Genomic DNA, 57,671 nt, shown 5'->3' with positions numbered 1-57,671 from the left:
ATGACCACGCGGATCGCCGGCGAACGCGGGTTGTGATCGGGCGCGGGAAACAGGATGGCGGGCGGGCCATTGCCCTGCGCCAGCCAATCGGTATCGGCACCCGCGGCCAGGCGTTCGGCACGGTTGCGATCGCGGTCACGCGCATGATCGTCCCGCGCGCGGTCGCTTTCCCCCGCAACATCGCCTTTGCCCGCATCTGCGGGTGGTGCGGCCATCGCCGATGCCGGCAGCACCGCATGGAAATTGGCCACCAGCAGGCTGCCGCCCTGGCCGACCACAAACCGGCTGATGGCGCTGCCAGCGGCGCGTGTGCCGCCGCCACAGGCGACGAACTGGCCGCCATCGGGCAGCGTTTCGCCGGCCACCTGCACCACGTGCGATCCCGGCACCAGACCATCGAAATGATAGCGGCCATTGGCGTCGGTGATGGCAAAGCTGCCGTCCTCCAGCATGACGCGCACGCCAGGCACGCCCCGGTGCGGGCCGAACCATGCACAACCATGATCTGTGATCTCACCCACCAGGGTCATCCGCGCGGTCAGGCCGTCTTCGATGATCCGCACCAGCGCGCTGGCGCTGGCGCTGGTACCGGTCACATCGGTGACGGTGGCGGTGTTTTCGGCACGATCAGACCCGGCAGCGGCGCGCACCGACGCGGCATAGGTCACCACGTGGGTAGCACCATGCGGCAATGTGCCCAGCGCCAGCGTCAGCGATGTGCCATCGGGCGAAAACACCGCATTGGCACCGGCCGGTACGCCGTCGATCCGCACCGAACCCTTGCGCAGGCGCAACAAGGGCGATGGCAGATCGACCAGTGTGACCCCGCGCATCGCGTGGGCGCGGTCGGGGTTGGTGACGGTGACGGTATAGACCACCAGGTCCCCCGGCTGCGCCTGGCTGATCGAAGCGATCTTGGTGATCCGCGCCGGGCTGACCGGATGGTCGACCGGGATGTCGATCTGCACCGGTTCGTTCCTGGCCAGCGTAAACCCGGCGCCATAGGACGCCGGGCCGATGTTGAGCGCGCTGCCGTCGCTGCGTTTCAGCCCGGTCAATTGCGCGGGGCTTAGCCGCGATGGCGCCGTATAGGGCGATGGTGGTTTTATATCAATGCGATAGCTGCCAATGGCGACCTTCGGGAAACTGTACATTCCGGCGTCCATGATATGCACCACGCCCGCACCATCGGTCACCGGCTGCCCCGACAGCATCGTCGATGGCCACAGCGTGGCACCATCGGCGCCATAGACCGTGGCGGGCTGACCAGTGGCGGTATCGATGATGGTGACGGTGGCACCGTTGACCGGGGTGCCATCATCGCTGGAAAACACTTCGCCGGCCGGATCGGCCAGCACGGTGATCGTGGCGGTGGCGGGCGCTATGATGTTGCCGGGAAATTCGGGCTGGATGGTGATCGTGTCGCCCTTGCCCACCGACAGCACGCAATCGCCGTGCACCGGTTGTGGCGGGATCGCAGCTGTGGCGATCGATCCGGCAAACAGCCCGGTGTTGGCGGCGGTTTCAGACACCACCAGCACTTCGTTGTCGCCGCTGGTGGTGGTGATGATCACGGTAATATGGTCGATTGCCGCCGGGCCCAGATTGGCCTGCGGCATCGACACGGTGAAATAGAATGCTTCACCGATGCTGACCGCGGTGGCGGGAATGACGGTGGTGCTGGCCATGCCAGCGGGCGAAGCGCGCGCGCTCAACGCCAGGGGAGACGCGACAGAGGAGGCGGTGGCCTTGCACTGTGGCGCCTGAAAAGTCAGGACGGACGAACCATTCTGTGATGCCAGAAAGGTTTCAACCGTGACCGGAATGATTTCTTTGGTAATCGTCACCGTGTTGGACGCAGCCGTCGCCGTCTGGCCCCCCACGGGCCAGCTTGCATAGGCGGTATTGGAAATGGCCTGACCCTGCGCAGTCGCGCCGCACAGCGCAACCAGCAGACACAGCAATCCCGCCACCGCTTTTGACCAAAGCGTGGTTTTTCGCATCATCGTGACGAATGAAGCCGGGGGGCATACCCGCAGCATTGCCGATGCCCCCCGATCGCTCCCTGCTTAATTAATGGTTACGCGGAAACGCATGGCAATCGCGCCACCCGCCGACACGTTGTTGAGCGTGCCGTTGATCGTGCCATTGTTGCCCGATGTCGCCGCGGCAAAGCTGCTGTTGGCGCCGGAATCGAGCGTGCCGGTACCGCAAGTGCCGGCGCTGTACGTGCTGTTGAGGTAGATGCCATAAGCGGACAGGTAGGTTACCGTGGTCGGCAAGGGGTCGCTGATGGCCAGTGCGGTGGTTGGCGCACCGCCGGTCGCGTTTTGCACCACGACGCAATATTCCATCGTCGCACCCGGGATCGCCTTGGGAAAGGACGTGCCGTTGACCGGATCGCTGATGATGGTCGACAATTTCGACAGCGTCAGCACCGGGGCATAGACCGTAAAGTCACCCTTGGCCGAATATTTGCCATCGTTGGCCGAATCCGAAACGCCCGCGGTGTCGTTGAACACCGTCTGCACCGTCCCCGGAATCCATGCCGCACCGTTGCTGTTGGTCAGCAGTGCGCCCTGGGTTGACGATGTACCGCCGAGTTCGGCCGATGCGGTCAGCACGATCCCAGAAACCTGGGTGTTGGTCACGGTCAGCGGGACATTGGCCAGCGCAAAGATGGTCTTTGACGTATCGGGCGCGACTTCATCGACCCAGGTGATTGCCGCGTCGCCAGCATCAAAGACACCGTTGCTGTTGGTATCGATGTAATAGGTGATGCCCGACACATCAAAGGCATCGGTACCGCTGTGCTGCGCTGTCGCACCGGTCGCCTGGTTGACCCCGGCCAGTGCAAAGTCGAGCGTGTCGTTCGAATTGTTGGTGAGGGTAAAGGTGTCATAGGCGGCCGTTGCCGGCAACAGCGAACCCTGCCCCGGTGTAACCGTTGTGGTTGCACCGACGTTTGCCAGGGTAAATGTCACCTTGCGGTCGACGACGACAGAGTTCGACGTGGTGGCCGCGGTCTGGGCAATGTTGCTGACAGAATAGCTGATCGACGCGGTATTGGTAATCGTGGTGCCGGCAAGGGTGCCCGTCGCATGCGCAGACGTCGCCCCGAACGCAGCAAGCACAGCCGTGCTCGCCACGCCCAGCCATTTGCTGGTGTGCTTCATTGTAATCTCCATTGGTTCAGTTACTTAAACGGTTGTCCGCATCCCCGAAAATCACCCGCAGACAAAAGGGTCGGTGTGGTGGTGCGCTGATCAGCGCACCACGGCATGGTATTCCAGCGTGCCGGTCGCGCCGGGCGCGATTGCCGGGATGACCCAGCGCACGTGGGTGACATCGGCGCTTTGCGCGGAACGCGGCGCGGCGCCGGGCTTGGCGACGGTCAGCTGCGCCAGCGGCCCCCACGTCTTGCCGCCATCGACAGACACTTCGAACGAATCGCCACCGGCAGTTTCCAGGGCAACCGCCGATGGAACCGGATTGGTTACTATAAAATGGTCAACCGGCTTGTCGCCGGTGTTGCGATAGCTGGTCATGAACACCAGGTGGTTGCCCGGAACGACCTTTTGCGGCGCGACCAGTTCGTGGCGCGTCAGGCCCTTTTCGGTAATCACCTTGTCGAGCCTGATCGTGCTGTCGAGCGAAACGGCGCCCGGCGCGGCCAGCGCCAGTGCCGGCGCGGCACCCAGGACCACCAATGCCGCCATCACACCATGGGAAAATTTGCGCATGTTCAATATCCTCAGTTGATTTTGACTTTAAAGGAAATGGTCTTGTCCGGGCTGCCCCCGGCGACATTGCCGAGCTGGACCGTTATGCCGCTGGCCGACGCCGCACCGGCATCGCTGTCAGCGGCGTCGGAAAGCGGCGATCCGGCCAGCATGATCGTACCGGGCTGGTAGGTCGTGCCGGCGGGAAAGGCGTCGGTTACCGCCAGGCTGTTGGCCGTGCCAGACCCGGTGGCATGCACCAGGATGCTGTACAGCACCATCGCACCGGGAACCGGATTGGTTCCACCATAAGGGTCGCTGATGGTGGCCGATTTGGTCAGCGTAACCGTGGCCAGGCTGCTGATCAGCCCGGCCAGTGCATTGGCGGTACCGCCCGATGCGCCGACCACGGCATCGACACCGCTGGTGCCCTTGCCCGCGAACACCGTGCCCGGCGTGCCAGAACCGATCGTGGAAACCGCGGTCAGCCGCACTTGCGATGTTTGCGCATCGGTGGCGGCCGGCGGCGCGGCGGTGACCAGAAAAACCTTGATCGACGCGTCCGGCGCGATCGCCTGGCTGGCGGCGCCATTGGTGATCACCGTGTCGACCCCGGGATCATAGGTGCCGTTGCCGTTGGTATCGATCGCGACCGTGCGCAATGTCGCGTTGAATCCATTGCCGGCAACATTGGGCGCGCCGGTCAGATCAAAGGCATCGCTGCCATTGCCAGTGTTGGTAACCTGATAGACCAGCACCGCATCCGCCGTGCCGACCGTAGCCGGCGCGGTGGTCAGCGCGGTGACCGCGACCCCGATCAGCTGATCCACCTTGACCGACACGGTGTTCGACTCAATCGTGGTGGTGCTGGTGCCGCTGGAAAAGGTCGCGCTGGCGGTGTTCTGAATCAGCGTGCCGGCGATAGTCCCGGCGGCCCATGCCGACGGGGCCGCCGTCAGCGCGAAGGCCACGGTGCCCGTGGCCAGAAGGTTGTTTATCCGTCTCATGGTTAATGCGTATAATTGCGTGTGGTTAAGAGGTGGTTATCCCTAACCCGGTGTTGAAACTTTCTTTGCCAGTGCGGATGGTGGCCACCGGTGCGACGGTATGTGCCACGCCCCAAATGGCCGCAGCGCGGCGCAACCGTGGCGATCGTGCCGCCATCAATCTATCCTGCGGGTTTCACTGATGTGACACATCCGCCAGCTAAGGTTTCCTGCTCTTGCCTCAGTTGGCCGGAACAAGTACCGGAAGACCGCGCCAACCCCATGCCCCCCGCCCTGTTCAGGGGCAGACGTTTCTTGCGAATTTTCAAGAGCCAAAAGGGATCTTATGATGTTCAAGCAAATCATGATCGGCGCCGGCCTGGCCGTGACACTGACCGGCGTTGCCAATGCCGACAGCTTTACCGGTGCAGGATCAACCTTCGCGGCCCCGATCTTCACGGCGTGGGCGCAGGGCTACAAAAGTGCCAGCAACAATGAAATGAACTATCAGGCGATCGGTTCGGGCGGGGGCATTCGCCAGATCGAGGCCAAGACGGTCGATTTCGGCGCCACCGACAAACCACTGCAATTGGCCGATCTCAACAAGTTCGGGCTCAGCCAGTTTCCCACCGTGGTCGGCGGCATCGTGCCGATCGTCAACCTGCCCGGCGTCAACCCGGGCCAGTTGCACCTGACCGGCGATGTGCTGGCCAACATCTTCCTGGGCCGTATCACGCGCTGGAACGATCCGCAGATCACGCGCATCAATCCGGGTGTGAAACTGATCGGCCTGCCGGTGACGGTGGTCCACCGCTCCGACGGTTCGGGCACCACCTTCGTGTTCACCAGCTATCTGTCGCACAAGAGCCAGGCCTGGGCCAACACCGTCGGCGCCAACGATTCGGTCAACTGGAAAACCGGGCTGGGCGGCAAGGGCAACGATGGCGTGGCCGCGTTTGTCAAACAGACGCCGGGTTCGATCGGCTATGTCGAATATGTCTATGCGCGCAAGGACAAGGTGACGCTGGCGCTCGTGCAGAATGCCGCCGGCAAGTTTCCGCAACCCAATGTCGGCGCCTTTGCCGCTGCCGCCGCCAGCGCACCGTGGGGCAAAGTTCCCGGCAACTATATCATGCTGGTCGATCAACCAGGGCAAAACGCCTGGCCGATCAGCGGCGCGACGTTTGTGCTGGTCCCGCGCAACCCGGCCAACCCCGGGCGTACGGCGGCCGTGCTGCGGTTTTTCGACTGGGCGTATAAAACCGGTGACAAGACCGCGATCGCGCTGGACTATGTGCCGTTGCCCGGCCCGGTCAAGGATCTGATCCGCCGCCAGTGGTCCAATGAAATCAAGACGGGCGGCCGGCCAGTCTATAACGGCAAATGATGTCAGCCATGGCATCTGCGGCATCCCCCGATCACCAAACCTTGCCGGGTGCCGCCGCCAAACCGCGCAACGATACCGCGTTCCGCTGGCTGTGCCTGGGGGCCGTGCTGGCGATGATGGCGGCGCTGCTGGGGCTGGTCGGGTCGCTGGTTTCGGGCGGATGGTTGGCGCTCAGCCATTTCGGCATCAGCTTTTTCACCACCAGCACGTGGGACCCGGTGGCGGACCAGTATGGTGCCGCCGCGCCGATCGTCGGCACGCTGGTCACCGCGTTTCTGGCGCTGGTGCTGTCGCTGCCGGTGGCGGTCGGCGTGGCGGTGTTCCTGGTCGAAATCTGTCCGCAGGGCATCGCCCGCTGGCTGGCGATCGCGGTCGAACTGTTGGCGGGCATCCCATCGATCGTATACGGCATGTGGGGCCTGTTTGTGCTGGCGCCATGGTTTGCCGCCAATATCCAATTGCCGCTGATGATGGCGGCGCAACCCGGATCGTGGCTGGAATCGTTTATTTCCGGCGTGCCCAATGGCGCCAACATTTTTACCGCGTCGCTGATCCTGGCGGTGATGATCCTGCCCTATATGGCCGCCATCCTGCGCGAATTGCTGATGTCGGTGCCATCGCACATGCGTGAAGCGGCCTATGGCCTGGGCTGTACCCAGCGCGAAGTGGTGGTGCGGATCATGCTGCCCTATGTGCAGAAAAGCGCGATCGGTGCGGTCATGCTGGGGCTGGGCCGCGCGCTGGGCGAAACCATGGCGGTGACCTTTATCATCGGCAACAGCCACAATTTTCCGCACAGCCTGTTTGATTCAGGATCGACCATTTCATCGACCATTGCCAACGAATTTACCGAGGCGACGGGCGACATGCATCTGTCTGCGCTGGTGGCGCTGGGGCTGGTGCTGTTCATGATCACCTTTGTCACGATCGCGCTGGCACGGCTGCTGCTGGGCCGGGGAGGCACGAAATGACCGTGACGGCATCCAAACCTGCCAATTTCGACCGGCGGCTGCATCGCCGGCGCAAGATCTACAACTATGTGTTTCTGGCGCTGACCGGGATTGCCACCGCGATCGCGCTGATCGCGCTGGCGCTGATCATGGAAACGCTGGTGGTCAAGGGCCTGGCCGGGATGAACATCCAGGTGTTCACGCTTAGCCAGCCGCCGCCGGACATGCCGGGCGGGCTGTTGAACGCCATCGTCGGGTCGCTCATCATGTGCGCGGTGGGCATGGTGATCGCGCTGTTCATCGGCATTCTGGCCGGCACCTGGCTGGCCGAATATGGCGATGGCACCCGGCTGGCCACGGTCGTGCGGTTTTTGAACGACATCCTGATTTCGGCACCGTCGATCCTGATCGGGCTGTTTGTCTATGAATTGCTGGTGCGGCCGTTCCAGGGGTTTTCCGCTGCGGCCGGGGCGGTCGCGCTGGCATTGCTGGCGATGCCGGTGGCCACCCGCGCGACCGAGGACATCATGCGGTTGCAGCCCTATGCCCTGCGTGAAGCGGGGATGGCACTGGGCGCCAACCGTGGCCTGGTCATCCGGTCGATCATCTGGCGCGCCAGCACATCGGGGCTGATGACCGGCGCGCTGCTCAGCTTTGCGCGGATCAGCGGCGAAACCGCGCCATTGCTGTTCACTACGCTCGGCAATCCGTTTCTCAGCTTCAGGCTGAACCAGCCGATGGCGGCGCTGCCGACGACCATCTTTCAATTTGCGATGAGCGCCTATGACGATTGGCAGCGGCTGGCCTGGGCCGGCGCGCTGATCATTGCGGTGACCGTCCTGACCACCAATATCCTGGGCCGTGCCTTGACGCGGGGGAGCACGCAAAAGTGACTTTTGAAGAACCGAACCGCGATATCCCGACCGTGATGATCCCGCCGCCGCAGGGCGACCGGGTGATCGATGTGCACAATCTGGATTTTTTCTATGGCAAGAACCAGGCGCTGTGGGGCATCGACCTGCCGGTTGCGCGCAACAAGGTTACCGCGCTGATCGGCCCGTCGGGGTGTGGCAAATCGACGCTGCTGCGCACGCTCAACCGCATTTATGACCTCTATCCCGGGCAGACCGCCAGCGGCGAGATCATGTTCGATGGCGAAAACATCCTGGATCAGGCCAAGAATTCCGAACAGCTGCGCGCGCGGATCGGCATGGTGTTTCAGCGCCCGACGCCGTTCCCGATGTCGATCTATGACAACATTGCCTTTGGCGTGCGGCTGCATCGCAGCGTGGCGCGCGCGGAAATGGACGAGATTGTCGAACGGTCGCTGGTGCGCGCCGCGCTGTGGGACGAAGTGAAGGACAAGCTGGCGACGTCCGGCCTTGGCCTGTCGGGCGGGCAGCAACAGCGGCTGTGCGTGGCGCGCGGGATTGCCATCAATCCCGATGTCCTGCTGCTGGACGAGCCCGCCTCTGCGCTTGACCCGCTGTCCACGGCAAAGCTGGAAAGCACGCTGATGGAGCTGAAAGATTCGCTGACCATCGTGATCGTCACCCACAACCTGCAACAGGCGGCGCGCATTTCGGATTACACCGGGTTCATGCTGCTGGGAAAAATGATCGAATTTCGTCCTTCGTCCGACGCATTCGTGTCGCCCGAAACCAAGCAGATGCAGGATTACATCACCGGCCGGTTCGGTTGACGGCGGCGCAGGAGGCAACGGCCATGCAGCACGATCACACTCTTCGCGCATTTGATGACGACATGGGTCAGCTGGATGCGCTGATTGCGGAAATGGGCGGCCTGGCGGAAAGCCAGATCCGCGAAGCGATCGAGGCGCTGCAATATGGCAATCACGACCTGGCGAGCGAGGTTATCGCGCGCGACAAACGGCTGGATGCGATCGAGGCAGAGGTGGAGCGGCTGGCGATCCAGCTCATTGCGTTGCGTGCGCCCGTGGCCAGCGACCTGCGCCGGGTGGTGGCCGCGTTCAAGATTTCCGGGATGCTGGAACGGGTGGGCGACCATGCCAAGAACATCGCGCGCAGCACGCTGAAAATTCAGGATTTCCGCTTTGGCCCGCTGGCCCAGGTGCCTGCCATTGCCGAAATTGCCGAAGGGATGATCCATTCCGCGCTGGATGCCTATGCCGCGCAAAACGTGGGTCTGGCCGAACATGTGGTGGCGCGCGATGACCAGGTCGATGCGCTGTACCGCGAACTGATCCGCAACCTGATCGACCACCTGCACGAACAGGCCGCCAACGTGATCACCGCCACCGAACTGCTGCTGGTCGCGCGCAACATCGAACGCATCGGCGACAACGCCACCAACGTGGCAGAGGCGGTCTATTATGCCGCCACCGGCACGGTCATGCCCGACCGGCACAAGGTGGTGGAATAAGGCATCGCGCCTGAACAGAGCCCCTCCCCTTCAGGGGAGGGGCTGGGGTGGGGGCCGTGCCCATACGCCGAGCTATCTGGACAGGCCCCACCCCCAGCCCCTCCCCTGAAGGGGAGGGGAGCAAGAAATCTGGCACGTTGCGAAATCATGCGCCATCCTTCGCCTTTCGCGCGTTGCGCCGGTTGCGCGCCACGCCCAGCCGTTCCAGCGGGTTTACCAGCGCCTCATAGCGCCCGAACAGATGTTCCACCCGGTCACGATCAGTGGCGAACGGCGCCGCGCGATACAACCGGTCCACCGCCAGATCGAGCGCGGTGTGCGCGCGGCGCAGGTTGCCGGGCATCGTGTCCGGATCATAGAGATCGGCAAGGCTGGACGTGGTATGCACCGCGCGGGCGTCAAGCACGGCCTGCGCCAGCGCCTCAACTTTCGCGCGTTGGGCGGGCGTTGTGTCGGGCCATGGGAAAGTGTTGTAATTCAGTCCTATTCCGTATTGAAAATCGCTTTTCAATCTGCCCCCAATGTGCGCAGTCCAAGCCATATGTGCGCGGCTTGTTAATAGTCCAAACTCCCAAAGCGTTGCGTTCGGCAGCAATCGCAACTTATTACTTGGTATAGTTGGTGGCTCAAGCCAACCGAGGGGAATATATTCCCGCCTCTCTGAGCTAACCTCAGGTATTACCAAAAAAGGTGAACTCGGGATTACCTCTACGTTAAACCGACTGGGAGAATCTGCGAGTGCGAGCGTGCTTTTGCGCTGACTTTTTTTCCGAAAATCACGCACTGCTTCGAGACGCTCTCGCACATTTGTCATGCCCCGTAATTCAACAGGTGCTGCATCTTGCAGGGCTAGTATCCAGCGCTCTCCACCATTAATAAAATCTTCCGCACCGACAAAGCGACGCATCCATCGAGCCGCGCCTGGCTCACCGGCTACAAATTCAGACCGTTCCCGTGAAGTGAAAATAAGCGCTCCACCGTCAATTGGCTGGCTGCCGCTCACGAGCTTTCGAGCACCGTTTATTGGTCCGCTTTCCTCTTTTACCACCAGATGACGGTTTACGACCCCGTGACCATCGAACAAATAAGCGGTCAAACTAACATGGCGACTTTCGACCGGATCACCCTTGATACTTGGATAAGAAAACAGCCGCTTTTCAGATGTTTCAAAATTGTGGTGGGTAAACCCGATGATAACGACATGTACATGAGCTGCCCCTCTGGCCTCACTCCCCCAACTAAAAGTACGGTGCGCAAACTCAATCTCGAGTCCGTGCCGGTTGAACAATATCGGCCAAAGCTGTGCGACCTGTTCACCCTGCGTGATTGAATTGGTCGAAACAAAGGCGACGCGAATCGGGCGCGCTGATCGCTGATCGCTGATCGCTGATCGCTGATCGCTGATCGCTGATGAATTGTATTTAAAATTCAGCGTATTGGAACCAGAAATATAGGCGCCCGCCTTGATAAACCACGCCGCCACATAATCCAGCGTGCCCCCGCTGCCACCAAGCCCGGCAATGCGCCGCACTTGCGCGCGTTGAAACTCGCTCTGGTACTTGGCCCCCACAAACGGCGGATTGCCCAGAATGTACTTGCACCGATCAGGAGGCAGCAGCGTGGCCCAATCCGTTTCCAGCGCGTCGCCGTGCAGGATGTGCGCGGAATCCTTCAGCGGGATGCGGGCATAGTTCAGGCGGAATGCCTCGTTCAGCGCGTTGTTGGCGATATGGTCCATCATCCACATCGCCACTTCGGCAATGCGCGCCGGAAATTCCTCATATTCAATGCCATAGAACTGATCGACGGTCACCCGCGACAGCAGCGCGGCATCGATCTGCTGATCGGCATATTGCGCACGCAGGGCTTCCAGTTCCAGCCGGCGGATTTCGCGATAGGCGATCACCAGAAAATTGCCGCAACCGCAGGCCGGGTCAAAAAATGTCAGTCGGACCAGCTTTTCCTGAAATTTCGCCAGTTCACGTTCGCGCCCGCTGCGCCGCTGGATGATTGCCGCGAGTTCTGCCTGCAAATCATCAAGGAACAGCGGCCCAATGACCTTCATGATATTGGCTTCGGACGTATAGTGCGCGCCCTTGGCCCTGCGCTGTTTGGCATCCATCACCGATTGGAACAGCGATCCGAAAATGGCGGGCGACACGCCCGACCAATCGTGTCGCGCCGCATCCAACAGATGATCGCGCATCGCCTGGGTGAAATGCGGGGTACGCACACGTTCGCCAAACAGGCCGCCGTTGACATAGGGAAACGCGTTCAATTCCGCCTGCAGCGTCGATTGCCGGGCGTTTTCCGGCGTATCAAGCACGTCAAACAGATCGTTCAGCACCCGACCCACATCGCTGCCATCGGGCCGGGTGTCATTTTCAATCAGTTGCAGGAAAATATCCTTTGGCTGAAAGATTCCGGTGTCATCGGCAAAGAGGCAGAACAGCAGCCGTACCAGCACTTGTTCAAGATCGTGACCCACATAGCCGGTGTCGGCCAGCGCATCGTGCAATTTGCCCATCAACTCCGCCGCCTTGATGGTGACGGCTGCCTGCGTTTCAAAACTGACCTTGCGGCCCAGCATGAAATCGAACGCCAGGATATTTTTGTGCAGATCGGCCAGCGCGAACTTCAGTTCACGCCCGGTTTCCAGATCGAGCAGCACCCACGTCTGAAAATCACAGGAAAGCACCCAGCGCGGTTGCTGCGTCGGGTGGACACCCTCGACATAATCAAGCGCCTGCCCTTGCGCCCGGCCAAGATCGAGATTGGCGCTTTTCTGTTCGACCAGCAACACGCCGGGCCAGAACAGATCGATAAACCCGTGGCGGTTGTTCAGCAGTTTTACCCGCTGTTCATAGATCGCCACCTGTTTGCGCTTGATGCCGAAAATTTCGAAAAATTCGTTGTAGAATGTCTGCGTCTGGCCGCGTTCGTAATGTGCGTGCTTCCAGTCATGGCTGAACGCCTTGGCGCGCCGTTTGATTTCGTCCCAACCTAGGCGCATGCAACCCCCTGAATTTGACTGAGCCTAACCGATGCCATGCCGGCAGCCAAGCTCCGCGCAATCAATCCGCGCGCCGTTCACCCTGACCAAAGCGCCAGGTGACCCCGGCCAGCAGCGCACGGCCGGGCGCAGGCGTGCGGAACTGTTCGGTCCCGCCGGTATAGACATTGCCGCCGAGCACGCCGAACGTGGCATAGCGCCGATCGAACAGATTGGTGACCGTGGCGAACAGCTCAAGCCCGGGCCACGGCATCAGCTTCGCATCCACCGCGACAAGCGCATAGCCGGGCACCGGAGGCTGGCGCGCAGCCTCATCGCCATGCGCCACCTGGTCCGACACCGCGGTCAGGTTGGCGCCCAGCCGCAGGTCACGCGCCGGTTGCCAGCGCATGGCCAGTTTCAGCGATTGCGCGGGGATGCCGGCGATGCGCGCGCCCGGCACGACCAGATCACCCTGCGCATCGACAAACGCGTCGCGGGTGTGCGCCGCGACATGGCCGTAACTGGCCGACAATTGCACCCGCGTCCAATCCGCGGTCAGCGCCAGTTCAAACCCCTGCCGTTCGGTCTGGCCCAGGTTGGCGAAATGGCCGAGGCCCGATGGCGCAAACACAAACTGGATATCGTTGGTGACCCGCGTGCGATATGCGGCGGCGTTGAAACCGATGCGGCGGCCGATGCGGCCCCGCACACCCAGTTCCAGACTGTGCGCCACCACCGCGCGCAGATCGGGATCACCGTTGAACCCGGTGGGCAGCGCGCAGGGTCGCGCCGGATCGGCACAGGCCAGTTCGATCGCGGTGGGCGCGCGCATCGCCTGGCTGACACTGGCGAACAGGCCGATGCGCGCGCGGGGATTCCAAGTCAGCCCCAGCGCGGGGTTAATGCGGGAATAGCGATGCGTGCCCACCACGGCATCGCTCTGCGGCCCGGCCAGCGCGCCATCCGGCACACCGGCGGTTGCCAACTGGCCGGTGGCGGCATCCCAGCTGTGCGCGCCCAGATAGGCCGGATTGTACCACATGGTGCCATCGGCGTCGGCCCAGTTGTAGCCGCCATCATCCCCCAGCAGCGTGGTGCGGGTGCCGCGCAGGCTGACCCGGGTTGACGTCCAGCTTAACGATCCGGTCACGCTCAATGTCGGCGTCAACGTGACCATGTCGCGCACAAACAGCGTGAATGCGCTGGTGTGCGATGTGATGGCAATGGTGTTCACGCGCGGGTCGGCGGGGACACCGGCATAGCGCGCGTTGGTGGTCAGCGGCACGACCTGGTACGCCACCAGCCGCGCCAGATCGGCATGCTGGTCATAGCCGATCGTTGCCTGTTCAAAGCTGCCACCCAGATTGAAATCGTTGCGCAGCCCGGCCAGCGGCACATCGCGATCGATCAGCACATTGCCGCCAACGCTGCGCTGGGCAATGCCCGATCCCACCAGCGTGGTGTTGATCGCGCCGGTATAATCGTGCAGCGGCAGCGACCCGGCATAGCCGGTGGCGGCATCGCGATCGATCGCGGTGCCGCCGGGGGCCAGCCCCGCGCAGGGCGCATCGCAACCATCGCCCAGGCTGGCATTGCTGTTGAGCGCGCGGGCGTCGGACCAGCGCAGATAGACATTGCCGCTGATCCCGAATTGTTCGGAAAACCGGCCGCCCGCCACAAGATTGGCCACGGTCTGGCGGTTGGCGACCGTGTCGGGCCAGGTATAGGCCGACTGCGGCTGTGCCAGTTGCGACACCGGCAGGCCCTGTGTGCCGTTCAGCGTCGTATCGGCGTGGCTCACGCTCAATTCGGCATGATTGACCGCGTCGTGCCAGCGCAGCTTGGCAAAGACCCGCGCGACGCGCGAATGCGTGTACCAGCGATAACCGTCCTGTTCGTCAAAATCGCCGGCAACGAACCAGTCGAATTGCTTGTTGGCCGCTGTGCCGCCGGCCTGCGCCATGGCCGCGCGCCGGGCGAACGATCCGCCCTGCACCGTCACCGCCGCACCGGGATTGTCGGCGCCGTTTTTGGTGGTCAGCACCAACGCGCCGCCCAGCGTGTTGAGCCCGAACAGCGGGTTTGACCCCGGCAGCACCGCCACCGAACCAACCGCATTCATCGCGATCAGGTCCCAGTTGACGTTGCCCCCGAACGGTTCGTTCAACCGCACCCCATCCTGCCATACCGACAGGCCGGTTGCCGCGCCCAGCGATGATGTCGCCTGAAACCCGCGGATCGCCACGTCATTCTGGTACGGGTTGCCGGTACCATTGCTGAGTGATGCCGAGCCCTGCGTCGCATCGAGCAGGTCGGCGAGGCTGGCGGGATGCTGGCGGTTGAGCGCATCGCCGCTCAGCACCATATCGTTGACCGGGCTGTCGCGCAGCATGACACGGTCCGCCGCACTGGGCGCGGTCACCACGATCGCGGGAGGGTCCTCCGCCGGCGCGGTTTGCGCGCGCGCTCCGATCGGCAGTGCAATCACCGCCAGCGCTGTAGCGATTAAACCGGGCCACCCCCCACCGTCGCCCCGGGCTTGACCCGGGGTCCCGCTGTCTTTGCCTTTGAACAGGCGTGGTCGCCATCCGGATTGATGCGCTGAGCCGCACGAAGCGGGTCCCCGGGTCAAGCCCGGGGCGACGTGGGGGGTCAGGTTGCGATCTGGACTACTTGAAATCACACGAATTTGTTGTCGCGCGGGAACCCGTTGGGGGGCAGGCGTCCGGCGGCGCCACGCGCGACTTTCCACGGCAACAGGTCTTTTTCGGTGCGCGTGCGGCCGCTGTCTCCGCCCATCGGCCACGACAGCCCGTCTTCGATGCGCAGGCTGATCGCATCGGCCATGCCGCCATCGCGATAGCGTTGCAGCGCAACCCCCTGCCCCTTGGCCAGCACCGGCACTTCGTTCAGCGCAAACAGCACCAGTTTGCGGTTGTCGCCGATCACCGCGACATGGTCGTGTTCGGGGGCGATTTCGCGCACCACCACCAGCTTGACGCCGGGCTTGGTTGCCACCACCGCGCGGCCCTTGCGCGTTTCGGCCAGCAATTCGTCCATTTCCGCGGCGAACCCGCGCCCGCTATTGGCCGCGAGCAGCAATTGCCCGCCCGCGCGCCAGGGCACGATCGCCACGATCTGCGCATCGGGATCGATATCCAGCAGCATGCGGATCGGTTCACCAAACCCGCGCGCGCCCGGCAATTTGTCTGCCCCGATGGTGTAGAACCGCCCGTTGTCGAGCGCGATCAGCAATTTGTCGGTGGTCTGTGCGTGCAGGGCAAACGCTGGGCCATCGCCCTCCTTGAATTTGAAATCGCCGCCGTTGCTGTCGCTGCCCAGCGGCACATGGCCCTTGGCCGCGCGAATCCAGCCGCGCTGCGACACCACCACCGTCACCGGTTCTTTTTCGATCATCGCATCCATGTTGAATTCGCGCGTCGGCGCGGCCTCTGCCATGGTGGTGCGCCGCCGGCCCAGCGGCGTATCGGGGCCATAATCCTTGCGCAGCGCGGCCAGATCGCGTTTCAGCCGCGTGCGCTGGCGCGCCGGGCTTTCCAGCAGCGCGGTCAGTTCGCCCTGTTCGGTCAGCAGCGTATCGCGTTCGCGGCGCAATTCCATCTCTTCCAGCTTGCGCAGCGAACGCAGCCGCATGTTCAGGATCGCTTCGGCCTGGCGATCGGTGAGTGCAAATTTGGCGATCATCACCGGCTTGGGCTCGTCCTCGTTGCGGATGATTTCGATGATCCGGTCAAGGTTGAGATAGGCGATGATATAGCCGCCCAGCAGTTCCAGCCGGTCGGCAATTTTGCCCAGCCGGTGCCGGGTGCGCCGCAGCATGATATCGATCTGCGCGATCACCCATTCCTGCAACAGCAGTTTCAGCCCCAGCACACCGGGTGTGCGCCGCGAATCCAGCACGTTGAGGTTGAGCGAAAAGCGCGTTTCCAGCTCGGTCAGCCGGAACAGCGATTCTTTCAGCAGTTCGGGATCAACATTGCGGCTTTTGGGCACCAGCACCAGCCGGATCGCTTCATCGGATTCGTCGCGCACATCTTCAAGTATCGGCAACTTTTTGTCCGCGATCAGGTTGGCGATCTGTTCGATCAGCTTGCCCTTGGCGACCATATAGGGGATTTCGGACACCACCAGTTGCCATTGCCCGGCGCCCAGCTTTTCAATGCCGGTGGTTTCCCAATCGCCATCGGCATCGCGCCCGGTGGAAAACCGCGCGCGCTGGCGGATCGAACCCTTGCCGGTTGCATAGGCCGCGCTGATCGCCGCCGCGCTGTCCACCACCACGCCGCCGGTGGGAAAATCGGGGCCGTGGAACACCTTCATCAATTCGCCGTGTTCGACATGCGGATTGTCGATCAGCAGCAGCGTGGCATCGACAATTTCGGCAACATTGTGGCTGGGGATCGATGTCGCCATGCCCACTGCGATGCCGGTCGCGCCATTGGCCAGCAGATTGGGAAACAGCCCCGGAAAGATTTCCGGTTCTTCATCCTCACCATTGTAGGTCGGGTGAAAATCGACCGAGCCTTCGTCCAGCCCGGCCATCAGCCGCACCGCGGTCATCGTCATGCGCGCTTCGGTATAGCGATAGGCGGCGGCGTTATCGCCGTCGATATTGCCGAAATTGCCCTGGCCTTCGACCAGCGGATAACGCAGCGCAAAATTCTGTGCCAGGCGGACCATCGCGTCATAGACCGAGGTATCGCCATGCGGGTGGTATTTGCCGATCACGTCGCCAACCACGCGTGCCGATTTCTTGAACGCGTCGGTGGGGTTCAGCTTTAGCTGGCGCATCGCCCACAACAGGCGGCGATGCACCGGTTTCAGCCCGTCGCGCAGATCGGGCAGCGACCGCGCGGTGATCGTCGACAGCGCATAGACGAGATAGCGTTCGGACAGCGCGGCATCAAACGGCGCATCCACGATGGCATCGAACGGATCGGGATCGGGCAAGGTCGGGGTATCTTTGGCCATATTGACGCGGACCCTATCACCCGCCCGCGTGGATACAACCGCCCGCGGGGCACGCGTCCGCGCTTATCCCGCAAAAAAGATCGCGATCAGCGCCCCTGCATGTCGCGCGATTCGCCGGGGATGCGCACTTCGATCCCGTCAAGATCGTCGGTCAGCGTGATCTGGCACGACAGCCGGCTGGTGCGGGTGACCCCGGCGGCCAGGTCCAGCATATCTTCTTCATCGTCGCTGGCGGCAGGCAGGCGGTCAAACCAGTCGGGCGCGATCACCACGTGGCAGGTGGAACAGGCCATCTGCCCTTCGCAGGTGCCTTCCAATGGCATGCCATGCGCCTGCCCCAGTTCCAGCAGGCGTGTGCCGGGCTGGCCGGTGACATCGCACCGGCGGCCATCGGTGGTGACGAAACAGACGCGGACCATCCGTATCAAGCTCCCCAATCGCATCATCGTTATCGGCCTGCTTGCCAATCAGGCAGGCAAACCTTGTGCGCGCGCTGCGGCAGTGATTGCCGCCATCGCCTCGTCCAGCTCCTCGGTCCCGGTATAACGACCAAACCCTATTCGCAGGGCATTTTTTGCTTCCTTGTCGGAAAGTCCCAGCGCGCGCAAGACATGGCTGGTGCGGCCAGACCCGCTGGCGCAGGCCGAACCCGCCGAAATTGCCACGGTGCGGCATTCCGACATCAGTCGCGCGGCATCCAGCCCGTCCAGCCGCACATTCAGATTGCCGTGCCAGCGCGCGGTGGCGCTGCCGTTCAGCGCCCAGCCGGCGAAGGCCGTGCGGGCCTGAATCCACAGCCGATCCACATGTTCTGCATCGCTTTCCCACAGGGTTGTGCACAGGTGCGCCGCTGCGCCAAACCCGGCGGCCAGTGCCGGGCTGAGCGTGCCGGAACGAAGGCCAGCCTCCTGCCCGCCGCCGGTAATCTGCGCATCCAGCGTGACCCCGTCGCGCACCCACAGCGCGCCGATGCCCTTTGGCCCGTACAGCTTGTGCGCCGAAATCGCGATCAGGTCGGCGCCATCGGGCATGGCCAGCTTGCCCGCGCCCTGCACCGCATCGCACAGCACCAGCGCGCCGATGGCGTGCGCGCGCGCGGCAATCGCGCTGATCGGCTGCACCGTGCCGATTTCGTTGTTGACCTGCATCACCGCCACCAGGCCGGTGCCGGCGGGAATCACCACATCGGCAGCGACCAACCCGTCACGATCGACCGGCAGCAGCGTCAGCGCCGGATCGAGTGCGCGTGCGGTATCGAGCACGGCAGCATGTTCAATCGCCGACACCGCCAGCGCCCCCGCGTCGCAGCCGCGTATTGCCAGATTGAGCGCCTCGGTCGCGCCCGAGGTGAAGATAACCCGGCCACCGGGCGGCAACAGCGCCGCGACCTGATCGCGCGCCACTTCGATCGCCGCTGCCGCGGCGCGCCCGGCGCGATAGGGGCTGTGCGGATTGGCAAACCCGTCGCTGCCCGGCCCGCCCAGCCAGTGCAACATCGCCTCACGCGCTTCGGGCGCCAGCGGGGTGGTCGCCTGATAATCGAGATAGATCATCGCCGTGTACCCGCCACCAGCCCCGCCCAGGCGGCGATGAAGCGATCGATGTCGGCCGCCGTGGTTTCGCGCCCGATCGACACGCGGATCACCGTATCTGCGCCATCGACCGCCATCGCGGTCAGGACATGGCTGGTGCGCAGCGACCCCGATGAACAGGCGCTGCCCGCCGACACCGCGATGCCCATCGCATCCAGCCGGATCAATTGCGCATTGGCCGCCAGCCCCGGCGCACGAATAGCACCAATGGTTGCGATGCGCGGGCCATCGGCGGCGATGACCTGGCCACCAGCGGCCACGACCCCGGCATCCAGCCGCGCGCGCATGGCTGCAGCGGTTTCCATCCAGTCGTGCCCTTGTTCCAGCGCGGCGGCCATCGCCAGCACGCCTGGCAGGTTTTCGGTGCCGCCGCGATAGCCGCGCTCCTGCCCGCCGCCGGGATTGAGCAGTGCCCAGTCGCGCACCAGCAACGCGCCCGTGCCCGCCGGCCCGCCAAACTTGTGCGCCGATATGGCGATCAGATCGGCCGGCGGCAGCGGCAGTTTTCCGGCGCTTTGGGCGGCATCGGCCAGCAGCACACCGCCCGCCGCGCGCACCTGTTCATAAATGCCATCGATCGGCTGGATCACCCCGGTTTCATTGTTGACATGCTGGATCGCGACCAGCCCGCCCAACACCGCCGGATCGGGCAGGATAACCTGCCCGACCTGATCCACCGCCAGCCGCAGCGCAGGCCCGGTGTGGCGCAGCACCGCTTCGTGTTCGACAGTGGACACCGCCGATACCGGCCGCCGGGCGCGCGTGATTGCAATCGCCAGCGCCTCGCTCGCGCCGCTGGTCAGGATGACTTCGCCGGTCCAGCCCAGCGCGGCGGCGATCCGCGCGCGTGCATCCTCCAGCGCGGCGCGCGCGGCGCGACCGGCGCGGTGCGGGCTGGACGGATTGGCCCAGATCGCAAAGCCATGCGCCATCGCGGCCTGCGCCGCCGGCAGCAGCGGCGTGGTCGCGGCGTGATCCAGATAGGTGATCGGGGCGGGCAAAACGGCTCTTTCGCTTGGGCGTTGCTTTGTTGAGGTTGGTTTCTATATAGCGATCCATCCCATTCACGTCGGTGCATTTTTGCGGGAACCCTAAAAAGTTCCGACCCGGCGCCCCATATCATGGCGACACCCACGGTTTTACGGCCGGCGTGGTGCCGCCCACACTATCGTCAGGATCATCGATGCCCGCAGTCATCTTCCCCGGTCCCGAAGGTCGCCTGGAAGGCCGCTTTCAACCCGCATCCCGCGCCCGCGCGCCGATCGCGATGATCCTGCACCCGCATCCGCAGGCCGGCGGCACGATGAACGACCGCATCACCCAGGCGCTGTACCGCGCCTTTGTGGCGCGCGGGTTTGCCACGCTGCGCTTCAATTTTCGCGGCGTCGGCCGCAGCCAGGGCAGTTTCGACAATGGCATCGGTGAATTGTCCGATGCCGCCGCCGCGCTCGACTGGGTGCAGCAGATCCATCCCGAAGCATCGAGCACGTGGATCGCCGGTTACTCATTCGGCGCGCTGATCGGCATGCAGCTGCTGATGCGCCGCCCCGAAGTGCGCGGGTTCATTTCGATTTCGCCGCCCGCCAACATGTATGATTTCAGCTTTCTGGCGCCCTGCCCGGCGTCAGGCATCATCGTGCAGGGGGTCGCCGACACCGTGGTCACGCCCAATGCCGTGCAAAAGCTGGTCGACAAGCTGCGCACGCAAAAGCACATCACCATCCACCACGACGAAATCCCGCGCGCCAACCATTTCTATGAAAACGAACTGGATGACATGATGCGCTCGGTCGACGGATACCTGGACATGCGGCTGTCGCCAGACTGCCCGATCAAGTAAGTTCCGGCTACGGCGCGGGCGGGGCCACCGGCACCGCCCAGATCGCGACATTGCCGGCCAGCACCAGCGCCGCCACCACCATCAGCACAGCCTGGCGGCGCACCCCGCGCCGCCACAGCGCAAGCGCGCCCCCCACCAGCACGATGATCGCCAGCACGACGATCGACATGATTGTATCAAACATGCCGACGACGATGCGGGCGAACCGGCCCGGCGTCAACCGGGGCGGCGGTCACTGCTGCTGCTGCGCGGCCTGATCATCGCGGCTGGCCCCGGGCTGCGACCGCATCTCCTCACGCGGGGGCAGGTCGCGGCGGGGCAGATCGGGGTAATTGTCAGGGATCAGGTCGGCCATCGGCGCACAATGCCCGGCGGCGGGCGCACAGGCAAGCCGCAACGACCCGCCAGCGCCATTGCCCCCAATGCCATGCGCCACACCGGCCCATTCGCCCATTTTCGCATGCCCGCGCGCATCAAGAGCATTGCAGCGGCGCGCCTGCGCGGCTAGTCGGTCAGGTGATGACCGACACGACTGCCAGCACTGTGCTTTCCGCCCCCGATACCACGATCGACGTCCGCGCGACGTTTGGCATCGACATCGCGATGACCGTCCCTGCGTTCAGCGTGGCCGACGAACGCGTACCCGACATCGACACCAATTATGTGTTCGACCCGGATACCACGCTGGCAATTCTGGCAGGCTTTGCCTTCAACCGCCGGGTGATGGTGCAGGGGTACCACGGTACCGGCAAATCGACCCATATCGAACAGGTCGCCGCACGCCTGAACTGGCCCTGCGTGCGCATCAACCTGGATGCGCATATCAGCCGCATCGACCTGATCGGTCGCGACGCTATCGTGCTGCGTGACGGGTTGCAGGTAACCGAATTTCGCGAAGGGCTGCTGCCCTGGGCCTTGCAGACCCCGACCGCGCTGGTGTTCGACGAATATGACGCCGGCCGCCCCGACGTGATGTTCGTGATCCAGCGCGTGCTGGAAACCGAGGGCAAGCTGACACTGCTCGACCAGAATCGGGTGATCCGCCCCAGCCCGTGGTTCCGCCTGTTCGCCACCGCCAACACCGTGGGCCTGGGCGATACGTCGGGCCTGTATCACGGCACGCAGGCGATCAACCAGGGCCAGATGGACCGCTGGAACCTGGTCGTGGCGCTGAATTACCTGGCCACCGCCACCGAAATCGACATCGTCACCAAAAAGGTGCCGGGCCTGGATGAAGCCGTGGCCGGCCAGATGGTGCGCGTGGCCGATCTGACCCGCAAAGGCTTTATCGGCGGGGACATTTCCACCGTGATGAGCCCGCGCACGGTCATCAGCTGGGCACAGAACGCGGCGATTTTCAACGACATCGGCTTTGCCTTTCGCCTGTCGTTCCTGAACAAGTGCGATGAAACCGAACGCGTGCTGGTCGCGGAATATTACCAGCGCGTGTTTGGCAAGGATCTGCCCGAAAGCATCGCGCACAAAGCTTAAGCCTTACGGTACAGCACGCCGGCGAACGGCGCGCTGGTCAAGCGTATCGGCGGTGGCGCCGGAACTGATTCCGACCGCGTCGGCCAGCACGGTATAAGCATGATCATCGGTCCGCGGCGTTGCTGCGCGCGCACCGATGCGCGCGATCGGCAGGTCTGCGGCCGGCATGGCGCGCCCGGTCAGCCAGCCCTGCACCTGGTCGCAACCGCTGGCGCGCAGCCGTTCGCGCTGGCTTTCATGCTCCACCCCCTCGGCGATGGTTTCCATGTTGAGCTTGGCCGCCAGATCGAGCACGGCTTCGACAATCGCGGCGCTGTCGCCATGGTCGCCGGCATCCCCATCGAGCGACAGGTCGGACACGAAACAGCGGTCGATCTTGATCTTGTCGAACGGAAAGCTGCGCAGATAGTTGAGCGAGGAATAGCCGGTGCCGAAATCATCGAGCGCAATGCGCACGCCCAGCTTGCGCAACCGGTGCAGCACCGCCAGGCATTGCACCTCGTTTTCGATCAGCACGGTTTCGGTAATTTCCAGTTCCAGCCGCGCCGGATCAAACCCGCTGGTCGACAACGCGGCCACCATCTGACGCAGGATTTCCCCGCCGCGCAGCTGCATGGCTGACACATTGACCGCCACGATCAGGTCGGTGGGCCAGGTTGCCGCCTCTGCCAGCGCTTCGCGCAGCACCCATTCACCGATCGGCAGGATCAACCCGGATGCTTCGGCCAGCGGGATGAACTGCGCCGGTTCGATCAACCCGCGTTGCGGATGGTTCCACCGGATCAGCGCTTCAAACCCGACAATCGCGCCCGAGGCGAGCGCGACAAACGGCTGATAATACAGTTCGAATTCACCCACCGCGAGTGCCAGCCGCAGTTCGATTTCCATTGCCTGACGGTCGGCCAGGCTGCGCAACATGTCGGCGCTATAGACCACCGCACAACCGCGTCCGCTGGATTTGGCATCGTATTGCGCCATGTCGGCCGCGCGCAGCAATTCATCGCCGCTGTTGCCGTGCAGCCCTGCCAGCGCGACACCGATGCTGGCCCCGACATGGACAATCCGCGCATCCAGCCGGATCGGCGCCGACAGCGTGGCAATCGCCGCCTCTGCCACCGCGACCACCGCGTCAACCGATTGCGGCGCATGCAACAGCACCGCAAATTCGTCACCGCCCAGCCGCGCCACCATGCCGTTGGCGCCGATCAGCTGCGACAGCCGCGTGGCGCATTCCACCAGCACCACGTCACCCGCGGCATGGCCGTGCGAATCGTTGATCAGTTTGAACCGGTCAAGATCGATGAACATGACCGCAAAGGCGATCGCGCCACCGCTGTCAGCGCTTGTCTCTGCCGCTGTCTGCGCTGCGGCCTGGTGGTCGCGCAGGGCCACGGCCAGCCGGGCGTGAAATTCGGCACGGTTGGCGATCTGCGTCAGCGCGTCGTGGTTGGCCAGAAACCGCACGCGGGTTTCGGCGTGATGGCGATCGGTCACATCGCGGATAAACCCGCGAAAGCCGGCATGATGCCCACCCGAATCGAACACCGCACAGCCCGACAGCAACCACCAACGCTGCCCTTGCGGGGTCATCACCGGCGCCACCAGATCGCGAAATGGTTTCAGCCGGTGGCAGGCGTGGCGAATGGCATCGATCTCGACGCCGGGCTCATACAGATCGAGCAGCTTGCGCCCGTTGATCTGTGCCGGGGCCAGCCCGGCCATGCCGCACAGCCGTTCCGATGCGCCGCGCACCACGCCCGCCGCATCGGTTTCCACCAGGCAATCGCTGCCATGTTCGTCATACTGGTTCAGCAGCAGCTGAATCGTCTCGTTGGCGTGGGTCAGCTTGCGCGTGCGCAGCCGGCGCGTGGCAAACAGGTAATAGAAATTGAAAATGCGCACATGCGCACTCAATCCCTGCAGCGCGAACAGCACCAGCGCTGGCACCGGCAGTGCCCCGGGCCGGACCAGCAGACCGATGGTCATTGCGCCCACGCCCAGCAATTGGGCCATGACTGCCATCCGTGGCAGCGGAAATTGGGCATAAGCCTCAACGCCATAGGTCATGGTAATGGCGATCACCACCAACGCCAGTCGTTGATCGGGGGCGCAGGCCACAGCCACGCCGCTGAGCACGCCAATCACCACCGCGCGGCAGGCCATATAGCGAAGCCACAGCGCAACCGTGGCTTGCCGGTTCAATCGCGCCCGGCCGATTGCCAGCATCCCGCCAATCAGTCCTGCGGTCACCAGGGCGTTGGCGGCGACATACCAACCGGCCCACACCCCGCCGAGCCACACCATCAGGCCCGCGCGCAGCAGTTCATACAGGTAACCCGGCAGCGCCTGCAGATGGTTGAGCTTGCACCCGGCGAACCATTCGCGGTCGTGTTCGTCGACGTCCTGGGCGATCAGGTGGCCCAGAAACAGCGGATGATGCGACAGAACCTGGCGCAACCTGAACACCGACGGCACCCTTTCCCGCCGACACGGGCTGTGGATCGCCCGCACACGGAACGACCCGCCAGCACGCCCGGCCGGACCGACAACGGGTATCCCCGTGCCGTTAATATCCGGTTACGCGCCGCCCTGCCGGGGGCACGTAATCGTGGTTAACCAACAGCTTGCAAAATCAGCCGTGCGGCGTGATCAGGTATTTTTCGCCGGTCGCGCGCACGTTGTAGGCCAGCGCCACATCGCGCGTCAGCGCCTGTTCCAGCGTCACGCGCGCCTTGTAATGGCTGGCAAAGGTGGTGGTCAGTTCGTCGCGCACGCGCTGGCGCAGCCGTTCGGCCGCCTCCGCGCCGATTTCGGCCAGGAACGGCGTCAGCAGGAACCCGGCGATCGCCCAGGAAAAGCCGAACGAGCGGTTGAACACCGTCGGCCCCATGTCGAGCGCGCCATAGACGCAGACCTTTTTGAACGTGTTCGAACCATAGCGGCTGAATGCGGCGCCCTTGCTGGCCACCTGTTCCATCGCCGCCAGGATCTGGCCCGCCTGTTTGCCGCCGCCGATCGCGTCAAAGCCCAGCGTCGCGCCGGTTGCCTCGATCGCGGCAATCAGATCGTCGTGGTACGATGCGGCCGACGAATCGACCACATATTCCGCCCCGGCACCTTTCAGCAGCGCGACCTGCGCGGGTGACCGCACAATGTTGACCAGCGGCACGCCATCGGCCTGGCAAATCCGCAACAGCATCTGGCCCAGGTTTGATGCGGCGGCGGTGTGCACCAGCGCCTTGTGCCCTTCGCGCCGCAACATTTCCACAAAACTGAGTGCAGTCAATGGGTTGACAAAGGCGCCTGCGCCCTGTTCAGCCGTAGCGCCATCGGGCAGGACCAGGCAGGCGCGCGCATCGACCAGCCGGTATTGCGCATACATCGCACCGGGGATGACCGCGACCAGTTTGCCCAGCAAGGCTTGCGCTTCGGGCGCATCGCCCGCCGCGATCACGGTGCCGGCGCCTTCGTTGCCGACCGGGCAAACTTCGCCCAGCCGCCCCGCCATCGCGCGCACCGCGGGTTCGGGCATGGTCGCCACGATCTTGCCGGGGGAATATTGCGCATTGGCGAGGTCCGCGGGGCCAAACAGCAGCGCCAGATCGGACGGGTTGATCGGCGCCGCATCAATCCGCACCAGCACTTCGTGCCCGGTCGGGTCGGGCAGCGCCTCGTCGCGCAGATGGACGGTCAGTTGCCCATCGGCTTCAAGCGTCGATACCAGTTGCGTGTTGGAAACCATGGTCGTTCTCTCCCGGATAGACGGCGTTCATGAAATACAGGCCATCGGGTGGCGCATTAAGTCCCAATTTGCAACGGTCTTTGGCAGCGAGCGCGGCGGCCAGATCGTCGCGGGTCCACATGCCCTGCCCGACCAGCGCCAGACATCCGACCATCGACCGCACCTGGTGATGCAGGAAACTGCGGGCGGCGGCGGTGATCATCACCCGGTCACCATCGCGGCGGACATCCAGCCGGTCAAGCGTGCGGATCGGGCTTTTGGCCTGGCAATGCGCCGACCGGAACGTGGTGAAATCGTGGCTGCCCACCAGCAGCTGCGCGGCATCGTGCATCGCATCGGCATCGATCGGCCGCGTAATCCGCCAGGCGCGGTGCAGGTCCAGCGTCAGTGGCGCGCGGCGGTTGATGATGCGGTATTCGTAGGCACGCCCCACGCACGAAAAACGCGCGTGCCAGTCATCCGCCACCACGCGGCAATCGACCACCGCGACCGGTTGTGGGCGCAGCAGCGCGTTGATCGCCTCAGACAATCGGAACGGTGCAAAATCGCGGGACAGGTCAAAATGCGCGGGCATGCCGCGCGCGTGCACCCCGGTGTCGGTGCGCCCGGCGGCATGGACCGCAACCGCCTCACCGGTCACCGCCAGCAGCGCCGCCTCCACCGCGGCCTGCACCGACGGCTGACGCGGCTGGCGCTGAAACCCGAAAAACGGCGTGCCATCCCATTCCAGCACCAGGGCAAAACGCGGCATCAGGCCAGCCGCGTGCCGGCGGGGATGGCGTAACCGCGCAACAATGCCGCCACCGCCATCGCCGGGCGCCCGGCGCGCTGGATCAGTGTGGGGACCAGCGCACCGGTCCCGCAGGCGATCGTCAGCGCATCATCCAGCACCGTGCCCGGTTCGCCCGTGCCATCGACCACAGCGGCCGCCAGCACACGAAACCGTTCGCCATCGCGTTCAAAAAACGCGCCCGGTGCCGGCGCAAACGCCCGCACCTGGCGTTCCAGCACATCAGCACCCAGCGCAAAATTCAGCCGGCTTTCCGCCTTGTCGATCTTGGCCGCATAGGTAACCCCGTCGTCCGGTTGCACCACCGGGGGGTGCCCGGGCAGGTTGGCCAGCACCGCCACCATCGCCGCCGCGCCCAGATCGGCCAGTTCGCTGGTCAGTTCGCCCGCAGTCTTGCCCGCGACGGGCACGCGCACCGTGGCCAGCATCGCCCCGGTATCCAGCCCGCGTTCCATCTGCATCACGGTCACCCCGGTTTCGGCATCGCCGGCCAATATCGCGCGCTGCACCGGCGCCGCCCCGCGCCAGCGCGGCAGGATCGAGCCATGGACATTCAGACAGCCGTGGACGGGCGCCGCCAACACTGCCGGCGGCAGGATCAGGCCATAGGCGGCGACCACCGCAACCTCTGCCTGGTGACCTGCGAACACGGCCTGTTCGTCCAGGCCTTTCAGGCTGACCGGGGTCAGCACCGGGATTCCCGCCGCTTCGGCCGCGCGTTGCACCGGCGATGGATGCAAAGCCTTGCCCCGGCCCGCCGGGCGCGGCGGCTGGCAATAGACCGCGACGACATTGTGGCCCGCCGCGATCAGCGCGCGCAGCGTCGGCACCGCAAATTCGGGGGTTCCCATAAAGACAACGCGCATCTTAGCACTTTCGTTTTGAGCCGCCCGCCCTATCTGTCGACGCATGGCATCGCAAGAGATCGAGGCATTGGCCAGTGCATTGGCCCGCCTGCCCGGGCTGGGCCCGCGTTCGGCGCGGCGCGCGGTGCTGTGGCTGATCAAGCGGCGCGAAACCGCGTTATCCGGGCTGGTCGATGCGCTGGCCGGGGTGCGCGAACACCTGGTCGAATGCGCCATGTGTGGCAATGTCGATACCACCAACCCGTGCGGCATCTGCGCCGACCCGCGCCGCGACGCGCGCGCGCTGTGCGTGGTGGAGGATATTGCTGATCTGTGGGCGCTCGATCGTGCACGGCTGTTTACCGGGCGCTATCACGTGCTGGGCGGGCGGCTGTCGGCGCTGGATGGCATCCGGCCCGAAGACCTGAACATCGCCAGCCTGATCGACCGCGTGGCGGCGGGTGGCATCGATGAAGTGGTGCTGGCGATGAACGCCACGCTGGAGGGGCAGACCACTGCGCATTACCTGGCCGAACGGCTGGAGGGGTTTCCCCTGCGGCTGACCCAACTGGCGCACGGGCTGCCGGTGGGGGGCGAGCTCGACTATCTGGACGAAGGCACGCTGGCGCAGGCGCTGCGCGCGCGCCGGCCCGTGGGATAAGGCAAACCGCACTTGCGAGTCGCGCTCAGGCTGATTATCTGAGGCTTATGGCTATACGTGACATCATTGAAGTGCCCGATCTGCGCCTGAAGCAGATTTCCAAACCGGTCGAAACATTCGACGACGATCTGCGCGCGCTGGTCGCCGACATGTTCGACACCATGTACGACGCACCAGGCATCGGCCTGGCCGCAGTGCAGATCGGCGTGCCGCTGCGCGTTCTGGTGATCGATCTGCAACCCGATGACCCCGATGCCGAACCCGAAGTGTGCACCGCCCACGGCGGCCACAGCCACACCCACACACCGGTGAAACGCGAACCCCGCGTGTTCATCAACCCCGAAATCCTGGAACCTTCGGCCGAACTGACGGTGTACAACGAAGGGTGCCTGTCGGTGCCCGAAATTTATGCCGAGGTCACCCGCCCCGCGCGCATCCGCGCGCGCTGGCAGGATCTGGACGGTGCAGTGCACGAAGCAGAGCTGGATGACCTGATGGCCACCTGCCTGCAGCACGAGATGGATCATCTGGAAGGCATCCTGTTCATCGACCACCTGTCACGGCTAAAGCGCGGCATGGTGCTCAAGCGGCTGGAAAAGATCCGCCGCGCGGCTTGAACCCCGGCAGTGCCCCTGATAAGTTCTTGGTTCGTTCCGGGGATTGAAGGGGTGTTCACGTGGATTCGCTGATGCTGGCCATGCTGGCCATGCTGGTCGTGGTGGCGCTGGTCATCGGCCTGGCCATTGGCTGGATGCTGGGTGCGCGACCGATGGCCGAATGGCGCGCACGCGCCGATGGGCACGAAGCCACGGTAAAGGCGATGACCGTCGATCTGGCCGGGCTATCCGAACGCGTGCGGCAGATCGATGTGCTTGGCGCAGAATTGGCCAGTGTGCGCGCCGATCGCGATGCGCTGTCCCCGCGCCTGGCCACGGCCGAGGCGCGCGCCGCCGATGCCGACCGGTTGCGCGCCGAACTGGCCGAAACCCGCACATCGCGGGAAGCGCTGTCGGCCGATCTGGCGCGGTTGAAGGCCGATGCGGCGAATTTTGACGAACAGAAACGCCTGCTGATCACCGCGCAGGCCGAACTGCGCAAGGAATTTGAAAACGCCGGCAGCAAAGTGCTGGCGCAGGCGCAGGAAGCGTTCCTGACCCGCGCGCATGCCCGGTTTGAGGAAAGCGAAAAGGCGCAGAGCGAACGCCTGAAAACGCTGCTGGCCCCGGTCGGCGAACGCCTGAAAGCCTATGAGGACCAGGTGGGAAAGCTGGAAAAGGACCGTGTCGATGCGTTTGGCACGCTGACCGGCCAGATCGAATCGATGCGGGTGGGGCAGGAAGCCGTGCGCGCCGCCGCCGCGCAGCTGGGCAATTCGCTGCGCAACGGGCCGAAAACGCGCGGCCGCTGGGGCGAATTGCAATTGCGCAATGTGCTGGAACAATGCGGGCTGGCCGAACACACCGATTTCGTCACCGAACAGTCGGTTGATACCGATGAAGGTCGGTTGCGCCCCGATGCGATCGTGCGCATCCCCGGCAACAAGCTGCTGGTGATCGATGCCAAGGTCTCGCTCAACGCCTATCAGGATGCGTTTGAGGCCGACACCGATGATGCCCGCGCCGCATCGCTCAACCTTCATGTGCAATCGATGCGCAACCACATCCAGACGCTGGGCAGCAAATCGTATCAGAGCCAGTTTGATGACGCGCCCGATTATGTGCTGATGTTCGTCCCCGGTGAACACTTCATCGCCGCCGCGCTGGAACACGATCCCAATCTGTGGGATTATGCGTTCGAACGCCGCGTGCTGCTGGCCAGCCCGACCAACCTGGTCGCCATCGCGCGCACTATCGCGCAAGTGTGGCGGCAGGACGGGCTGGCGCGCGAAGCCCGCGAAATCGGCAAGATGGGCGGCGAATTGTACGAACGGCTGGCCGTCGCCGCCGATCATTTGAAACGCGTGGGCAGCGGACTGGAATCCGCGGTCAGCAATTACAACAAGTTCGTCGGCAGTTTTGAACGCAACGTGCTGTCAGCCGGGCGCCGGTTGCGCGACAAGCATATCGAAATCGGCAAGCGCGAGATTGACGACGTGCCGGTGATCGAAAGCATCCCGCGCTATGGCGCCGCCGACAGTGATCCCGCCATTCTTACCGCCGGGGCGACCGCCGCGCCGGATGTGGCCGATCTTTGACCCAATTAACCCGGCGCTAAGCCTGTTCGCTGTACACAACAGTATGACTCCGCGCAGCCGCATCACCCGATCTGCCGGCTTTTCCGTGATCACCACGCTTGTCATTCTTGAAGGTGTTTCGCTGGCATCGGGGATTGATGTTCCACGGGTCTATTGGGCTGTGGCCGTGTTGTGTCCGCTGGTGCTCAGCACGATCATTTCGGGGCGCCTGATACACCAGAGCGAAACGCTCAACGAGCTCTATGCCGAATTGCAGCGCGCCCACGAACAGTTGAAGATCGCGGCGCAGCGCGACCCGATGACCGATGTCCTGAACCGCGGCGCATTTCTGGTGCAGATTGGCGAAATGCGCAGCACCGGCGTGGCCGGCTGGCTGGTGCTGATCGATGTCGATCATTTCAAGGTGATCAACGATCGCCATGGCCATGAAACCGGTGATGAGGCGCTGCGCCAGATCGCGCGCCTGTTGCGCGAAGCCGCGCGGGCCGGTGATCTGATCGGGCGTTTGGGTGGTGAGGAATTCGGGCTCTATCTGCCCCGCACCACCGCGGCCGAGGCCTGGGCGCTGACCGAACGAGTTCGCCTGCACGTCGCGCAATCCCCGGCCTATGTCGTCAACGGCCGCCCGCACCATGTCACGATCAGCCTGGGCCTGGCGATGGAACGGTCCCCCGCCGAAAGCCTGAAAGACATTCTGCACCGCGCCGACATGGCCATGTACCGCGCCAAGGACGAAGGCCGCAACCGCATCGCCGCCGCCGCCTAACCCAGCGTCGCCAGCACTTCATAGGCCAGCACCGCCGCCGCCACCGCCGCATTCAGGCTGTCGGCGCGACCGCGCATCGGCATCGTCACGCGCAGATCGCAGGCCAGCTCGTATTCTTCCGGCAGCCCGCGCGATTCGTTGCCGACCATCACGAAGCACGGCGCGGCATAGGCCGCACCACGGTACGGCACGGCATCGCGCAACGATGCGGCCACCAATTGCCCCGGCCCTTCCCGCAGCCAGGCCAGGAAATCGGGCCAGCGCGCCTGCGCCAGCGTTTGCGTGAAAATCGCGCCCATGCTGGCGCGCACCGCCTCTACACTGAACGGATCGACGCAATCGTCGATCAGGATCACCCCGCCCGCGCCGACCGCATCGGCGGTGCGCAGCATTGTGCCCAGATTGCCGGGGTCGCGCAGCGCCTGTGCCACCAGCCAGATCGGCGCGGCATTGCGATCGATCGCAGCCAGGCCGGTGTCCCATTCGGCAAACACGCCGCACACCGCCTGCGGATTGTCCTTGCCGGTGACTTTGGCCAAAATATCGATCGGCACCTCGATCACTTCGCCGCCCGCCGCTGCGACCGCATGTTCCAGATCGTCGATCAGCGGGTGCGGATCGCGCGTGGTGGCCATCAGCAGCAGTTCGGGCACGCGTCCCATGGCGCGCGCGTCGGTCAACAGCCGCAGCCCCTCGGCCAGAAACCGCGCCTCACGCCGCCGGTGTTTCTTGTCACGCAGACTGCGCACGAATTTGATGGTGGGGTTGGAAAACCCGGTGATGGTCTTGCGCGTCATGGCCAACCCAGTTCCCGTTTGTGCACGCGGCACACCTTTAAAGCCCTCCCCCTGCAGGGGGAGGGGCTTTTCGGGATCAATCCTCGCCAAAGCCGTCCTTGATCAGACCGGCCAGTTTCATCAGGATCGCGTCTGCTTCGCCGGCTTCGCCCGATACCGCCAGATCGACGCTGTCGCCTTTGGCCGCGCCCAGCATCATCAGCCCCAGAATCGATCCGCCATTGGCCTCGGTGCCGTCCTTGGCCACGATCACGTCGAACCCGGGGGGCAATTTGGCCACTGCGTTGACGAATTTGGCGCTGGCGCGTGCGTGCAGGCCCCGCTGGTTGACGATCGTCACCCGTTCACGCGCGACGTATGCCTGCTCACTCATTGCTTACGCGTCCTGCCCCAGAAATTCAGAAGCGATCGTGATGTAATTGCGCCCGGCGTCGCGCGCCGCGGCGGTCGCTTCGCGTACCCCCATGCACGCGCGCGCCTTGGCCAGGCGAATCAGCATCGGCAGGTTGATCCCCGCGATCACCTCGATCTTGCCCGCCTGCATCAACGAAATCGCCAGGTTCGACGGCGTGCCGCCAAACAGGTCGGTCAGCACGATCACCCCTTCACCGCTGTCGACGCGTTTGATCGCGTCGGCGATTTCGCGGCGGCGCTTTTCCATGTCGTCATTGGGCCCGATGCACACGCCGATCACATCGGTCTGACGCCCGACCACGTGTTCCATCGCGTGGATGAATTCATCGGCAAGCGCGCCGTGGGTAACGAGAATCAGACCGATCATGAACGCACAAGGCTCCGCTGGGCAAATCGCGAGCGGCGAAGGCGTGGTTTTCGATCCCGCAGAGACACGAAAACGCCCACGATATCGCCACCACGCGAATCTCTAGGTTTCAGGATCGATCCTTCCCCGACCGGCATTGTGTTTATGGGTCTCATCCAAAAGACTGAAACTATTTGAAACAATCACTCAACGCACACTGCGCGCGACGCTGCGTTCGACCAGGTCGGCCGCGCGCGCGCTCAGGTTGCGATGCAGCAATGTGGGAGAAAATCCGGCTTCGCGCAAGGCACAAGCGATCTGTTCCGCCATGAACACCGACCGGTGCTTGCCGCCGGTACAGCCGAACGCAATGTTGACATAGGCCTTGCCCTGTTCATCGAACCGCGGCAGCAGCAACAGCAGCAGATCGCGGATGCGGGCAAAAGCCTCGTCAAAGGCGGGATCGCGGCGGATATAGTCGCCCACCGCCGCATCGCGCCCGGTCAGTTCGCGCAAATCTTCGACCCAATAGGGGTTCGTCAAAAACCGCATATCGAACACCAGGTCCGCCAAGGGGGGCGTGCCGCGCGAAAAACCGAAACTGTTGATGGTGATCACCGATCGCGTCGGGCTGTCCTGGCGAAAATGGTCGCGGATCGCCTGTTGCAGATCGTTGGTGGTAAAATCGGTGGTGGTCAGCACCACATCGGCCCAGCGCCGCAACGGTTCCAGCAATTCGCGTTCGGCGGCAATCCCGCTTTCGGCCGGCTTGTCCTCGCTCATCGGGTGTGGCCGGCGGGTTTCGTTGTAGCGCCGCTGCAATTCTGACCCGCCACAATCCAGGAACAACGTGGTGATCGACAGATCGCGCCGTTCCAACAGCGTTTTGACCCGTTCGATAATCGCGCGCGGATCAAACCCGCGCGTGCGCGTATCAAACCCGATCGCGATCGGTGCCCCGGCATCCAGCCGCGTGTGCGTCGGCGCGGTTTCCAGCAACCGGTCGAGCAGGCGAATCGGGAAATTGTCGATCGCTTCCCAGCCCAGATCTTCCAGCGCGCGCATCACCGTGGTCTTGCCCGCGCCCAGCACGCCGGTCACCAACAGGATGCGTTGCGGGGCCGTGGGCGCGGCAGTGCCAGCCGATTCCGTCATGACGAGTGTCTTGCGCCTGCACAGCCGGGATGGGAAGCCCCGTTGCCCCCAATGCCGCGCAGATATTATGCCATGGCTTTCCCGAATTGCGCCAGCGCGATTTCCGCCCGCAGCGCCAGCACCGGCGAATCCGGCCACAGCCGCACCATCGGCACTGCCACACCGGCGCGCTCCACCAGTTCGGGCACATCGATATGGCGCGGCGCATCCGTATCGAACATCAGCACCAGTGCCAGCGGCACCGCCGCAGCCACGGGCACCGTGATCAGGCCCACATTGCGCACCTCCAGCAACCCGGCAATGCGCGGATGCGGGCTGACCAGCAGGCGCGCACCATCTGCCCAAAGTATCACCCCGTCATCGCCGATCAGCGTCGCGCCGCGATCGATCAGCGCCAGCGCCAGGCTGGATTTGCCGCTGCCCGGTGCGCCCTCGATCATCAGCGCGCGGCCACCGATCGCAACCGCACTGGCCTGGTGCGCTGTGCCATGGGTGGGGGCCGGATCGGTCAATCGTCATCCTCGTCATGCAGCGGTGGCAGCGTCAGCAGCAGGCATGCGCCCACCGTGCCATCGGGCTTGTCGACAATCGTCAGCGTGCCGTCGTGCGCTTCGACAATGCTGCGCGCGATGGCCAGGCCCAGTCCGCTGTGTTCGCCAAACGCCTCTGCCGCGGGGCGCACCGAATGGAACCGTTCAAACACCTTTTCGCGTTCCTGCGCGCCAATGCCCGGCCCGTCATCGCTGACCGACAGGAGCACGCGCGCGCCATCGGCCCAGATATCCAGCGCAACTTCGCCATCCGGGGGCGAAAACGACACCGCATTGTCCAGCAGATTGTCGATCACGCGTTCCAGTTGCAATCCGTCGCCGGCGACGCGGGTATCGCCCTGCCCGCGGCGAAACCGGATCGGGCAGCCGGTCGTGCCCGGCCGCACCCCGCGCGCGCCCACCAGTTGCGCCGCCAGCAGCGCCAGATCGATCGGCGCGAACGTCGCACGGCTGAGCGCGGCGTCGATCCGGCTGGCCTCGGCAATTTCGGAAATCAGCCGGCGCAGCCGCTGCACATCATGCGTGGCGATCGCCGCCAGCTGGCGCCGCAGCGCCGGGTCTTCGACTTTGTCCATCGCCTCCACCGCGCTGGCGAGCGAGGCCAGCGGGTTTTTCAATTCGTGCGCGACATCGGCGGCAAAGCTTTCGACCGCATCGATCTGCCGGCGCAGGGCGTGGGTCATGTCGGAAAATGCGCGCGCCAGCAGGCCGATTTCATCGCCGCGGTCGGGCAGGCGCGGCACCACCACCGCGCGGTCACGCCCCAGCCGCACGCGCACCGCCGCGCGCACCAGCGCACGCAACGGCTGCACGATAGTACGCGCCAGAAACAGCGACAATTGCACCGACAGCAGCAGCGCCAGCCCGATGATGATCACCAGCGTCTGGCGCGCATCGCGCACCGCCTGGGTCACATCCAGCGCATTGCGCATCGACAGCAGCATTTCGCCCGACACCCCCACCGGGGTGGCGGCGGTGATCACCGGGGTGCGATCGGGGGCATAGCGCAAAAACACTTCGGTGCGGCCCGATTGCCGCGCCCGCGCGATTTCGGGCCAGTTGGCCGGGCCCGGTGTCGCCGGTTCGCGATAGTTTTCAATCGCCGGCGCGCCAACGATCGCATCCACCCCGCGATCAAGCGCACGTGCGGCAAGCTGATACCACGCCTCTTTGGCTGGATCGACAAACACGAATGACGGCCGCGCCAGCCGGAAACTGTCCGCCTCCAGCGCACCATCGGCAGCATACAGCCGCAATTGCAGCACTTGCGAAAGTCCGATCGCCGCCATCAACCGCCGCCGTTCGGCCGGGGGAGCATTGCCCAGCGCTGTGGCAGCGATTTCGACCTCTGCCCGGGCCAGCCGAAAACGTTCGTTGATCAGCTGGGTGCGGTACGAATCGAGGTAAAAGAATCCGCCCGCCAGCAGCGCCAGCGCGATCACATTGACCGCCAGGATGCGCGTGGTCAGCGAAACCCCGCGTGTGCGCCACAACCGCCGCCGGGTCACCCGGGGGCGGGCGCGCGCCTCCGCGCCACGGCTGTCGGTCCGGCCGACGTCGGGTGCGCGCGGTTCGCGGGGGATGGGGCGCGGCGTGGTCAAGGGTCGGTAAAGCTGTAGCCGGCGCCATAGAGCGTTTCGATCGCCGAAAACTGCCCGTCAACCAGCCGGAATTTGCCGCGCAACCGCTTGATATGGCTGTCGATCGTGCGATCATCGACAAACACGTCATCCTGATAGGCGGCATCCATCAGGCTGCTGCGCGACCGCACCACTCCGGGGCGCATCGCCAGCGCCTCAAGAATCAAAAATTCGGTCACGGTCAGCGATACCGGCTGCCCCGCCCATTCCACCTGGTGCCGCGCCGGGTCCATCGCCAGCCGGCCGCGCCGGATCACATCCGGCAGGGCATCGCCCGGTTCGTCGGGCGGGCGCAACGCGGCGCGCCGGGCGACCTCTCCGCGCCGCAGGATGGCGCGGATGCGGGCGATCAACAACCGCTGGCTGAACGGTTTGGCAATGTAATCGTCGGCGCCCATCGCCAGCCCCGCCGCCTCGTCCGCCTCATCATCCTTGCTGGTCAGAAAAATCACCGGCAGGTCGCTTTTTTCGCGCAAGCGGTGGAGCAGGTCAAAACCATCCATGCGCGGCATCTTGATATCGCACACCACCAGATCGGGCGGGTTGTCGATCAGTGCGGGCAAGGCCGCCGCCCCGTCGTAATAGACGCGGGTGGCGAAACCTTCGGCCTGCAGCGCGATCGATACCGTGGTCAGGATGTTGCGGTCATCGTCGACCAGCGCGATCACCTGCGGGGTGGTGGCGGCACCTGCGCCGGTGGGCGGCGGCGGTACCGGATCAGGGCGCGGGGCCGGTTCCGGGCGCGGGTTTGCAGCGGGTCCGCCGCCATCGGGCCTGGTCGTCATGATCGCATCACAGGTGTGCTCGCCGCCGTCATGGGCTGAAATACCCGTTAATTCCGGGGGTGGCAACCAGGACCCGGGTACAGCCCGGCCACGGCAGCCTGCCAGTTGCAGATTTTGCAAGTTCGGGCGCAAAAATCTTGTTTGCTGCACCCGGTTTGATGCAGCAATTTCGCTTGCGTCTGCGTCGCTGGCGAGCCAGTGCATTCGTATTCGATGTTTCGCCGTCGAACGTTTGAACCAGACGTGTGCGGTCGTTCCCAAAGCGGCCAGCCATCGGGAGGATTGCCCAGTGTCCGCTACTGTTTTCGCCACCGGCCTCAACGTTTCGCTGTCATCGCAGGGCTTTCCCGAACCGGCCGAACTGCATGCCAATCTGGGCACCGCGCCGCTGATCGAACACGCCGTGCGCAATGGCGAAGGCCTGCTGGCAAAGGATGGCCCGTTCGTGGTCACCACCGGCAAGCACACCGGCCGGTCGGCCAAGGACAAGTTTATCGTCCGCGATGCCGAAACCGAAAACACGGTGTGGTGGGGCAAAACCAACATTGGCATGACCCCCGATCACTTCGCCACGCTGAAGGCCGATTTCATCGCCGCACTGGGGGAAAAAGACCGGCTTTACGTGGCCGACCTGTTCGGCGGCAGCCAGCCGGAACACCGCGTCAATGTGCGGGTGATCACCGAATTTGCGTGGCACAGCCTGTTCATCCGCACCCTGCTGGTGCGCCCGGACACGGCGCAACTGGCCAGTTTTGTGCCCGAATACACGATCATCGATCTGCCGTCGTTCCGGGCCGATCCGGCGCGCCACGGCTGCCGCAGCGAAACCGTGGTCGCGGTCAATTTCACCGAAAAGCTGATCCTGATCGGCGGCACCGCCTATGCCGGTGAAATGAAGAAATCGGTGTTCGGCATTCTGAATTACCTGCTGCCGGTCAAGGGCGTGATGCCGATGCATTGTTCGGCCAATATCGGCCCGGATGGCGATACGGCGGTGTTTTTCGGCCTGTCGGGCACGGGCAAGACCACGTTGTCGGCCGATGCCAGCCGCACGCTGATCGGCGATGACGAACATGGCTGGTCCGACACCGCGGTGTTCAATTTCGAAGGCGGCTGTTATGCCAAGATGATCCGGCTTTCTGCGGAGGCAGAGCCCGAAATCTTTGCCACCACCAAACGGTTCGGCACGGTGCTGGAAAACGTGGTGATCGACCCGGTCACCCGCGTAATCGATCTGGACGATGCCAGCCTGGCGGAAAACAGCCGCGGGTCCTATCCGATTGAATTCATTCCCAACGCCAGCGCCGACAATCTGGGTCCGGTGCCGCACAATATCATCTTTCTGACCGCCGATGCCTATGGCGTGTTGCCGCCGATCGCGCGGCTGACGCCGGAACAGGCAATGTACCATTTCCTGTCGGGCTATACCGCGCGCGTGGCCGGTACCGAAATCGGCGTGACCGAACCGGAAGCGACCTTTTCCACCTGTTTCGGCGCGCCCTTCATGCCGCGCCACCCGTCCATCTATGGCAACCTGCTGAAGGAACGGATCAACAAGGGCGGGGTGCGCTGCTGGCTGGTCAACACCGGCTGGTCGGGCGGCAAGGCGACCGAGGAAGGCATCAAGCGCATGCCGATCAAGGCGACTCGCGCCCTGCTCAACGCCGCGCTCGATGGCAGCCTGAACACTGCCGAATTCCGTGAAGATCCGTGGTTCGGGTTTGAAGTGCCGGTGGCAGTGCCGGGGGTCGATGCCAAGCTGCTCGACCCGCGTGGCGCCTGGGCCGATGGTGACGCCTATGACCGCACGGCGCACGATCTGGTGCGCAAATTCATCGACAATTTCGAACAGTTTGCCGAACATGTCGATGAAAGCGTGCGCCAGGCTGCCCCCGTCATCGCCTGATCCCGCAACACCCGGTCAACGCACTGGCCAGGCGCTTGTTGATCCGAAGTGAAGCCATCGCCGGTTGTCGGTGCCAGTCCAATCGCGTCCATCATCCCGCCAGGCGCAGCGCGGATGATGGAGCGGTTTCATGGCAAAGACAGTCAGATATGGCAGCCTTGATGCGCTGTTGGGGGTAACCTTTGCCGCCAATTCACTGGTCAATATCAGCGCCAGCGCGGTCAACGGATCGATCACCAACAGCACCACATCGCCCAACCAGATCCTGAACTATCAGGGTCTGCTTGGCACCGTGGGCCGATCGTTTATCGCGATGAGCACCGTATCGTACAAGGTGGTCGCGGTTTCCAATGCCGACGATATGGTCACCATCGATGCCTTTGTCGGCCAGACGCTGGTGGGGGAGCTGAACTTTACGGTCTGCGGGTTCAGCCCGGTGGGTATCGCGCTGGCAGCCATGCCGCTCGATTCGCTGGTAACGCAAAGCGCCAATCTGCCCGGGCTGAACGGTTCGTTGTTCGTGCTGGGGGTGGGTGCGGTCGGCGCGCGATCCTATGGTTTCAATTTCGGCATCGGCGGTTCCTATACCTTCGTCGCCGGTGCGAAAGTGCTCTATGCCACCACCGCCAGTCCGGTCATCACCGGGGGCTATGGCCCGCACCTGCTGGTCGGGCTGTCGGGCAACGACCGCATTACCGCAGGTCCCGGCAAGACCGTGATCCAGGCCGGGCCGGGTAACGACGTGATTTATGCAGGATCGGGCGAGAACACCATCTATGCCGGCGATGGCACCGATGTGATCTATGGCGGAACCGGCGGGGCAGCGGTGTTTGGCGGTGCCGGCCATGCCGAAGTGCATCCCGGCACGGGCAAGATGATCATGGTGGCCGGCAGCGGGCAGGACACCTTTGTGTTTGCACCGGGCAAGACCGGCGGGCTGACCACCACGACCTGTGACGTGATCCAGAAATTTCACGCCAATCCCGGCAATGTCATCGACCTGTCGGCATTTGATTCGTTGCTGCCCGCAGGTGGCCCCACCCACCTGTCGTTCCTGGGTACGGCGGCGTTCGACATGCATGCCGGCCAATTGCGTTATGAAGCGGCGGGCACCGGGCTGATGGTGTTTGGCGATATCAACGGCGACGGCAAGGCCGATTTTGCGCTGAACCTGACCAAACTGACCAGCCTGAGCGCGGGAGATTTTATCCTGTAGCCGGTGGGCGCCGCACCGAATTGTAGCAATGTGTCGCGCATCCGGTTCTCGCTGGACCGATCAGCCAGCGTTCACGTCCATCTGGCTAGGCCCCGTACACGGTTTGGCAACGCGCAGGATCATGTCACGCGCGCCCAGCCGCCGAAGGGAACCGCAGCATGCCAGTTCAATCCGCCCCCACGCGACCTGGTCATCCGATTGCGCTGGCTATGACCACGTCAATCGTGGCCATGTCCATGGCGCTAACGCCGATCACCGCCAACGCGCAAATCGCACCATCATCAGGGTATGGCGCCCCGCCCCAGGCCGACCAGCCGCAGCAGGGCTACCCGCAACAACAGGGTTACCCGCAGCAGCAGGGCTACCCGCAACAGCAAGGCTATCCGCAACAGCAAGGCTATCCGCAGGACCAGCGCGACGCCGGGCCACAGGATTATGGCCCGCAACCGGGCTATGACGCGCAACGTGGCTATGGCCCGCCGCCCGAACCACCGCCGCCACCCGGTTATGGCGGTGGACAGATGCCACCCCCGCCACCGGGCTATGCTCCGTCGGGCGATGACGACACCCAACGCGCCATCGACGCGCGCTATGCCGCCGATGCGCAACTGTGGGCGCGCGAAAATTGTGCCAAATCGCATGGTGACGTGGCCGCCGGCGCGGTGATCGGCGGCATATTGGGCGCGATTGTCGGCAGCGCAGCGGGCGGCCGCCATGACGGTGGAGGATCGGCGGCGGTCGGCGCGGTGCTGGGGGCCGGCACCGGCGCCGTGATCGCGTCATCGCAAAACAACGCCACCAGCCCGGGCTGCCCCCCGGGTTATGTCGTGCGCGCCGGATCGGCGCCCTATCCCTATGCCTATCCGGGATATTATTACGCGGCGCCGGGCTGGTATCAGCCGTGGGTCTATGTCGGCACGGGCTGGGCCTATCGCCCCTATCCCTATCACCGCTGGTATTGGCAGACCTATCGCGGGCCAGGCTATCACGGCGGATATGGTGATCATGGCTGGCGCGGTGGCCCCGGCTGGCGCGGTGGCCCGGGCTGGCGCGGCGACCATGGCTGGCGCGGTGGCCCGGGTTGGCGGCGCCCGTAAATCGAACCGGCCGCCTGCCCTAATCGCAGGGGTCGGCGGCCTCGATACTGACGCTGGGCTGGGTCTGGCGCACCCGGCTCATAGGCGGAACCGACCGCGTCAGCCAGACATTGCCGCCGATTACCGATCCCTTGCCGATGGTCACCCGGCCCAGGATGGTCGCCCCGGCATAGATCGTCACGTCATCCTCGATGATCGGATGGCGTGGCTCGTTGATCAGCTGGCCGTGTTCGTCGGTGGCAAAGCTGCGCGCGCCCAGTGTCACCGCCTGGTAAATCCGCACCCCGCTGCCGATGATCGCGGTCTGGCCGATCACCACCCCGGTGCCGTGGTCTATGAAAAAGCGTTCGCCAATCTGCGCGCCGGGATGAATGTCGATGCCGGTGCGCGAATGCGCGATTTCGGCGATGATCCGCGCCACCAGCGGCGCCCCCAGCAGATACAGCTCGTGCGCGACGCGGTGGTGGATCAGCGCGACGATGCAGGGGTAGCACAACAGCACTTCATCAACGCTGCGCGCGGCCGGGTCGCCCAGGAACGCGGCCTGCAAATCGCCATCCAGCAGACGGCGAATCGCCGGCAGTCGCGCGGTCATTTCCTCCACAATCGCGGTCACCGCGCGTTCGATTGCGTCGGGGCCGCGTTCGTGGCGGATATAATGCAGTTCCATGCGCACTTGCGCAGCCAGGCGCGGCAGCACCGATTGCAGGCTGGCCAGCACAAAACTGTCTTCGCTCAACACTTTCAGATCGGGCGGGCCCAGCCGCAGCGGAAACAGCGCAGCGGCCAGCACATCGATGATCCGCCCCAGTTCGTGGCGCGACGGGAAACCCTGTTCGCCATATTGGGGATGGTGGCCCTGCGCCATGCGCCAGCCTTCGCGCACGTCGCGCAATTGCGCCGCGACCGCGGCGATATCAAACGGCGCCGGCGCGCTGGCCTGCGGGTCACTCATGCAATTCAATCCTTTTGCGCCCGCCCGGCCCGACCCATGAACACCCGCACGCGGGGGGCTCAGACCGTCGCGCGCACCACAATCGCCTGACCGTCGCCAGCAAAGGCCACGCCGTCAAGCCCCCGTGTGACCGCGCAGTCACCCGGTTGCAGCACCGTGTCCCCGGCGGTGATGGTGCCGACGCGCGGCAGGATCAGCACTGGCCCGGCATAGATCGCGCGCAGGGCGGCATCGGGCACGCCGGCAATGCGGTGCGCCTGAAAATAACGACCATGTGCCAGTTCGACCGTGCCGACCGGCGCAATGTGGCGGCGCAATGCGGGGTCATGCGGTTCCCCGTGCGCGACCGCGATCCCGGCATCCAGGTGCAATGGGCGCGGGCGGCCGTAATCGTACAACCGATAGGTGATGTCGGAACACTGCTGGATTTCGATCAGGCTGACCCCGGCGCCGATCGCGTGCACCGTGCCCGCCGGGATATAGAAAAAATCGCCGGGCTGCACCGGGTACCAGTCCATCAGCGCCTCGATCGACCCGTCGAGCGCGGCGCGGCGCATCGCCTCTGGCCCGATCTTGTGGGTAAACCCCACGCCCAGCGACGCGCCCGGTTCGGCCGCGATCACCAGCCAGCATTCCTCTTTGCCCGTATCGTGTTCACCAGCGGCGGCGGCCTGGGCATCGTCGGGATGGACCTGCACCGACAGTTTTTCGCTGGTGAAGATGTATTTCACCAGCACAGATGGCAAGGTGGCGGGCGGTTCGAACCAGATTTCGCCAATCCGCTGCCCCACAGGCGCGGTGAACGGCGGCGGCAGGACATCCTTGCCCCAGGGTTTTTCCACCGCGCGGATCGGCAGACGGTTCACCGGTGAACTGCTCACTGGTTTACGGCACCGTGCAGCTTGCCCACCAGCTGCGCGCCGTCGCGGGTGGTCACCATCACGTCGTTGCCATCGACCACGATGATCAGGTTTTCCGCCCCGATCACCGACACGCGCGGCCCGTCGCTGTGCACCAGCACATTGCGGCACCCCTGCAATTCCACCGTGCCATGCACGGCATTGCCATCGTCATCACGCGGCAAAGCCTCATGCAGCGCCTGCCAGTTGCCGATGTCGGACCAATCCATCGCCACCGGCACCATCGCCGCGCGGGCGGTCTTTTCCATCACCGCATAATCCACCGATTCGCCGGCGATGCTGGCAAAGATCGCCGCATCGGGGTGAAACCGGCGGCCGTCTTCGTGCCCGGCCGCCACTGCGGCCAGCACTGCGCTGGCAATATCGGGCCGATGCTGCGCCAGTTCATCCATAAATGCACCGGCGCGAAACGCGAAAATGCCGCCGTTCCAGGCATAGCCGCCCTCGGCCAGAAACCCGCGCGCGCGATCAAGATCAGGCTTTTCAACGAACCGTTCCACGCGATATCCGGCCGATCCGGCGATGCCCGCGCCTTGCTTCAGATAGCCAAAACCGGTTTCCGGCGCGGTCGGGGTGATCCCGAACGCCACCAGCCAGTCCGCCGCCGCCAGCTCTGCCGCGGCACGGGCCGCGGCGCGGAACGCCGGCGCGTCACCGATATGGTGGTCGCTGGGGCACACCAGCATGATCGCATCGGCGGGCAGGCGCGCCGCCGCCAGCGCAATCGCGGCGGCGGTGTTCATCGCCGCCGGTTCCACTATGATCTGCGCGCCAGAATCATCGGGCAGCTGACTTTCCACCAGCGGCACGTGCGCGGCGCCGGCCACGATGATCGGCGCGGCAAACCCGTCGGCCGGATCGCACCGCAGCACGGTGGCGGCAAACAGCGTGGTATCCCCCACCAGTGGCAAAAACGGTTTGGGCCTGATCTTGCGCGACCGGGGCCACAACCGGGTTCCGCTGCCACCGCACAAAATGACGGGCACGATATTGATCATACGGCAAAAACTTTCTTCGCAACGGCGATAACCGGTGTGACACGCAAGCAAACGCCCCACATGCCCATATCGCACGCGCCAGTCCAAGTCATGCCGAATAACGGCGCAGGCGACGCGCCAATACGGGAATTTGCGCCGGGCCGTCATACGAATGCGGGCCAAAAACGCTCCGCTGATTGTCGATTGACATCGATGTCATACGTGCTTATCCAAAGCTCCAAGGCACCGTCAGCCGGGCTGTGCAGCGTTGTGCTGTACAAAGCCTCGGCAACTGGCAGGGTCGAACATCGGAGGGGAACACCATGAAACGCCAGTATTTGGCGAGCGCCCTTGTGCGCTCTGCGTCTGCAACCGCGATCATCATTGCGACCATGTCTGCCGCTGTGGCCCAGGCCCAAACCGCGTCAGTGGCACCTGCGCCCGCGCCGGCCAGCGATGCGGCCAAGACCGCGCCCGATGCCGGCAACGAAATCCTGGTCACCGGGTTTCGCGCATCGTTGAACAACGCGCTGTCGAACAAGCGCAACGCGACGATGGTGATCGAATCGATCGTCCCCGAAGACATCGGCAAATTCCCCGACCAGAACGTGGCGGAATCGCTGCAACGCCTGCCCGGCGTGCAGATCGACCGTTCGGGCGGCCAGGGCACCGCGGTGCTGATCGACGGGCTGCGCCAGAACCTGACCACGCTGAACGGCGAAGTGTTCCTGACGGGGCGCGAATTTTATGTTTCGGGTGAAGCATCGGGTGGTGGCGCCGGCGGCAATTCGCAATACGGTTCGCTGGAAGGTGTGCCGAGCGAAGAAATCGGCGGGATCGACGTCTATAAAAACCCCCAAGGTTCGATGGTCGAAGGCGGCGTTGGCGGCACGATCAACCTGAAATCGCTCGATCCGCTGGCGCAGAAGCGCGGGCTGACGGTGGCGGGCAACTTGCGCGGTTCCACATCGACCGGCGCAAATTCGGTCACCCCGGTGGGCACATTGCTGGTGTCGTACAAATTCGCGCACGACATCGGCGTGTTTGCCGCATTGTCGTATGACGATGAAAAGACCACCACCAACGAATATCAGGCGGCCAACCGCAACCAGTGGCTGATCACCGATTACCTGACCACCCCGACGTTTGGCGCAGCCACCCCGCCGGCAGAGGGCGGCGCCCAGGCGATCGGGCCATCATCGGGCCTGACCCCGGCCAGCTTTGCCCACGGCGGCACGTTTTACACCATTCCGCAGCTCGGCTATTTCACCACCAACCACGACCACCGCAAGATTTTCGGCGCAACCTTTGGCGTGACCGCGCGGCTGGACGATCATCTGAAAACCAGCCTGGTGTGGTTCCATTCGCACGAACGCGATGAAAGCCTGTCCTATTCCGACAAGGTCTGGTTCAACGGCCAGGGCGCACCTGCCGGAACGCTGGCCTCACCCGGCACGGCGCTGCCATCATTGCTGGCCGGCGCCAGCAACAGCATCGATGGCAACGGCATCGTTACCAAGGGCACGTTTTATGCCAATGGCGCCGAAACCGCGACGCTGTACCAGGGTACCAGCACGCATGCCGACAACCTGCAATGGAACCTGAAATTCGACAATGACGCCGGGCTGAAAATGACCTGGGCCGCGGCCTATGCCCATTCCGGTTCGGATCTGGAGGCGGCGCAGGCCGACGTCGAACACGGGCTGTACAACGCCTATCCGGGCGTGGCGACCAACCCCACCGCGCCGGGCTGCAACAACGGCGCATCGACTTGCGCGGGCGCAGGCAACCCGGGCTATACCTTCAACTGGACCAACGGCGGCACATCCGGCCTGCCCACGGTGGCGTACAACGCGCCCTATGCCGATGTGCTGAACAACCCGGCCTATACCCTGTTCAAATCGAACTGGGCCTGGGCCAACCTGACCACCCAGACGCAATGGTCGACCCGCTATGATGCCAGCTATGACGTCAACCCCGGGTTCACGATTTCGGCAGGTGCGCGCTATGCTGGCCGCACGGTTGACCAGACCTTTGGCCGTTATCTGATCACCTCACCCGATGGCAGCCCGATCGCCAATTGCTGCCAGGCGCCGACGGGTGGCAATTATGTCTATTACGTCGATCCGGGCTATGCCGCGCTGCCCTATTCGACCGCGACGTCCAACCCCGCGCTGGCACTGCAGGTCAACGGGTTTGGCGTCGGTCCGATGCTGGTCAAAAATCCCTATGTCGGCGGCATGACCAACCCGGCCACGTACCTCAACACGCTGTGGACGCAGGCCGGCAATGGCGGGGTGGCCAACAGTTCGGAAAAATTCTTCAAGGACACGTTGAGCTCGTTCCGCGTCAGCGAAAAGGTGCTGGCCGGCTACCTGATGACCGACATCGGCCAGCGCACCGACAACTATCACCTCAACCTGGGGGTGCGGTTCACATCGACCAACCTGTCGATCGGCAATGCGCAGACCGCACCGGTCCCCAGCTTTTACGGGTCGGCATCGTGGAACGGGGTCAATTCCAACAACATCCCGGTACAGACCGATCGCCATTACAACAGCGTGCTGCCCTCGTTGAACTTCACGTACAAACCGTCTGAACACGAAGTCATCCGGTTCGGCGCGGCGCGCGTGGTGGCGCCACAGGACCTGTTTTCACTGGGCCTGGGCAATTCGTACAACTTTACCCGCCAGACCAACGCCCGCACCAATGTCAACACCGGGGTCAAGGACGGCTTTGCCTTTGCCGGCGGGTCTTCGGGCAATCCCTATCTCGATCCGTACAAGGCGTGGCAGTTCGTCGGCGGCTATGAAAACTATTTCGCCCACGGCGCGCTGGCCAGCGTTTCGGCGTTTTACAAAAAGGTCGATAACTTCGTCGAACAGGCCAACATCGCTACGAAGGTCAACGACGATTTCGGCGGCACCGTGGCCAATGTCGCCCAGCCGATCAACGCGGGCAAAGGCTGGATCTATGGCCTGGAACTGGGCGCGCAATACCAGGTCAACGATGGCGCGCTGAACGGGTTCGGGTTTGCCGCGAACTATACCTATTCGAAATCAAAGCAGGATCAGGCCACCGCGTTTTCGGCCACATCGGAAATCCCCGGTGTGTCGAAACATGCGCTGACCGGCACCGCGTTTTACGAAGCCCACGGGCTGTCGGCGCGGCTGTCCTATTCCTGGCGCAGCAAGGCGGTGAACGATTCGCTGGTCGGTTCGACCTTTGCGTTCCCCGACCAGTTCGGCAATCCCAAGGTCTATCAGGTCTATACTGCGCCCTATGGCCAGCTGGATGGCCAGATCGGTTATGATTTCAACAAGCAGTTCGGGGTGACCCTGTCGGCGCAAAACATCACCAAATCGTCGCAGCACACCTATCTGCAATGGCCCAACCAGCCATTTTCCTATGACAATTCGGGGCGCCGCATCTTCTTTGGTGGCAAGTTCAAGTTCTGATCAGCCCCGCACCAAGACGCCCGCCGGGTTCCCTCACCCGGCGGGCGCATGTTTGTGAAAGGCCACGACCGTGCCGGTAGTTGCAGATGGTCCTGATCCGATCCGGTCGATCGCGATCATCGGCGGCGGCACCGCCGGGTGGATCAGTGCCAGCGTGCTGGCGCGCGGGCTGACCGGCACCGGCATTGCCATTACCCTGATCGAATCCGCAGACATCGGCATCATCGGCGTGGGTGAGGCAACCATCCCGCCGTTCATCGACATGCTGGAATTCCTGGACATCAACGTCGCCGATTTCATCCAGCATACCCATGCGACGATGAAACTGGCGATCCGTTTTGACGGCTGGAACGGGCCTGGCACATCGTACTGGCACCCGTTCGGCACGTTTGGCACCGGCATCGCGCGGCGCCCGTTCCACCACGCACTGTTGCACTTGCGCGGGGCCGGTCAGGCGCCGGGGGTGGCCGATTTCAATCTTTGCGCGGCGCTGGCGGATCGTGATCTGGCCTATGCGCCGCAGGGCACGCCCCCGGCCGGCGCACGCCATGCGCTGCATCTGGATGCGGTACTGGTCGCGCAATACTTGCGGTCCTATGCGCAGGCGCTGGGGGTCACCCGGATCGAGGCGACGGTGGGCGGCGCGACGCGCGATGATCGCGGGCATATCGCCGGCGTCACGCTGGACGACGGTCAGCGTGTCGATGCCGATCTGTTCATCGATGCATCGGGCTTTTCCGGGGTGCTGATCGAACGCGAACTGGGCACGGGCTATATCGACTGGCGCGCGCATCTGCCGTGCGATCGCGCGCTGGCCATGCCCACGCCGCGTGATGCCACGCTGCCGCCCTATACCGTGGCGCATGCCATGGACGCCGGCTGGCGTTGGCGCATCCCGCTGCAGCACCGCTGCGGCAATGGCTATGTCTATTCGTCGGCGCATCTGTCGGACGATGCCGCGCGCGATGAACTGGTGGCGGCGCTGGATTATCCGCCGGGCGCAGAGCCGCGCCAGCTGCGCTTCGTGCCCGGCCGGCGGGCGCAGGCGTGGGTGGGCAATTGTGTGGCGATCGGGCTGGCATCCGGGTTTCTGGAACCGCTGGAATCGACCAGCATCCATCTGGTCACGGCCGGCGTGTTCAACCTGCTCGACCATTTTCCCGACCGGCGTTTCAATCCTGCGCTGGCGGCCAGTTACAATAGCGAACTGGCGCAGGAACTGGAACGCATCCGCGATTTCCTGATCCTGCATTACGCGCTGACCACGCGCACCGACACCCCGTTCTGGGCTGATATGCGCGCCGCGCCGCTGCCCGACAGTTTGCAGGAACGGATCGCGCTCTATGCCGATGCCGGGGTTATCCGGCCACAGTCGCGTGAACTGTTTACCGAACCAAGCTGGTTCTATGTGCTTGACGGCATGGGGCTGCGGCCGCGCCGGTCCGATCCGCTGATTGCCGCGATCGCGCCTGATCAATTGCGCACCATGTTGCGCCAGATCAGCCGCGATGCGCTGGCGGGGTTTGCGCACGCCACCCGCCATGACGCGTTGTTCCCCCCTCACCCTGTTGCGATCACCGGATAGTTTTGCACCCCCATGATGTTTTGCCCCCCGACTGTTCGCCACTATACCCGCCTGGCCGCCCTCACCGCGCTCGCGCTGGCAGTACCGGCACAGGCCGATGCCCCCGGCACCGCGCATCCGGGCATCTGGCCCGCGTACCATTACCCGGTCACGCCCGATCCGCGCAGCGAGGCACGCATTGCCGACCTGATCGCGCGCATGACGCTGGAGGAGAAAATCGGCCAGCTGGTGCAGGGCGATATCTGCTGCACCACCCCCGATGATGTGCGGCGCTATCACCTGGGCGCGGTGCTGAATGGCGGCAACAGCGGCCCCGGCGGCGATGACAAGGCGCCCGCGCCGGCATGGCTGAAACTGGCCGATGCCTATTGGGCGGCATCGACCGACCGGTCGGCCGGCGGCGTCGGCATTCCCATCATCTGGGGAACTGATGCGGTTCACGGCCATTCCAACATCGTCGGCGCCACGCTGTTTCCGCACAATATCGCATTGGGCGCCACGCGCGATCCGGCGCTGGTGGAACGCATCGGCGCGGCCACCGCCACCGAAATCCGCGTGACCGGGCTGGACTGGACCTTTGCGCCGACGGTGACCGTGCCGCGCGATTACCGCTGGGGCCGCGCCTATGAAGGCTATTCGTCCGACCCCGCGCTCACCTCGCGCTATGTCGGCGCGATGTTGCGCGGATTGCAGGGCGCGCCTGACGGCCGCGACCTGATTGCGCATGGCAAAGTGATCGCATCGACCAAGCATTTCCTGGGCGATGGCGCCACCACCAACGGCGTCGACCAGGGCGATGCCGCGATCAGCGAAACCGATTTGCGCGATATTCACGGGCGCCCCTATGGCCCGGCGATCGAGGGCGGCGTGGCGACCGTGATGGCCAGTTTTTCCAGCTGGCAGGGCCGCAAGATGACCGGCAATGCCGGGCTGCTGACCGGCGTGCTGAAAGATCGCATGGGTTTTGGTGGGTTCGTGGTGTCCGACTGGAACGCGCATGGCCAGGTTGAAGGCTGTTCCAACGCCAGTTGCGCCGCCGCCGTGCTGGCCGGAATCGACATGGTGATGGCCCCCGACAGCTGGAAAGACATGGTCACCAGCCTGACCGCGCAGGCCCGCGCCGGGGTGATCCCGCTGGCGCGCATCGATGACGCGGTCACGCGTATCCTGCGGGTCAAAGCGCGGCTGGGGCTGTTTGACGCCGGCGCGCCATCGACCCGGCCATTGGCCGGGCAATGGAACCAGATCGGTTCACCCGCACACCGGGCGCTGGCGCGTGAGGCCGTGCGCAAATCGCTGGTCATGCTGAAAAATGACGGCGCGCTGCCCATCCGCGCGGGCGCGCATCTGCTGGTCGCGGGCGATGGCGCCGATGACATTGCGCGCGCCGCCGGTGGCTGGACGATCAGCTGGCAGGGCACCGGGCTGACCCGCGCCGATTTCCCCGGCGCCACCTCGCTGTGGCAGGGATTGCACGATGCCATGGTGGCGGGCGGCGGCAGCGCAGAACTGGCGCCCGACGGGCATTTTCAGCAGCGCCCCGATGTCGCCGTGGTGGTGTTCGGCGAGCGGCCTTATGCAGAATTTCAGGGTGATCTCAAATCCCTGCAATTGACGCCGGACCTGACCGCACCGTGGGACACCATGCGCGCGCTGCGTGCGCAGCACATTCCGGTGGTGGCGGTGATGCTGACCGGGCGGCCGCTGTTTGTAAACCCGGCGCTGAACGCCGCCGATGCCTTTGTCGTCGCGTGGCTGCCCGGCAGCGAGGGCGAAGGCCTGGCCGATATGCTGGTGGGCGATGCGCAGGGGCATGCGCGCCACGCCCTGACCGGGCAACTGCCGACCGCATGGCCGCGCACTGCGCGCGCCAGCGATGGCGCACTGTTTCCGCTGGGGTATGGCATGACATGGCAACAGCGCACCCGTGGCTGGAAGGCGCTGTCCGATGACCCTGCCGTGCCGCCCGCGACCGATGTGCGCCGCTGGTTCACCAATGGCCAGGCCGCTGCCGGCTGGTCGCTGCGCGTGTCGGCGCCCGATGGCAGCCAGTCGACGCGGATTACCGCGGTGCCTGCGCAAGCGCTGGGCGGGCGGGTGCAAGTGACCGCGGTCAACACCACCGTGCAGGAGGGCGCGCGGCGCTTTGCCATGGGCCCCGGCGGCCCGGCGATGATCGCGCTGGCGACGCCTGCGCCGATCGACCTGAGCCGCGAAACCAATGGCGATGTGCTGATGCTGATGACCGTGCGCGTGGCTGCGGCACCGGCGCATCTGGCGCTGGGCATGGCCTGCGCCGATGCCACCTGCGCGGCGAACGTGCCGGTCACGGTACCGGCGGCGGATCGCTGGGTCCGCTATGGCCTGCCGTTGAAATGCTTTGCCGCCCATGGCGCCGACATGACACGGATTGCCGAGGCGTTTCGCCTGTCGGCCGATGGCCCCGCCGACGTGACCCTGACCGAAGTGCGCCTGGGCAACGACCCGGAGGAGATTTTGCCATGCCCGTAAAATCAAGCGACTCTTCCCCCCTCCCCTTCAGGGGAGGGGCCGGGGGTGGGGGCCATCCCCACGCGCCGAGCTCCGGTGAGAGCCCCCACCCCAACCCCTCCCCTGAAGGGGAGGGACTTTTAAGCCGTCGTGATCTTATCGTCGGCCTTGGCGGAACAGCCGCCCTGGCCGGAACCGCTGTCGCGCGCGAACACCACGATACCGGCATCATCCGCCGCCAGGGCAGCCAGTTTGTGCGCCATGGCAAACCGTGGCGGCATACCGGCGCCAATGCCTGGTACCTGGCGTGGCTGGGTGCCGATCCGGTTAACGGCCGGGCGCGGCTGGGGCGCGAACTTGACCGGTTGAAGGCGATCGGCGTGACCAATGTGCGCTTGCTGGCCGGCGCGGAGGAAGGCCCGCTGCGCGCCAGCGTTACCCCCGGGTTCATCAACCGCGAAGGGCACCTGAACCACGCGCTGCTGATCGGGCTGGACCATGTCATGGTCGAACTGGCGCGGCGCGGCATGACCGGCGTCCTGTACCTGACCAACAACTGGGAATGGTCGGGCGGGATGATGACATTGCTATGGTATGAAACCGGGCAATACATCGACAACAACGACCCGGCGCATCCATGGCCCGAATTCCCCGATGCGGGATCGGCATTTTACAGCAACACCAACGCGGTGCAGCGCTTTTTTGGCTATATCCGCACCATCGTCAGCCGGGTGAACAGCGTGACCGGCCGCGCCTATCGCGATGATCCCGCGCTGATGGCGTGGCAATTGTGCAATGAACCGCGCCCGGCGGTCACGCCAGCGATCATGGAACGCGTGCTGCCCGCCTATTACGCGTGGATCGATGCCAGCGCCGCGCTGATCCGGCAAATCGACCCGCACCACATGGTGTCGCTGGGGATGGAGGGCACGATCGCCAGCAATGGCCGCGCCGATGTCGTGCAACGCGCGCACCGGTCGATCGATTATTTGACCGCGCATGTCTGGCCGCTCAACTGGGGCTGGGTCGATGGCAAGAACCTGGCCGCGACGTGGGACGCGGGGAAGACCAAGGTGGAGGATTACCTGACCACCCACATCGCGCTGGCCACCGCGGCCAACAAGCCGCTGGTGATCGAGGAATTCGGATTCCCGCGCGATGGCGAATTGTATGATCCCACCGTAGCCACCACATTCCGCCAGCAATACTACCGCCTGATCTATGGCGCAGCAGAAACCAGTCTGGCACAGGGCGGCCCGGTTGCCGGCACCAATTTCTGGGGCTGGAACGGCGAAGCCCGCACAACACGCCCCGACCACCGCTGGCACCCCGGCGACCCGCTGATGGGCGACCCGCCACACGAACCCCAAGGCTGGTATGGCAATTTCGACAGCGATGCCGCGATGATCGCCATCATCCGCGACCACGCCGCGCGGTTTGCGACAAGCAATTAGGATTGCGACCAAAATCCTCCCCGTTCGGGGAGGATTTTACGAGGCCCTCGGCGCCGCGGTTGACTGCCGGATCAGCAGTTCGTGCGCATGCATCACCGGCGCCGGGGTTTCTTCACCCGCCAGCAGTTTCAGCAGGCCATCGGTGGCGGTGACGGCCATGTCGAACACCGGTTGGCGCACGGTGGTCAGTTTGGGCATGATCAGGCGCGAAATGTCGGAATCGTCAAAGCCGACCACCGACAGATCGTCTGGCACCGACAGCCCGGCTTCACGCGCGACGGTGATCGCGCCCACCGCCATGTCATCGTTTTGCGCCAGGATCGCGGTCGGGCGCGGGCCGGGGCGCGCCAGGATGCGGGCCATCGCCGCCTCTCCGCTGGCGAACGTGAAATCGCCCTGTTCCACGGTGACGCTATCCATGCCCACGCCATGCGCGGCAAGTGCCTGGGCATAGCCCTGGCTGCGCGCGGTACTGGCCGCATGGGTGGCATCACCCAGGATCACCGCCAGCCGGCGGTGGCCCAGTGCCAGCAAATGCTCCGCCACTTCGCGCGCAGCGGCCACGTCATCCAGCAGCGAACAGGCACCGCGCGCCGCATCGTGCTGCGGCGCGATCCGGCCATAGCGGATGCCCGCCGCATCCAGCTGGTCGAGCACGGCGGGCTGATCGCTGCCCGGAGGCGCCAGCACGACGCCATCCAGCGCGGTCGCCTTCAGAAACGCGACAAAGGCATCGGTGCGCGCGGTCACATCGCTGAACGGCAGGATGATCATGCGAAAGCGTTCATCGGCCAGACGTTCCAGCACGCCGCGCTGCAATTCCACCACATAGCTGGGGCTGGGGCGTTCATAGGTCAGCCCGATCATGTAACTGCGCCGCGTGATCAGGCCCTTCGCCGTGATGTTCGGCTGATAATTCAGTTCCTTGGCCACGGCCTTGACCCGCGCACGCAGCTCATCCTTGACGAACGGTTCGTCGTTCAGGACCCGCGAAACGGTCTTGGGCGAAACCCCCGCGGATTTCGCAATTTCATAGATCGTGGCACGGCGCGAAATGGCGGTTCTCCGGGGGATTGCGCCCCGGTCTTGCGCGATGCGCGCGGTTTTTACAAGCGCGCCGTCAGCCCTTCATGCGCGGGGAGGCTATGGCAGGCGGATGACCATGACCTGCGCCCGCGGCGTGGCATTACCGGCAATTTGCAGCGTATAACTGCCGGGATCGAGCGCAAAATCGACCAGTTTGCGGATGCCGGTGCACGCCGGGCCGTGGTCATGCGCCACCGCGGCCACCGCGCTGCCGTTCGCCGCCACCAGATCAAGCCATGCATGCGTGCCCAGCACCACGCGATAGGTGCCGCGTGCCGGCACGACAATGCGCCACATCCCGCCATAGCTGTCCGCCGCGCCGGGCTTTTCCGGGCGGCGCGCATAAGTGACCGCCGGTGTCGGCGCCAACCGGGCCAGCACCGCATCGCCCACCGGCAGCACGCTGGCGGGCAGCGCGGCGGGCGTGGTCGCGGCATCGCGAAAACCCAGCATGGTCCAGCCATACAGAGCGGGCGTCAAAGTGCCCGGCGCAGTGCAGGCAGGGGCATCGTGCATCGCCGCGCCATCGGCGGCATGGGCCATCTGCGGCGTTGCCATTGCAACAACTGCCGCAATCATGATCCGGTTGATGGTTGTCACGACGGTCACCCTTCCCTGCCTTGTATCCGGCACTGGACATAGCATTGCCCGGCCACCCGAAACCAGCACGGCGCATTGCCCTTTGTATCGTGCCGCAGAAGGGACGGGCCTGCCCGCCGCCTTTTGCAGTATTTTAAGGCCGCTGGGGTACCACGCTGGTCATGGCTCGATCGGGGGCAAGCGAAAGGGCAGCGGGATGCGTGTGATGGTCACCGGCGGGGCGGGCTTTATCGGCTCGGCACTGGTGCGCCACCTGGTGCTGGATGGCGGTCACGACGTGCTGACGGTCGATGCGTTGACCTATGCCGGCAATCTGGAATCGCTCAATCCCGTACACGATCACCCGCGGCACCGGTTCGTCTGCGCCGATATCCGTGATGCGGCTGCGATGCGCGCGGCGATCGGCACGTTTCGCCCCGACCGCATCATGCACCTGGCCGCCGAAAGCCATGTTGACCGGTCAATCACCGGCGCCGACGCATTCATCACCACCAATATTGTCGGCACGTTCACCCTGCTGGAGGCGGCACGCGCCTATTGGCACGGGCTGGCGCCCGAACGGCGCGCGGCATTCCGGCTGGTCCACGTGTCCACCGATGAAGTCTATGGCTCGCTGGAGGGCGGCCCCGGCAGCGGCGGCGCGTTTCAGGAAACGACGCCCTATGATCCGTCATCGCCCTATGCCGCGTCAAAAGCGGCGGCCGACCATCTCGCCCGCGCCTGGCACCGCACTTATGGTTTGCCGGTGATCGTCACCAACTGTTCAAACAATTACGGGCCATACCATTTTCCCGAAAAGCTGATCCCGCTGACCATTCTGAACGCGCTGGAGGGAAAGCCACTGCCGATTTATGGCAAGGGCGAAAACGTGCGCGACTGGCTGTATGTCGATGATCATGCGCGCGCGCTGGACCTGATTGCGACACGCGGGCGCGCCGGCGCAACCTACAACATCGGCGGGGGCAACGAACGCCGCAATATCGATGTGGTGCGCCAGATCTGCGCCGTGCTCGACCAGTTGCGCCCCGCCGCGCACGCTTATGCCGATCTGATCCGCTTTGTCACCGACCGGCCCGGGCACGATGCGCGCTATGCCATCGATGCCACCTTGCTGGAAACCGAGCTGGGCTGGCGCGCGCAGGAAAATTTTGACAGCGGGATCATGCGCACCGTGCGCTGGTACCTGGACAATCGCGCGTGGTGGGCGCCGCTGCGCGATGCCTATGCCGGCGAACGGCTGGGGCTGTATGCGCCCGAACGCACGATGCGGCAGGCCAGCGCATGAAGGGGATCATCCTGGCCGGCGGCACCGGCACCCGGCTCTATCCGATCACGCTGGCGACATCGAAACAGCTGATCCCGGTCTATGACAAGCCGATGATCTATTACCCGCTGACCACGCTGATGCTGGCGGGCATTCGCGATATCCTGATCATCACCACCCCGCACGATGCCCCGGCGTTTCGCGAATTGCTGGGCGATGGCGGCCAGTGGGGGCTGCGGCTGTGCTATGCCGTGCAGGACCAGCCGAGGGGCCTGCCCGAAGCATTCGTGATCGGCGCGGAATTTCTGGCGGGCGGGCCATGCTGCCTGGTGCTGGGCGACAACATCTTTTTCGGCAACGAACTGCCGCGGCTGCTGCGCGGCGTGGCCACGCCCCGGCCGGGCGCCACGGTGTTTGCCTATCACGTGGCCGATCCGGAACGCTATGGCGTGGTCACCTTTGATGCGCAGGGCCGCGCGCTGGCGATTGCCGAAAAGCCGGTTGCGCCCAAATCAAACTGGGCGGTGACCGGGCTGTACATGTTTGATGCCGATGTCTGCGCGATTGCCGCCGGGCTGACACCATCGGCGCGGGGCGAGCTGGAAATTACCGATGTGATCACCGCCTATCTGCAGCGCGGCGATCTGCTGGTGGAACGGCTGGGGCGCGGCTATGTCTGGCTGGATACCGGCACGCCCGACAGCCTGCTGGATGCGGCCGATTTCGTCGGCACGATGGAACGCCGCCAGGGCATGAAAATCGCCTGTCCCGAAGAAATCGCCTGGCGCCAGGGTTGGGTGGATGACGCCGGGCTGACCGCCACAATCGCGCAATTGGGCCGCAGCAGCTATGGCGCCTATCTGCAACGGCTGATGGACACGCGCTGACCGGTCAGGCGGGTTGTGGCAGCCGCGCGAAGGTGAACGCGGCGGCGTCGCGCGCAAACAGCGCCACCGCCGCAGGCATCCACCAGATCATGTAATCATCGTGCGCGGTCGATCCGGTCATGATCAGCACCAGCGTGATCACGGCGAACAGGATCATCCGCCGGTCAAGCGTTACGCCTTCGCGCCCGCCGCCAAAACGCGTAACCTGCGCCAGCAGCACCCCGCCCGACACCGACAACCACAGCGCCATCCCCGCCAGCCCCGCCACGCGCCCGATCGAGGCCGGCGCCAGCATCCGCCACGAGGTGGAATCCGGCACCCGCACAAAATTGAACAGCAGCACGTTGCGCACAAACGGCATCGGGTCCCACAACAGCGCCAGCAGATCGGGCACCAGCCCCGCTGCCAGCCCCAGGCAATAGGGTTTCCAGCGACTGGCCGGAAACAGCAGCGTCAGCGCGACCAGCCCGGGCATCAATTTGCACGACAGGCTGAAACCCACCATCAGCCCGGCCAGCGCCGCCGACCGCGACCACAACGCGAACCCGGCCATGACAAACACCACGCCCAGCACATCGTTGTACCCCATCGCCAGGCTGGTTTCCGCCAGTTCGGGCGTGGCGATGATCACCACCAGCGCGGCCAGGCCGGCCCAGGCGCTTTGCGCCCCACGATCCGCGCTTTGCGCCCCACGATCCGCGCTTTGCGCCCCACGATCCGCGCTTTGCGCCC

Annotated in this window: 50 protein-coding genes (1 of these 50 cut by a window edge); 20 read left to right on the top strand and 30 right to left on the bottom strand. The window is 64.5% G+C overall.

Annotated features, from left to right (window positions below; genetic code table 11):
- From ABWP89_RS09600 to ABWP89_RS09585, 4 genes are all read right to left on the bottom strand, one after another.
- Positions 1-2,006, bottom strand: the 5' portion of a protein-coding gene (locus ABWP89_RS09600) for a hypothetical protein (protein ID WP_353228889.1). It extends 3,232 nt beyond the left edge of the window; only the first 2,006 of its 5,238 coding nucleotides appear in the window; the start codon lies at positions 2,004-2,006; the stop codon falls past the left edge of the window.
- A 63-nt stretch (positions 2,007-2,069) separates the two neighbouring features.
- Positions 2,070-3,176, bottom strand: a complete 1,107-nt coding sequence (locus ABWP89_RS09595; protein WP_353228888.1) for a hypothetical protein — start codon at positions 3,174-3,176, stop codon at positions 2,070-2,072.
- A gap of 90 nt (positions 3,177-3,266) precedes the next feature.
- Complete coding sequence (locus ABWP89_RS09590) at positions 3,267-3,743, bottom strand: hypothetical protein (protein ID WP_353228887.1); 477 nt, start codon at positions 3,741-3,743, stop codon at positions 3,267-3,269.
- 11 nt (positions 3,744-3,754) lie between these two features.
- A complete protein-coding gene (locus ABWP89_RS09585; protein ID WP_353228886.1) occupies positions 3,755-4,729 on the bottom strand; it encodes a hypothetical protein in 975 nt (324 codons plus the stop codon).
- A 328-nt stretch (positions 4,730-5,057) separates the two neighbouring features.
- On the opposite strand from ABWP89_RS09585, the gene pstS reads away from it, so the two are divergent.
- From pstS to phoU, 5 genes are read left to right on the top strand one after another with little or no spacing between them, the layout of a single operon-like run.
- Positions 5,058-6,095, top strand: coding sequence for a phosphate ABC transporter substrate-binding protein PstS (gene pstS / locus ABWP89_RS09580; protein ID WP_353228884.1), 1,038 nt, complete (start codon positions 5,058-5,060; stop codon positions 6,093-6,095).
- A gap of 8 nt (positions 6,096-6,103) precedes the next feature.
- The gene (gene pstC, locus ABWP89_RS09575) at positions 6,104-7,066 is read left to right on the top strand and encodes a phosphate ABC transporter permease subunit PstC (RefSeq protein ID WP_353228883.1); all 963 of its coding nucleotides are present in this window, start codon (positions 6,104-6,106) and stop codon (positions 7,064-7,066) included.
- Positions 7,063-7,938 (top strand): phosphate ABC transporter permease PstA, encoded by an 876-nt coding sequence (pstA, locus tag ABWP89_RS09570; RefSeq protein WP_353228881.1) that lies wholly within the window; start codon positions 7,063-7,065, stop codon positions 7,936-7,938. The genes pstC and pstA overlap by 4 nt, the downstream gene beginning before the upstream one ends.
- A gap of 35 nt (positions 7,939-7,973) precedes the next feature.
- Entirely contained in the window at positions 7,974-8,747 is a 774-nt protein-coding gene (gene pstB / locus ABWP89_RS09565) for a phosphate ABC transporter ATP-binding protein PstB (protein ID WP_353228914.1), read from the top strand.
- A gap of 23 nt (positions 8,748-8,770) precedes the next feature.
- A complete protein-coding gene (gene phoU / locus ABWP89_RS09560; protein WP_353228880.1) occupies positions 8,771-9,448 on the top strand; it encodes a phosphate signaling complex protein PhoU in 678 nt (225 codons plus the stop codon).
- Positions 9,449-9,593: 145 nt separating this feature from the next.
- On the opposite strand, the gene ABWP89_RS09555 is transcribed toward phoU, so the two are convergent.
- The 6 genes from ABWP89_RS09555 to ABWP89_RS09530 all read right to left on the bottom strand — a co-directional run bounded on the left by ABWP89_RS09555 (position 9,594) and on the right by ABWP89_RS09530 (position 20,028).
- Complete coding sequence (locus ABWP89_RS09555) at positions 9,594-12,461, bottom strand: DNA methyltransferase (RefSeq protein WP_353228878.1); 2,868 nt, start codon at positions 12,459-12,461, stop codon at positions 9,594-9,596.
- A 61-nt stretch (positions 12,462-12,522) separates the two neighbouring features.
- A complete protein-coding gene (locus ABWP89_RS09550) occupies positions 12,523-14,931 on the bottom strand; it encodes a TonB-dependent receptor (protein ID WP_353228876.1) in 2,409 nt (802 codons plus the stop codon).
- 191 nt (positions 14,932-15,122) lie between these two features.
- Complete coding sequence (gene parC / locus ABWP89_RS09545; protein ID WP_353228874.1) at positions 15,123-17,435, bottom strand: DNA topoisomerase IV subunit A; 2,313 nt, start codon at positions 17,433-17,435, stop codon at positions 15,123-15,125.
- Between the two features lie 86 nt (positions 17,436-17,521).
- Positions 17,522-17,854, bottom strand: coding sequence for a 2Fe-2S iron-sulfur cluster-binding protein (locus ABWP89_RS09540; protein ID WP_353228872.1), 333 nt, complete (start codon positions 17,852-17,854; stop codon positions 17,522-17,524).
- A gap of 48 nt (positions 17,855-17,902) precedes the next feature.
- Complete coding sequence (locus tag ABWP89_RS09535) at positions 17,903-18,988, bottom strand: cysteine desulfurase family protein (RefSeq protein ID WP_353228870.1); 1,086 nt, start codon at positions 18,986-18,988, stop codon at positions 17,903-17,905.
- The gene (locus tag ABWP89_RS09530) at positions 18,985-20,028 is read right to left on the bottom strand and encodes a cysteine desulfurase family protein (protein ID WP_353228868.1); all 1,044 of its coding nucleotides are present in this window, start codon (positions 20,026-20,028) and stop codon (positions 18,985-18,987) included. The genes ABWP89_RS09535 and ABWP89_RS09530 overlap by 4 nt, the downstream gene beginning before the upstream one ends.
- 182 nt (positions 20,029-20,210) lie before the next feature.
- Here ABWP89_RS09530 and ABWP89_RS09525 point away from each other — a divergent pair, with 182 nt between their 5' ends.
- A complete protein-coding gene (locus ABWP89_RS09525; protein ID WP_353228866.1) occupies positions 20,211-20,867 on the top strand; it encodes an alpha/beta hydrolase in 657 nt (218 codons plus the stop codon).
- Between the two features lie 7 nt (positions 20,868-20,874).
- On the opposite strand, the gene ABWP89_RS09520 is transcribed toward ABWP89_RS09525, so the two are convergent.
- Positions 20,875-21,051, bottom strand: coding sequence for a hypothetical protein (locus ABWP89_RS09520; RefSeq protein WP_353228864.1), 177 nt, complete (start codon positions 21,049-21,051; stop codon positions 20,875-20,877).
- Positions 21,052-21,099: 48 nt separating this feature from the next.
- The gene (locus tag ABWP89_RS09515; protein WP_353228863.1) at positions 21,100-21,321 is read right to left on the bottom strand and encodes a hypothetical protein; all 222 of its coding nucleotides are present in this window, start codon (positions 21,319-21,321) and stop codon (positions 21,100-21,102) included.
- Between the two features lie 65 nt (positions 21,322-21,386).
- Here ABWP89_RS09515 and cobS point away from each other — a divergent pair, with 65 nt between their 5' ends.
- The gene (gene cobS / locus ABWP89_RS09510; protein ID WP_353228862.1) at positions 21,387-22,358 is read left to right on the top strand and encodes a cobaltochelatase subunit CobS; all 972 of its coding nucleotides are present in this window, start codon (positions 21,387-21,389) and stop codon (positions 22,356-22,358) included.
- 3 nt (positions 22,359-22,361) lie between these two features.
- On the opposite strand, the gene ABWP89_RS09505 is transcribed toward cobS, so the two are convergent.
- The 4 genes from ABWP89_RS09505 to fmt form a co-directional block, all read right to left on the bottom strand.
- Positions 22,362-24,824 (bottom strand): putative bifunctional diguanylate cyclase/phosphodiesterase, encoded by a 2,463-nt coding sequence (locus ABWP89_RS09505; protein WP_353228861.1) that lies wholly within the window; start codon positions 24,822-24,824, stop codon positions 22,362-22,364.
- Between the two features lie 166 nt (positions 24,825-24,990).
- Entirely contained in the window at positions 24,991-26,100 is a 1,110-nt protein-coding gene (locus ABWP89_RS09500) for a zinc-binding dehydrogenase (protein ID WP_353228860.1), read from the bottom strand.
- A complete protein-coding gene (truA, locus tag ABWP89_RS09495; protein ID WP_353228859.1) occupies positions 26,066-26,851 on the bottom strand; it encodes a tRNA pseudouridine(38-40) synthase TruA in 786 nt (261 codons plus the stop codon). Before truA ends, ABWP89_RS09500 begins: the two co-directional genes overlap by 35 nt.
- A complete protein-coding gene (fmt, locus tag ABWP89_RS09490) occupies positions 26,851-27,756 on the bottom strand; it encodes a methionyl-tRNA formyltransferase (RefSeq protein WP_353228858.1) in 906 nt (301 codons plus the stop codon). The genes truA and fmt overlap by 1 nt, the downstream gene beginning before the upstream one ends.
- Before the next feature lie 43 nt (positions 27,757-27,799).
- Here fmt and recR point away from each other — a divergent pair, with 43 nt between their 5' ends.
- From recR to ABWP89_RS09470, 4 genes are all read left to right on the top strand, one after another.
- The gene (recR, locus tag ABWP89_RS09485; protein WP_353228856.1) at positions 27,800-28,396 is read left to right on the top strand and encodes a recombination mediator RecR; all 597 of its coding nucleotides are present in this window, start codon (positions 27,800-27,802) and stop codon (positions 28,394-28,396) included.
- Positions 28,397-28,443: 47 nt separating this feature from the next.
- Positions 28,444-29,013 carry a peptide deformylase gene (def, locus tag ABWP89_RS09480; RefSeq protein ID WP_353228855.1) on the top strand — a complete coding sequence of 190 codons (570 nt, stop codon included), beginning with the start codon at positions 28,444-28,446 and terminating at the stop codon, positions 29,011-29,013.
- 71 nt (positions 29,014-29,084) lie between these two features.
- Positions 29,085-30,590 (top strand): DNA recombination protein RmuC, encoded by a 1,506-nt coding sequence (locus tag ABWP89_RS09475; RefSeq protein ID WP_502915269.1) that lies wholly within the window; start codon positions 29,085-29,087, stop codon positions 30,588-30,590.
- 85 nt (positions 30,591-30,675) lie between these two features.
- Positions 30,676-31,356, top strand: coding sequence for a GGDEF domain-containing protein (locus tag ABWP89_RS09470; RefSeq protein ID WP_353228853.1), 681 nt, complete (start codon positions 30,676-30,678; stop codon positions 31,354-31,356).
- Here ABWP89_RS09470 and ABWP89_RS09465 read toward each other — a convergent pair.
- From ABWP89_RS09465 to ABWP89_RS09435, 7 genes are all read right to left on the bottom strand, one after another.
- Positions 31,353-32,153, bottom strand: coding sequence for a TrmH family RNA methyltransferase (locus ABWP89_RS09465; RefSeq protein WP_353228852.1), 801 nt, complete (start codon positions 32,151-32,153; stop codon positions 31,353-31,355). The two genes, ABWP89_RS09470 and ABWP89_RS09465, sit on opposite strands and share 4 nt — an antisense overlap.
- A 76-nt stretch (positions 32,154-32,229) precedes the next feature.
- Positions 32,230-32,526, bottom strand: coding sequence for an HPr family phosphocarrier protein (locus tag ABWP89_RS09460; protein WP_353228851.1), 297 nt, complete (start codon positions 32,524-32,526; stop codon positions 32,230-32,232).
- A gap of 3 nt (positions 32,527-32,529) precedes the next feature.
- Positions 32,530-32,934, bottom strand: a complete 405-nt coding sequence (locus ABWP89_RS09455) for a PTS sugar transporter subunit IIA (protein WP_353228850.1) — start codon at positions 32,932-32,934, stop codon at positions 32,530-32,532.
- A gap of 186 nt (positions 32,935-33,120) precedes the next feature.
- A complete protein-coding gene (rapZ, locus tag ABWP89_RS09450) occupies positions 33,121-34,068 on the bottom strand; it encodes an RNase adapter RapZ (RefSeq protein WP_353228848.1) in 948 nt (315 codons plus the stop codon).
- 65 nt (positions 34,069-34,133) lie between these two features.
- Positions 34,134-34,580: an HPr kinase/phosphorylase gene (locus ABWP89_RS09445; protein ID WP_353228847.1), complete on the bottom strand. Its 447-nt coding sequence runs from the start codon at positions 34,578-34,580 to the stop codon at positions 34,134-34,136.
- Positions 34,577-36,127 carry an ATP-binding protein gene (locus ABWP89_RS09440; protein WP_502915268.1) on the bottom strand — a complete coding sequence of 517 codons (1,551 nt, stop codon included), beginning with the start codon at positions 36,125-36,127 and terminating at the stop codon, positions 34,577-34,579. Before ABWP89_RS09440 ends, ABWP89_RS09445 begins: the two co-directional genes overlap by 4 nt.
- Positions 36,128-36,216: 89 nt before the next feature.
- Positions 36,217-37,044 (bottom strand): response regulator transcription factor, encoded by an 828-nt coding sequence (locus ABWP89_RS09435; RefSeq protein WP_353228846.1) that lies wholly within the window; start codon positions 37,042-37,044, stop codon positions 36,217-36,219.
- Positions 37,045-37,372: 328 nt separating this feature from the next.
- Between ABWP89_RS09435 and ABWP89_RS09430 the strand changes: the two genes are divergently transcribed.
- From ABWP89_RS09430 to ABWP89_RS09420, 3 genes are all read left to right on the top strand, one after another.
- Positions 37,373-38,950 carry a phosphoenolpyruvate carboxykinase gene (locus ABWP89_RS09430; protein WP_353228910.1) on the top strand — a complete coding sequence of 526 codons (1,578 nt, stop codon included), beginning with the start codon at positions 37,373-37,375 and terminating at the stop codon, positions 38,948-38,950.
- A gap of 130 nt (positions 38,951-39,080) precedes the next feature.
- Positions 39,081-40,166: a calcium-binding protein gene (locus ABWP89_RS09425; RefSeq protein ID WP_353228845.1), complete on the top strand. Its 1,086-nt coding sequence runs from the start codon at positions 39,081-39,083 to the stop codon at positions 40,164-40,166.
- Positions 40,167-40,375: 209 nt separating this feature from the next.
- Positions 40,376-41,263, top strand: coding sequence for a hypothetical protein (locus ABWP89_RS09420; RefSeq protein ID WP_353228844.1), 888 nt, complete (start codon positions 40,376-40,378; stop codon positions 41,261-41,263).
- A gap of 19 nt (positions 41,264-41,282) precedes the next feature.
- Here the strand turns inward: ABWP89_RS09420 and epsC are convergent, their stop codons facing one another.
- Genes epsC through ABWP89_RS09405 form a run of 3 tightly spaced genes read right to left on the bottom strand, consistent with a single transcriptional unit; the run spans position 41,283 to position 44,136 of the window.
- A complete protein-coding gene (epsC, locus tag ABWP89_RS09415; protein ID WP_353228842.1) occupies positions 41,283-42,218 on the bottom strand; it encodes a serine O-acetyltransferase EpsC in 936 nt (311 codons plus the stop codon).
- A 59-nt stretch (positions 42,219-42,277) separates the two neighbouring features.
- Positions 42,278-43,084 carry a class I mannose-6-phosphate isomerase gene (locus ABWP89_RS09410; RefSeq protein WP_353228841.1) on the bottom strand — a complete coding sequence of 269 codons (807 nt, stop codon included), beginning with the start codon at positions 43,082-43,084 and terminating at the stop codon, positions 42,278-42,280.
- Positions 43,085-43,095: 11 nt separating this feature from the next.
- Positions 43,096-44,136: a mannose-1-phosphate guanylyltransferase gene (locus ABWP89_RS09405; RefSeq protein WP_353228840.1), complete on the bottom strand. Its 1,041-nt coding sequence runs from the start codon at positions 44,134-44,136 to the stop codon at positions 43,096-43,098.
- Between the two features lie 407 nt (positions 44,137-44,543).
- Between ABWP89_RS09405 and ABWP89_RS09400 the strand changes: the two genes are divergently transcribed.
- From ABWP89_RS09400 to ABWP89_RS09390, 3 genes are all read left to right on the top strand, one after another.
- The gene (locus tag ABWP89_RS09400) at positions 44,544-47,573 is read left to right on the top strand and encodes a TonB-dependent receptor (RefSeq protein WP_353228838.1); all 3,030 of its coding nucleotides are present in this window, start codon (positions 44,544-44,546) and stop codon (positions 47,571-47,573) included.
- Positions 47,574-47,643: 70 nt separating this feature from the next.
- On the top strand, positions 47,644-49,158 hold the full coding sequence (locus ABWP89_RS09395) for a tryptophan halogenase family protein (RefSeq protein ID WP_353228837.1): 1,515 nt from the start codon (positions 47,644-47,646) through the stop codon (positions 49,156-49,158).
- A 12-nt stretch (positions 49,159-49,170) separates the two neighbouring features.
- Positions 49,171-51,669, top strand: a complete 2,499-nt coding sequence (locus ABWP89_RS09390; protein ID WP_353228836.1) for a glycoside hydrolase family 3 protein — start codon at positions 49,171-49,173, stop codon at positions 51,667-51,669.
- Positions 51,670-51,788: 119 nt separating this feature from the next.
- Here the strand turns inward: ABWP89_RS09390 and ABWP89_RS09385 are convergent, their stop codons facing one another.
- Complete coding sequence (locus ABWP89_RS09385) at positions 51,789-51,911, bottom strand: hypothetical protein (protein WP_353228835.1); 123 nt, start codon at positions 51,909-51,911, stop codon at positions 51,789-51,791.
- Between ABWP89_RS09385 and ABWP89_RS09380 the strand changes: the two genes are divergently transcribed.
- Positions 51,903-53,102 (top strand): glycoside hydrolase 5 family protein, encoded by a 1,200-nt coding sequence (locus ABWP89_RS09380; RefSeq protein ID WP_353228834.1) that lies wholly within the window; start codon positions 51,903-51,905, stop codon positions 53,100-53,102. The two genes, ABWP89_RS09385 and ABWP89_RS09380, sit on opposite strands and share 9 nt — an antisense overlap.
- A 36-nt stretch (positions 53,103-53,138) precedes the next feature.
- Here ABWP89_RS09380 and ABWP89_RS09375 read toward each other — a convergent pair whose 3' ends face one another.
- A complete protein-coding gene (locus tag ABWP89_RS09375) occupies positions 53,139-54,131 on the bottom strand; it encodes a LacI family DNA-binding transcriptional regulator (protein WP_353228908.1) in 993 nt (330 codons plus the stop codon).
- Between the two features lie 114 nt (positions 54,132-54,245).
- The gene (locus ABWP89_RS09370) at positions 54,246-54,797 is read right to left on the bottom strand and encodes a homogentisate 1,2-dioxygenase (RefSeq protein ID WP_353228833.1); all 552 of its coding nucleotides are present in this window, start codon (positions 54,795-54,797) and stop codon (positions 54,246-54,248) included.
- A gap of 187 nt (positions 54,798-54,984) precedes the next feature.
- Here ABWP89_RS09370 and rfbB point away from each other — a divergent pair, with 187 nt between their 5' ends.
- Together rfbB and rfbA are read left to right on the top strand one after the other, a co-directional pair.
- Positions 54,985-56,073, top strand: coding sequence for a dTDP-glucose 4,6-dehydratase (gene rfbB, locus ABWP89_RS09365; protein ID WP_353228832.1), 1,089 nt, complete (start codon positions 54,985-54,987; stop codon positions 56,071-56,073).
- Positions 56,070-56,939 (top strand): glucose-1-phosphate thymidylyltransferase RfbA, encoded by an 870-nt coding sequence (gene rfbA, locus ABWP89_RS09360; RefSeq protein WP_353228831.1) that lies wholly within the window; start codon positions 56,070-56,072, stop codon positions 56,937-56,939. The genes rfbB and rfbA overlap by 4 nt, the downstream gene beginning before the upstream one ends.
- Positions 56,940-56,943: 4 nt before the next feature.
- On the opposite strand, the gene ABWP89_RS09355 is transcribed toward rfbA, so the two are convergent.
- Positions 56,944-57,671, bottom strand: a 728-nt coding sequence (locus ABWP89_RS09355; protein ID WP_353228830.1) for a hypothetical protein, incomplete at its 5' end; no start/stop codon positions are given.

This window comes from Novosphingobium sp. (assembly GCF_040398825.1).
Taxonomy (GTDB): Bacteria; Pseudomonadota; Alphaproteobacteria; order Sphingomonadales; family Sphingomonadaceae; genus Novosphingobium.
Note: the sequence above shows the minus strand (reverse complement) of the source record. Positions and strands in the feature narration are given on the sequence as shown.

What these genes read in the sequence shown, in the direction of transcription:
- ABWP89_RS09515 (WP_353228863.1), bottom strand. Translation starts at nt 21,321, where the DNA reads ATGGGCGAATGGGCCGGTGTGGCGCATGGCATTGGGGGCAATGGCGCT.
- ABWP89_RS09555 (WP_353228878.1), bottom strand. Translation starts at nt 12,461, where the DNA reads ATGCGCCTAGGTTGGGACGAAATCAAACGGCGCGCCAAGGCGTTCAGC.
- pstA (WP_353228881.1), top strand. Translation starts at nt 7,063, where the DNA reads ATGACCGTGACGGCATCCAAACCTGCCAATTTCGACCGGCGGCTGCAT.
- cobS (WP_353228862.1), top strand. Translation starts at nt 21,387, where the DNA reads ATGACCGACACGACTGCCAGCACTGTGCTTTCCGCCCCCGATACCACG.
- ABWP89_RS09465 (WP_353228852.1), bottom strand. Translation starts at nt 32,153, where the DNA reads ATGACGCGCAAGACCATCACCGGGTTTTCCAACCCCACCATCAAATTC.
- def (WP_353228855.1), top strand. Translation starts at nt 28,444, where the DNA reads ATGGCTATACGTGACATCATTGAAGTGCCCGATCTGCGCCTGAAGCAG.
- ABWP89_RS09475 (WP_502915269.1), top strand. Translation starts at nt 29,085, where the DNA reads ATGCTGGCCATGCTGGCCATGCTGGTCGTGGTGGCGCTGGTCATCGGC.
- phoU (WP_353228880.1), top strand. Translation starts at nt 8,771, where the DNA reads ATGCAGCACGATCACACTCTTCGCGCATTTGATGACGACATGGGTCAG.
- ABWP89_RS09540 (WP_353228872.1), bottom strand. Translation starts at nt 17,854, where the DNA reads ATGGTCCGCGTCTGTTTCGTCACCACCGATGGCCGCCGGTGCGATGTC.
- ABWP89_RS09405 (WP_353228840.1), bottom strand. Translation starts at nt 44,136, where the DNA reads ATGATCAATATCGTGCCCGTCATTTTGTGCGGTGGCAGCGGAACCCGG.
- ABWP89_RS09455 (WP_353228850.1), bottom strand. Translation starts at nt 32,934, where the DNA reads ATGATCGGTCTGATTCTCGTTACCCACGGCGCGCTTGCCGATGAATTC.
- fmt (WP_353228858.1), bottom strand. Translation starts at nt 27,756, where the DNA reads ATGCGCGTTGTCTTTATGGGAACCCCCGAATTTGCGGTGCCGACGCTG.
- rapZ (WP_353228848.1), bottom strand. Translation starts at nt 34,068, where the DNA reads ATGACGGAATCGGCTGGCACTGCCGCGCCCACGGCCCCGCAACGCATC.
- ABWP89_RS09460 (WP_353228851.1), bottom strand. Translation starts at nt 32,526, where the DNA reads ATGAGTGAGCAGGCATACGTCGCGCGTGAACGGGTGACGATCGTCAAC.
- ABWP89_RS09390 (WP_353228836.1), top strand. Translation starts at nt 49,171, where the DNA reads ATGATGTTTTGCCCCCCGACTGTTCGCCACTATACCCGCCTGGCCGCC.
- ABWP89_RS09520 (WP_353228864.1), bottom strand. Translation starts at nt 21,051, where the DNA reads ATGTTTGATACAATCATGTCGATCGTCGTGCTGGCGATCATCGTGCTG.
- parC (WP_353228874.1), bottom strand. Translation starts at nt 17,435, where the DNA reads ATGGCCAAAGATACCCCGACCTTGCCCGATCCCGATCCGTTCGATGCC.
- ABWP89_RS09595 (WP_353228888.1), bottom strand. Translation starts at nt 3,176, where the DNA reads ATGAAGCACACCAGCAAATGGCTGGGCGTGGCGAGCACGGCTGTGCTT.
- ABWP89_RS09385 (WP_353228835.1), bottom strand. Translation starts at nt 51,911, where the DNA reads ATGGCGCACAAACTGGCTGCCCTGGCGGCGGATGATGCCGGTATCGTG.
- epsC (WP_353228842.1), bottom strand. Translation starts at nt 42,218, where the DNA reads ATGAGTGACCCGCAGGCCAGCGCGCCGGCGCCGTTTGATATCGCCGCG.
- pstC (WP_353228883.1), top strand. Translation starts at nt 6,104, where the DNA reads ATGGCATCTGCGGCATCCCCCGATCACCAAACCTTGCCGGGTGCCGCC.
- ABWP89_RS09585 (WP_353228886.1), bottom strand. Translation starts at nt 4,729, where the DNA reads ATGAGACGGATAAACAACCTTCTGGCCACGGGCACCGTGGCCTTCGCG.
- ABWP89_RS09590 (WP_353228887.1), bottom strand. Translation starts at nt 3,743, where the DNA reads ATGCGCAAATTTTCCCATGGTGTGATGGCGGCATTGGTGGTCCTGGGT.
- ABWP89_RS09425 (WP_353228845.1), top strand. Translation starts at nt 39,081, where the DNA reads ATGGCAAAGACAGTCAGATATGGCAGCCTTGATGCGCTGTTGGGGGTA.
- ABWP89_RS09420 (WP_353228844.1), top strand. Translation starts at nt 40,376, where the DNA reads ATGACCACGTCAATCGTGGCCATGTCCATGGCGCTAACGCCGATCACC.
- truA (WP_353228859.1), bottom strand. Translation starts at nt 26,851, where the DNA reads ATGCCGCGTTTTGCCCTGGTGCTGGAATGGGATGGCACGCCGTTTTTC.
- rfbB (WP_353228832.1), top strand. Translation starts at nt 54,985, where the DNA reads ATGCGTGTGATGGTCACCGGCGGGGCGGGCTTTATCGGCTCGGCACTG.
- pstB (WP_353228914.1), top strand. Translation starts at nt 7,974, where the DNA reads ATGATCCCGCCGCCGCAGGGCGACCGGGTGATCGATGTGCACAATCTG.
- ABWP89_RS09525 (WP_353228866.1), top strand. Translation starts at nt 20,211, where the DNA reads ATGCCCGCAGTCATCTTCCCCGGTCCCGAAGGTCGCCTGGAAGGCCGC.
- ABWP89_RS09535 (WP_353228870.1), bottom strand. Translation starts at nt 18,988, where the DNA reads ATGATCTATCTCGATTATCAGGCGACCACCCCGCTGGCGCCCGAAGCG.
- recR (WP_353228856.1), top strand. Translation starts at nt 27,800, where the DNA reads ATGGCATCGCAAGAGATCGAGGCATTGGCCAGTGCATTGGCCCGCCTG.
- ABWP89_RS09500 (WP_353228860.1), bottom strand. Translation starts at nt 26,100, where the DNA reads ATGGTTTCCAACACGCAACTGGTATCGACGCTTGAAGCCGATGGGCAA.
- ABWP89_RS09435 (WP_353228846.1), bottom strand. Translation starts at nt 37,044, where the DNA reads ATGACGACCAGGCCCGATGGCGGCGGACCCGCTGCAAACCCGCGCCCG.
- pstS (WP_353228884.1), top strand. Translation starts at nt 5,058, where the DNA reads ATGTTCAAGCAAATCATGATCGGCGCCGGCCTGGCCGTGACACTGACC.
- rfbA (WP_353228831.1), top strand. Translation starts at nt 56,070, where the DNA reads ATGAAGGGGATCATCCTGGCCGGCGGCACCGGCACCCGGCTCTATCCG.